The 57,671-nt window shown below is 46.2% G+C and carries 40 protein-coding genes and 2 tRNA genes (2 of these 42 cut by a window edge); 31 read left to right on the top strand and 11 right to left on the bottom strand.

Annotated features, from left to right (window positions below):
• From ACO0KW_RS06640 to rarD, 4 genes are all read right to left on the bottom strand, one after another.
• Positions 1–962, bottom strand: partial view of a DUF1800 family protein gene (locus ACO0KW_RS06640; protein ID WP_423051814.1) — the 5' portion only. The gene continues 1,501 nt to the left of window position 1, outside the view; 962 of the gene's 2,463 nt are visible here — the first part of the coding sequence; it begins with the start codon at positions 960–962; the stop codon falls past the left edge of the window.
• Positions 963–1,175: 213 nt separating this feature from the next.
• The gene (locus ACO0KW_RS06635; protein WP_423051812.1) at positions 1,176–2,153 is read right to left on the bottom strand and encodes a flagellar brake protein; all 978 of its coding nucleotides are present in this window, start codon (positions 2,151–2,153) and stop codon (positions 1,176–1,178) included.
• A gap of 174 nt (positions 2,154–2,327) precedes the next feature.
• Positions 2,328–4,598 (bottom strand): Orn/Lys/Arg decarboxylase N-terminal domain-containing protein, encoded by a 2,271-nt coding sequence (locus ACO0KW_RS06630; RefSeq protein WP_423051810.1) that lies wholly within the window; start codon positions 4,596–4,598, stop codon positions 2,328–2,330.
• Between the two features lie 220 nt (positions 4,599–4,818).
• Complete coding sequence (gene rarD / locus ACO0KW_RS06625; RefSeq protein WP_423051808.1) at positions 4,819–5,703, bottom strand: EamA family transporter RarD; 885 nt, start codon at positions 5,701–5,703, stop codon at positions 4,819–4,821.
• A 195-nt stretch (positions 5,704–5,898) separates the two neighbouring features.
• Here rarD and ACO0KW_RS06620 point away from each other — a divergent pair, with 195 nt between their 5' ends.
• Entirely contained in the window at positions 5,899–6,705 is an 807-nt protein-coding gene (locus tag ACO0KW_RS06620; RefSeq protein ID WP_423051806.1) for a zinc-dependent peptidase, read from the top strand.
• Positions 6,706–6,863: 158 nt separating this feature from the next.
• Positions 6,864–7,568, top strand: coding sequence for a hypothetical protein (locus ACO0KW_RS06615; RefSeq protein WP_423051804.1), 705 nt, complete (start codon positions 6,864–6,866; stop codon positions 7,566–7,568).
• 133 nt (positions 7,569–7,701) lie between these two features.
• Here ACO0KW_RS06615 and mutS read toward each other — a convergent pair whose 3' ends face one another.
• The 3 genes from mutS to ACO0KW_RS06600 all read right to left on the bottom strand — a co-directional run bounded on the left by mutS (position 7,702) and on the right by ACO0KW_RS06600 (position 12,846).
• The gene (mutS, locus tag ACO0KW_RS06610) at positions 7,702–10,341 is read right to left on the bottom strand and encodes a DNA mismatch repair protein MutS (protein ID WP_423051802.1); all 2,640 of its coding nucleotides are present in this window, start codon (positions 10,339–10,341) and stop codon (positions 7,702–7,704) included.
• Between the two features lie 207 nt (positions 10,342–10,548).
• Positions 10,549–11,940, bottom strand: coding sequence for a DEAD/DEAH box helicase (locus ACO0KW_RS06605; RefSeq protein ID WP_423051800.1), 1,392 nt, complete (start codon positions 11,938–11,940; stop codon positions 10,549–10,551).
• A gap of 111 nt (positions 11,941–12,051) precedes the next feature.
• Positions 12,052–12,846 (bottom strand): inositol monophosphatase family protein, encoded by a 795-nt coding sequence (locus tag ACO0KW_RS06600; protein WP_423051798.1) that lies wholly within the window; start codon positions 12,844–12,846, stop codon positions 12,052–12,054.
• A gap of 176 nt (positions 12,847–13,022) precedes the next feature.
• Here ACO0KW_RS06600 and ACO0KW_RS06595 point away from each other — a divergent pair, with 176 nt between their 5' ends.
• From ACO0KW_RS06595 to purL, 3 genes are all read left to right on the top strand, one after another.
• On the top strand, positions 13,023–13,790 hold the full coding sequence (locus ACO0KW_RS06595) for an RNA methyltransferase (protein WP_423051796.1): 768 nt from the start codon (positions 13,023–13,025) through the stop codon (positions 13,788–13,790).
• 210 nt (positions 13,791–14,000) lie between these two features.
• The gene (locus ACO0KW_RS06590) at positions 14,001–15,992 is read left to right on the top strand and encodes a type IV pilus assembly protein FimV (protein ID WP_423051794.1); all 1,992 of its coding nucleotides are present in this window, start codon (positions 14,001–14,003) and stop codon (positions 15,990–15,992) included.
• Between the two features lie 292 nt (positions 15,993–16,284).
• On the top strand, positions 16,285–20,286 hold the full coding sequence (purL, locus tag ACO0KW_RS06585) for a phosphoribosylformylglycinamidine synthase (protein ID WP_423051792.1): 4,002 nt from the start codon (positions 16,285–16,287) through the stop codon (positions 20,284–20,286).
• Positions 20,287–20,419: 133 nt separating this feature from the next.
• On the opposite strand, the gene ACO0KW_RS06580 is transcribed toward purL, so the two are convergent.
• Both ACO0KW_RS06580 and ACO0KW_RS06575 read right to left on the bottom strand, forming a co-directional pair.
• The gene (locus ACO0KW_RS06580) at positions 20,420–20,665 is read right to left on the bottom strand and encodes a hypothetical protein (protein WP_423051790.1); all 246 of its coding nucleotides are present in this window, start codon (positions 20,663–20,665) and stop codon (positions 20,420–20,422) included.
• A gap of 234 nt (positions 20,666–20,899) precedes the next feature.
• A complete protein-coding gene (locus ACO0KW_RS06575; RefSeq protein ID WP_423051788.1) occupies positions 20,900–22,756 on the bottom strand; it encodes a GGDEF domain-containing protein in 1,857 nt (618 codons plus the stop codon).
• 401 nt (positions 22,757–23,157) lie between these two features.
• On the opposite strand from ACO0KW_RS06575, the gene ACO0KW_RS06570 reads away from it, so the two are divergent.
• The 3 genes from ACO0KW_RS06570 (at position 23,158) to ACO0KW_RS06560 (ending at position 24,651) form a co-directional block, all read left to right on the top strand.
• Positions 23,158–23,248: transfer RNA gene (locus tag ACO0KW_RS06570), tRNA-Ser, on the top strand.
• A gap of 279 nt (positions 23,249–23,527) precedes the next feature.
• Complete coding sequence (locus ACO0KW_RS06565) at positions 23,528–23,818, top strand: hypothetical protein (RefSeq protein WP_186924519.1); 291 nt, start codon at positions 23,528–23,530, stop codon at positions 23,816–23,818.
• A gap of 245 nt (positions 23,819–24,063) precedes the next feature.
• Complete coding sequence (locus ACO0KW_RS06560) at positions 24,064–24,651, top strand: hypothetical protein (protein ID WP_423051785.1); 588 nt, start codon at positions 24,064–24,066, stop codon at positions 24,649–24,651.
• Positions 24,652–24,736: 85 nt separating this feature from the next.
• On the opposite strand, the gene ACO0KW_RS06555 is transcribed toward ACO0KW_RS06560, so the two are convergent.
• Positions 24,737–24,813, bottom strand: a tRNA-Pro gene (locus ACO0KW_RS06555).
• Between the two features lie 419 nt (positions 24,814–25,232).
• Here ACO0KW_RS06555 and ACO0KW_RS06550 point away from each other — a divergent pair.
• Both ACO0KW_RS06550 and ACO0KW_RS06545 read left to right on the top strand, forming a co-directional pair.
• Positions 25,233–26,357: a M14 family metallopeptidase gene (locus tag ACO0KW_RS06550; RefSeq protein WP_423051783.1), complete on the top strand. Its 1,125-nt coding sequence runs from the start codon at positions 25,233–25,235 to the stop codon at positions 26,355–26,357.
• Positions 26,358–26,360: 3 nt separating this feature from the next.
• A complete protein-coding gene (locus ACO0KW_RS06545) occupies positions 26,361–26,825 on the top strand; it encodes a CYTH domain-containing protein (protein WP_423051781.1) in 465 nt (154 codons plus the stop codon).
• A 77-nt stretch (positions 26,826–26,902) separates the two neighbouring features.
• Here ACO0KW_RS06545 and ACO0KW_RS06540 read toward each other — a convergent pair whose 3' ends face one another.
• A complete protein-coding gene (locus tag ACO0KW_RS06540) occupies positions 26,903–28,231 on the bottom strand; it encodes an aspartate aminotransferase family protein (RefSeq protein WP_423051779.1) in 1,329 nt (442 codons plus the stop codon).
• A gap of 402 nt (positions 28,232–28,633) precedes the next feature.
• Between ACO0KW_RS06540 and ACO0KW_RS06535 the strand changes: the two genes are divergently transcribed.
• From ACO0KW_RS06535 to ACO0KW_RS06435, 21 genes are all read left to right on the top strand, one after another.
• Positions 28,634–30,607 carry a diguanylate cyclase gene (locus tag ACO0KW_RS06535; protein ID WP_423051777.1) on the top strand — a complete coding sequence of 658 codons (1,974 nt, stop codon included), beginning with the start codon at positions 28,634–28,636 and terminating at the stop codon, positions 30,605–30,607.
• A gap of 414 nt (positions 30,608–31,021) precedes the next feature.
• On the top strand, positions 31,022–33,670 hold the full coding sequence (locus ACO0KW_RS06530) for a TonB-dependent receptor (RefSeq protein WP_423051775.1): 2,649 nt from the start codon (positions 31,022–31,024) through the stop codon (positions 33,668–33,670).
• A 203-nt stretch (positions 33,671–33,873) separates the two neighbouring features.
• Positions 33,874–35,226, top strand: coding sequence for an MFS transporter (locus ACO0KW_RS06525; protein WP_423052003.1), 1,353 nt, complete (start codon positions 33,874–33,876; stop codon positions 35,224–35,226).
• 58 nt (positions 35,227–35,284) lie between these two features.
• Positions 35,285–36,229, top strand: a complete 945-nt coding sequence (locus ACO0KW_RS06520; RefSeq protein WP_423051773.1) for a family 43 glycosylhydrolase — start codon at positions 35,285–35,287, stop codon at positions 36,227–36,229.
• A 163-nt stretch (positions 36,230–36,392) separates the two neighbouring features.
• Positions 36,393–37,475, top strand: coding sequence for an aldose epimerase family protein (locus tag ACO0KW_RS06515; protein WP_423051771.1), 1,083 nt, complete (start codon positions 36,393–36,395; stop codon positions 37,473–37,475).
• Positions 37,472–38,374 carry an SMP-30/gluconolactonase/LRE family protein gene (locus ACO0KW_RS06510; RefSeq protein ID WP_423051769.1) on the top strand — a complete coding sequence of 301 codons (903 nt, stop codon included), beginning with the start codon at positions 37,472–37,474 and terminating at the stop codon, positions 38,372–38,374. The genes ACO0KW_RS06515 and ACO0KW_RS06510 overlap by 4 nt, the downstream gene beginning before the upstream one ends.
• A 462-nt stretch (positions 38,375–38,836) precedes the next feature.
• Positions 38,837–40,579 (top strand): IlvD/Edd family dehydratase, encoded by a 1,743-nt coding sequence (locus ACO0KW_RS06505; RefSeq protein ID WP_423051767.1) that lies wholly within the window; start codon positions 38,837–38,839, stop codon positions 40,577–40,579.
• Between the two features lie 70 nt (positions 40,580–40,649).
• The gene (gene araD1 / locus ACO0KW_RS06500) at positions 40,650–41,642 is read left to right on the top strand and encodes an AraD1 family protein (RefSeq protein WP_423051765.1); all 993 of its coding nucleotides are present in this window, start codon (positions 40,650–40,652) and stop codon (positions 41,640–41,642) included.
• Positions 41,639–43,210, top strand: coding sequence for an aldehyde dehydrogenase (NADP(+)) (locus ACO0KW_RS06495; protein WP_423051763.1), 1,572 nt, complete (start codon positions 41,639–41,641; stop codon positions 43,208–43,210). The genes araD1 and ACO0KW_RS06495 overlap by 4 nt, the downstream gene beginning before the upstream one ends.
• Positions 43,211–43,249: 39 nt before the next feature.
• Positions 43,250–44,017 carry an SDR family NAD(P)-dependent oxidoreductase gene (locus ACO0KW_RS06490; protein ID WP_423051761.1) on the top strand — a complete coding sequence of 256 codons (768 nt, stop codon included), beginning with the start codon at positions 43,250–43,252 and terminating at the stop codon, positions 44,015–44,017.
• A 226-nt stretch (positions 44,018–44,243) separates the two neighbouring features.
• Positions 44,244–45,875, top strand: coding sequence for an alpha-N-arabinofuranosidase (locus ACO0KW_RS06485; RefSeq protein ID WP_423051759.1), 1,632 nt, complete (start codon positions 44,244–44,246; stop codon positions 45,873–45,875).
• A 121-nt stretch (positions 45,876–45,996) separates the two neighbouring features.
• Complete coding sequence (locus ACO0KW_RS06480; protein WP_423051757.1) at positions 45,997–47,481, top strand: glycoside hydrolase family 43 protein; 1,485 nt, start codon at positions 45,997–45,999, stop codon at positions 47,479–47,481.
• Positions 47,482–47,535: 54 nt separating this feature from the next.
• Positions 47,536–48,603 (top strand): arabinan endo-1,5-alpha-L-arabinosidase, encoded by a 1,068-nt coding sequence (locus ACO0KW_RS06475; RefSeq protein ID WP_423051755.1) that lies wholly within the window; start codon positions 47,536–47,538, stop codon positions 48,601–48,603.
• Positions 48,604–48,626: 23 nt separating this feature from the next.
• Entirely contained in the window at positions 48,627–49,694 is a 1,068-nt protein-coding gene (locus ACO0KW_RS06470) for an aldo/keto reductase (protein WP_423051753.1), read from the top strand.
• Positions 49,695–49,696: 2 nt separating this feature from the next.
• Positions 49,697–52,096, top strand: a complete 2,400-nt coding sequence (locus ACO0KW_RS06465; protein WP_423051751.1) for a beta-L-arabinofuranosidase domain-containing protein — start codon at positions 49,697–49,699, stop codon at positions 52,094–52,096.
• A 152-nt stretch (positions 52,097–52,248) separates the two neighbouring features.
• The gene (locus ACO0KW_RS06460) at positions 52,249–53,220 is read left to right on the top strand and encodes an ABC transporter substrate-binding protein (protein WP_423051749.1); all 972 of its coding nucleotides are present in this window, start codon (positions 52,249–52,251) and stop codon (positions 53,218–53,220) included.
• A gap of 80 nt (positions 53,221–53,300) precedes the next feature.
• Positions 53,301–53,750: an acyl-CoA thioesterase gene (locus ACO0KW_RS06455; RefSeq protein WP_423051747.1), complete on the top strand. Its 450-nt coding sequence runs from the start codon at positions 53,301–53,303 to the stop codon at positions 53,748–53,750.
• Positions 53,747–55,294 carry a sugar ABC transporter ATP-binding protein gene (locus ACO0KW_RS06450; protein WP_423051745.1) on the top strand — a complete coding sequence of 516 codons (1,548 nt, stop codon included), beginning with the start codon at positions 53,747–53,749 and terminating at the stop codon, positions 55,292–55,294. The genes ACO0KW_RS06455 and ACO0KW_RS06450 overlap by 4 nt, the downstream gene beginning before the upstream one ends.
• Before the next feature lie 74 nt (positions 55,295–55,368).
• Positions 55,369–56,448 carry an ABC transporter permease gene (locus ACO0KW_RS06445; protein WP_423051743.1) on the top strand — a complete coding sequence of 360 codons (1,080 nt, stop codon included), beginning with the start codon at positions 55,369–55,371 and terminating at the stop codon, positions 56,446–56,448.
• Between the two features lie 6 nt (positions 56,449–56,454).
• A complete protein-coding gene (yjfF, locus tag ACO0KW_RS06440) occupies positions 56,455–57,441 on the top strand; it encodes a galactofuranose ABC transporter, permease protein YjfF (protein ID WP_423051741.1) in 987 nt (328 codons plus the stop codon).
• A 172-nt stretch (positions 57,442–57,613) separates the two neighbouring features.
• Positions 57,614–57,671, top strand: the 5' end (the start) of a protein-coding gene (locus ACO0KW_RS06435) for a LysR family transcriptional regulator (RefSeq protein ID WP_423052001.1). The gene runs 884 nt beyond the window's last position; only the first 58 of its 942 coding nucleotides appear in the window; it begins with the start codon at positions 57,614–57,616; the stop codon falls past the right edge of the window.

Here is a 57,671-nt window from a genome sequence, read left to right as displayed (position 1 = left end):
ACCGTCGTAATGTCGCTGCTATTTGGGCCGAATGTGCTTTGCTGAAGGAATCGTGCGGTCTGCGCCGGACTAGGTTGGGTGGGGTTGCTAACGGTGAGTCCAATTAAGGCATCAATGAGACCTTTGGCGACCGTGGTGTCGCTTGCTGTAACAGCAGCCGCAATTGACATGCCTTTCGTGATGGAATCGATGGGGTTGATGTAACTGATTCCTTGGTTCACGGCGAAATCTTTGCCAACGACATTTTTGTTATCGAGTAATTGTGCCACCCACCCATAAGTTGCATCACCTTTGAACGTGTGTGCTGAAGTGAGCATAGTGCGAACTAAGGTACCACGTGTGGCTGCACCACTATCGAGGCGCTGACTCCAATACGTTAATCCTTCTTGATCCGGAGTTGGGCGTCCGAGCACATTTTTATAAATAATTTTGACAAAGTCGGCATTGCTCATCGTCGCGGAATAGCCAGTTTGTGTCGAATACAAAATTGCGGCAGCGTAGAACGATTCACCAATCTGATCAAGTGTCATACCTGCTTTGAATTGATCTATCCAATAGGCAAGTCCCTCGGCATCTGGAACCCGATTGAAATAGGCGATATAGAGTTCAATTAGTGATGTGAGGTCAGCGCTGGATATTGCGCTTGATTTGCTCGTGATACTGAGATTAATGGAGATGTCGCTGAATTTGAGTAACTGTATGCTGGTCGCTAAATGATTGTTGCCATCACTACCCACGTTATCGATCACATTGATTTCGGTAGGACTAATCGTGACAGTATAGTTTGAGCGCGGACCGTTAAAATTAGCGCTGGTGGTATTAATGACAGGTGGAGCTTGATACTGTAGCGGCGCCGGGCTGATTGATTTAGCCGTATCGTTTTGCCCGCTACATGCGGTCAGTAGTGCTACAAAGAATACGCAAAAATAATGATGAAGATGAAATTTGTGGAGAGCAATCATGATGCGATCCTTACTAAATGCGGGGGGAGAGCAATTGGGTTTTTGAGTGCAAATAATCTGAGCCGACTACAAGGTATAGTTAATGCCATTGCATGGTGACAAACCATGCTAGTGGCATTTAACGCAGACTCGCCTTTGAATGATCTGAAGTCTTCACGTTATTGTAGGTTTAATCAATTCCGCATGGAAATATTTTACAAATTGTTTCTAACTTTACTCAATTTCCGCCAAAGTTTGATGCACGAATGAGGATAAGATGATTTTTGATTGTGTAGGCATATTAACGAATTCAAATCCATAGCGAAATTCTTGAGTGTTTTCGGTTTCGACGATGGATCGTACAATAATTGGCAGGGTCAAGTAAGCATCTTCACCAGCCGTTGTGATCTTAAATTTGATTGTGCCGTTATCATTTTTCTTACCAATTTCTTGTTTTATCAATCCCGATGTGCCTCCCATACTGATGTCACTTAAGACTGCTGCGGCCGTTTGCTCTGGATTGCCTATGGTGACCGATGCGATAATTTTCACGGTTGCTCTCGAACTTTGTCGAATCGCAGTACAACGTACAAGTTTCGGATAGGATAAATGGAGGTAGGCATGTGGGGTGTACACGGATTTCAATGCAGAGGCTGTAAACGCATAGGCTTTCTTACCAGGAAAGGCACGCACGATAAAGGTTTGCCCATCACGAATAATCGCACCACGCCCGTCTATTTTTGGTGCCGTGACTAAAATAGATTGATTTTTTACAAAACCTATTAAACGTACAGTGTATCGAATACTCGCATTGTCATGAACTTGCAAGAAAAATGTCTCTCCAACATGCCAGCGAACACTATCCAAATCCAACATTACCGATTCTTTATTTAAATCAGCACCTCCCGTTGCGACGGAGTTCGTGGTCGATAGGATAGGTTCTAGCTTGGGATCAATTTTGGTTCCTGGCTGTGAAAAACTGCTAGCCTGGCTTGCTTTCGGAAGTGGAGTTTGCTCTTCAGGCACTGCGTCTGCCGGAGAATCATCGATATAACCATCTTCAATAATTAAATTGAATTCATCAATGTTGGTAATAATTGCACCAGCTTCATGCAGCATATTGCCCCAAGCATCGAAGATCGCTTTTGGTAAGGCCTGCCCAAGTTTGAGTTGTTCTTTATCGACAGGAGTTAATGCACCGAGTTGACTCATTGCTTCGCTTTACTGAGAGTAGTGGACAGCGCCAATTGTATATCGAATAGGGCGTTGCTAAAAAGAAAAACAGCCGAAAAAAAGCCGCACTTATGATTGAGTGCGGCTTTTTTTGATAAGCGTTAAGGGTTTGTGGTCCTAATCGTTCATGTCGTATAAATAACCGATGCGATATCACTCCACATTTTCTGCGCCTTGCGGTACGCAATCAACGAAGTAGCCACGCTTTCCATCAACTTCAGCTTTGACTAATCCGTGACAATCTGTCTCGAAGCCTGGGAATTGCTCATTAAATGCGCGAACAAATTTCAAATAGTCGACAATGGTTTTGTTAAATCGCTCACCTGGGATTAGCAAAGGAATTCCTGGTGGATACGGTGTTAATAAGATTGCGGTGACACGGCCTTCCAAATCGTCTATCGAGACACGTTCGATTTCACGATGCGCCATTTTGGCAAAGGCGTCTGATGGCTTCATCGCTGGTTGCATATCAGACAGATACATTTCTGTCGTCAAACGAGCCACGTCGTGTGCCTTGTAGACCTCATGAATGCTTTGGCATAAGTCACGCAAACCAGCACCTTCATAGCGCGGGTTAGCAGTCGCAAACTCTGGCAAGATACGCCACATCGGTTGATTCTTATCGTAATCATCTTTGAACTGCTGTAAGGCAGTCAATAAAGTATTCCAGCGGCCTTTGGTAATGCCGATCGTGAACATGATAAAGAAAGAATACAGGCCGCATTTCTCAATGATAACGCCGTGTTCCGCCAGATACTTGGTGACGATAGACGCTGGAATACCTGTTTCGCCAAATTTGCCTTCAAGCGATAAACCTGGCGTCACGATAGTCGCTTTGATCGGATCGAGCATGTTAAAACCCGGCGCGAGTTTGCCAAACCCATGCCAGTCGTCGTCTGCGTGGATCATCCAGTCTTCTTGTGTTCCCACACCGTTTTCGGAAAGGTCTTCTGGTCCCCAAACCTGGAACCACCAGTCTTGCCCCCATTCCTGATCAACTTTGCGCATAGCACGACGGAAGTCCAAGGCTTCCAAAATCGATTCTTCGACCAAAGCGGTACCGCCCGGTGCTTCCATCATCGCAGCCGCGATATCACAGGAGGCGATAATCGAATATTGCGGTGAAGTTGATGTGTGCATCAGATACGCTTCATTGAAGCTATCCTTATCCAGTTTCACCGTCTCAGATTCACGTACCAAAATTTGTGATGCTTGTGAGATTCCTGCCAATAATTTGTGCGTTGATTGCGTTGAAAAAATCATCGACTTCTTCGCGCGCGGTCGGTCTTTGCCAATCGCATGCATATCTTGATAGAAGCTATGGAATGTCGCGTGTGGTAACCAAGCCTCATCGAAGTGCAGTGTGTCGATTTCACCGTCCAGTAATTCTTTCAGTGTTTCAACGTTGTACAGCACACCGTCGTAGGTCGACTGGGTGATAGTCAAGATACGTGGCTTCTTATTTTTTGCTTTACGGGCAAACGGATTGGCCTCAATTTTCTTGCGTATGCTTTCCATGGAAAATTCTTCCAATGGAATCGGGCCAATAATGCCAAGGTGGTTACGGGTCGGCATCAAGAACACGGGAATCGCACCACACATGATGATTGAATGCAAAATTGATTTGTGACAGTTGCGGTCAACCACGACGATGTCGCCTGGCGCAACAGTAGAATGCCACACCATCTTGTTCGAAGTCGAGGTGCCATTGGTCACGAAATAGCAATGATCCGCATTGAAAATGCGCGCAGCATTGCGCTCAGATGCCGCTACCGGACCCGTATGGTCAAGCAATTGACCGAGCTCTTCCACCGCATTACAAACGTCAGCACGCAACATGTTTTCACCAAAAAATTGATGAAACATTTGGCCGATAGGCGATTTCAAAAACGCCACGCCACCCGAGTGACCTGGGCAGTGCCAAGAATAAGAACCATCATTTGCGTAATGAACCAGGGCGCGGAAGAACGGTGGTGCTAAACCATCTAAATAAGATTTGGCTTCGCGAATGATATGGCGCGCTACAAATTCAGGTGTGTCCTCAAACATATGAATGAAGCCATGTAACTCGCGCAAAATATCATTCGGGATATGGCGTGAAGTGCGTGTTTCACCATACAAATAAATTGGGATATCGGCATTTTTGTAGCGGATTTCCTCGACGAAGGCGCGCAAAGGTTTCAATGCGAAATCACTTTCCTCATCGGTACCCTCACCGAATTCTTCATCATCGATAGACAGAATAAAAGCCGAGGCGCGCGATTGCTGCTGGGCGAACTGAGATAAATCGCCATAGCTAGTCACACCCAAGACTTCCATGCCTTCTTTTTCCATAGCATCGGCAAGTGCACGGATGCCAAGGCCGGAAGTGTTTTCAGAACGGAAATCTTCGTCAATGATGACGATGGGGAAGCGGAATTTCATTTAGGTCTCCAAAAAGCCTGTTACGGGAGACGCCTGGGCCAGTGTGTTAAACCGCTTGCGCGCCGAAAAAATAAAGATGCGAATTTTCGCAGAAATGCCGACACAGATGTCAAAAATATTGCCCTATTTTGTGCAGAACACCCTGAAAGCCAACAAATTTCATCAGACTGTCATCGAATGCCTAAAAGTGTAAAACATTTTGCTGTTTTAAAAGCAACATTTAGCTAGCTGTGGCCTTATTCATGAAGTTGAGTCGTAGGCTATCTACAGAATAGATAAGTAAGCCAGACCAAATTCCCAGAAAACCCAATAGACGTTCTTGGCTAAATTGTTCGTGGTAAAGCCAGACCCCAATCAACAATTGAATTGTTGGTGATATGTATTGCATTAATCCTAAAGTCGCCAAGGGTATGCGCCGCGCCGCAGCCGCAAACATCAGTAATGGAACGGCCGTAATCGGACCCGCTGTTAATAACAATATCTGTGTACTGGTTGTCGCCTGCAAAAATACACTTTGTCCATGCAGCGCTAAATAGCCAAGGTAAGCGAGAGCGAAAGGAAACAAAATCATTGTTTCCAGCGACAATCCTTCCAAGGCACCTAAGGCGGCAGTCTTTCTCAGGAGACCGTACATCCCAAAAGTCGAAGCCAATATCAAAGCAATCCAAGGCGGATGCCCCGTTTGTACGCTTAACCACAGCACTCCTAGACCCGCGCAAGTAATTGCAACCCATTGCACAGTCCGCAGGCGCTCCTTGAGAAGTACAAATCCAAGAAAAACATTCACGAGAGGTGTCATGAAATAGCCAAGGCTGGCATCGACAATTCGGTCACTGTTAATCGCCCAAATATACAAAAACCAATTAGCAGAGAGCAAAACGGCGCTAGCGGCAAAACCTGCAAGTAATTTGGGCTGACGAAACACATCGTCTAACCAAGCCCATTGTTTGCGCACACTAAGTACCAAGAGTAGAAAGACCAGTGCCCATACCATGCGATGTAACAGAATTTCTATTGAAGGAATGCTTTGTAATGCTTTGAAATAAATGGGAAACAGGCCCCAAGCGGAATAGCAGGCCGCGGCGTAAATGATGCCTTTGCGCATAGTGAGACTGGTAGTGGAATTGGCAGAAGCCCCGATTATCGCAGCTTATGAATGTGCATGCTGAGGATGAGCAAAATATCGGCGATAAATAAAACGTGCTATTGAGTTCAACGATTTAATGCCCAACTGAGAATGGTATTAGCAGTAGTAATTGTTTTAATTGTTTTAATTGTTTATCTTCCAATAAGGAAAAACATGTGGTTACTTGCGCTGATTGTTCTCGCACTTATTTTTGGTTTTTTTGTATTGCCTAAGTTACGCTTGCGCTACGTATTAGCAAAAGCGTTTCCACCCGCCTATTCTAAAATCCTACGCCAAAATGTGCCCGGCTATAGTCGTATGCCGACACATTTGCAAATGCAATTAAAGCGACGCATACGCCAATTTTTGCATGAAAAAAACTTTGTCGGATGCGGTGGCCTAGAGATCGACGACGAGATTCGACTGACTATTGCGGCGCGCGCCTGTTTGCTACTGTTAAATAGGGAAATGGAGGTGTATCCAAAGCTCACCCATATTTTGGTGTATCCCAGCGCGTTCATTGCACCACGCCAGCAATTGGCGGTTGGTGGTATTGTGACACACACTAATCAAACTTTGAGTGGCGAGTCTTGGAGCGATGGGCGCGTGATATTAGCGTGGGATCAAGTTGCACACAATCCACATAATGAAGAGAGGGGACAAGACGTGGTGATTCACGAGTTTGCGCATCAGTTAGATAGTGAAGATGGCAGCGTGAATGGCGCACCAGTTTTGCCAACGACGGCTGCTTACCGTAGCTGGTCGCACGTCATGGCGCAAGAGTTTGAACGCTTGCAAAGCGCGCTTGCCCAGCATGAAGAAACATTAATTGACCCTTATGGAGCGACTAATCCAGCAGAATTTTTTGCGGTATCGAGTGAGGCATTTTTTAAAAAAAGTCATGAACTTGCGTATTACCATGCTGCCCTGTTTGAACTCCTGAGAACTTATTATCGGGTGGATCCGAGGGAGTGGACTTAGTTGTTTGAATCCATCCTGCATGTTTGTGATTTTTCTGCATAAACCGCATAATGCAAGTCCTTTTTAGGTGGGTGAATCATCGCTCGTTGTCGTATGCAGTCCCAAACAGTAGTCAAAGCGTTAGATGAAATTAAGGTGATATGTTGATAGATGATGCTATGAGAAAGCTAGGCGATGTATTGGCTTACGTATTGCCGTGTTTGTGTTTGTTTTCTTCGCCCATTATTCTGCATGCTGAAGAAGTCAAGTGCCCGAAAACACTAGCTTGGAAAGATGCTACGCATTTGCAAAGGACATCCTATAACGGCAATCTCGCGGCAAAGGCAGAATGGAAGCTATATAGCAATGCGACTTATTCAATGCTAGAGGTAGATGGCAGTATGAGTCAATTATTGCAATTGTCGAATGGGCTGAATCTGACTTTTGGCAAGCAACGACCGAGTCCAGTGGATTTCGCGTCGATCGCCAACGCGGTTGCGACGCCGATGTGGGATGCTGGTGTCATCAATTTTCTGCATTTTCCTACGCCATGCGCGTTGAAGTCTGGCGAAAGTCAGCCCTTCAATGAGCGAGATTTTATTTACTGGAAAGCTGGCGATACAAGAGCACAAGGACAGATTTTTGGTTCTGTGAAACGGCAAGGCTTGATCGTTACTTACGCGATGGAAGTCAAGCGAGGAAAGTCCGATGATCAGCTGGATAGCCTGTTTGGGACTTGGGAGTTTCAGGCTAAGCTAGAGGTATTTCCAGAGAATGCTGATGTTCAGGGCTGGCATGTATTTCGGGGAAATGACTATTTGAAAACTGTGCCTACGACAAACCGAATTACGTTGCGAGAATTACTGCTGCAAATGCAGAATTAAGTTGCGAATTCGTTCGGAAATAAATTCTGAAAAAATTTGGAAAATATTCCAAAAATTTGGTGAAGAGTGAAGTGTGAAACACGACATGGTTTTAGCATGATCGTGTTTTGGTCTGACTGTAGATTGTGTTTTATTACTGCTTCGCTAAAGCTTTCAACTTATACAAAGCGTCCAATGCTTCGCGGGGAGTCATTGCATCGGGATCGATATCATCCATCGCTAACAGTAATGCAGAATCTTCGATGATGTCGTCTTGTTCTGCGGGGGTAAAGTTTTCTGTATCTCGGTTGCCTGCGCTGCTGGCAAACAAATCAAACTGTGGTGTACTTTGTAAGGACTGTGCTTCTAAGTCAGCTAAATGTTTACGAGCCGCACGGATGACAGGTTGCGGAATTCCTGCCAGCTGTGCAACTTGAAGGCCATAACTTTGTGATGCGGGGCCCGCTTGTACCGCATGTAAGAAGACGATATTTTCTTTGTGCTCAATTGCCGACAAGTGCACATTTTCAGCGCTTGGATGAATATCTGGTAACTGTGTTAGTTCAAAATAGTGCGTCGCAAATAGGGTGTAACTTTTCGAAGCCATGATTAGATGCCTCGCAATTGCCCAAGCCAATGCAAGACCATCAAAGGTCGAAGTGCCGCGACCGACTTCATCCATCAAGACTAAAGAATTTTCTGTCGCACCATGCAAAATTGCCGCTGATTCAGTCATCTCCACCATGAAAGTAGAGCGCCCACCAGCGAGATCGTCAGCCGCACCGATACGTGTGAAAATACGATCAATCGGCCCGATAGTCGCTTGGGTCGCGGGCACATAACTACCAATATAGGCGAGCAAAGTGATCAGCGCAGTTTGGCGCATGAAGGTCGATTTACCGCCCATATTCGGGCCCGTGATTAGCAGTAATTTGCGATCTGCTGACAGTTGGCAATCGTTGGCAATAAAGCGTTCGATTTGATTTTCGACCACGGGATGACGACCTTGCAGGATATCTAAAGTTGGCTCGCTGACTAACTGCGGTGCGCACCAATTGTTTTTCATTGCATGATCCGCCAGACTCACCAGTGCATCTAGTTGTGCTATCGCGTGCGCGATGGTCTGTAATGTTTGAATATGCGGCAATAAATCTTGCAGCAGTTTTTCATATAAAACTTTTTCACGTACCAGTGCACGCTCTTGCGCCGATAAAGCTTTGTCTTCAAAGGCTTTTAATTCGGGTGTGATATAGCGCTCGGCATTTTTTAAAGTCTGGCGACGACGATAATTGTCCGGAACTTTATCTGCTTGTCCATTCGTTACTTCAATATAAAAGCCATGCACTTTATTGTATTCAACACGCAAATTCGCAATACCAGTGCGGGCGCGTTCTGAGGTTTCTAGGTCAATCAAAAATTGACCTGCATTTTCAGAGAGCGAACGTAATTCATCGAGCTCAGCATCAAAACCATTCGCGATCACGCCGCCATCGCGTACCATAGTCGCAGGCTGCGGCATCAGAGAGCGTTCCAATAAATCTAAACATTCAACCGGTGTCGCGAGATTAGTCAGTGATTGCGTTAATAATTGAGGCTCGTTATTTTTCAAGCACATCGACACATAAGTGCGAACTGTGCCCAAATGCTGAACGCCATCACGTAAGGCAGCAAGATCGCGCGGACGCGCTGAGAGCAGGGCGATACGCGTGGTAATCCGTTCAATGTCAGGTATCGACGTTAACGTGTTTGATAAACCCGTGGTCGCATCGGCTTGTAACAACGCATCAATCGCCTGATGACGACTGCGCGCGATTTGTTGCTCACGGCGTGCATGATGCAACCAGTGACGTAATAAACGAGAGCCCATCGCGGTGCGGCAATGATCTAACAAAGAAAATAAAGTAGGGGATTCTTGACCTCGCAAAGTTTCAGTTAATTCTAGATTGCGACGTGTGGCGGTATCGAGTCCGATAAACTCGTTTTCAGATTCTACGCTGAGCGAGTTAACATGCTTTAAGCCACGTCCTTGAGTCGATTCGGCATAACGCAAAAGAGCACCGGCAGCTCCTAAGGCCGCACCAAAATTTTCGACACCAAAGCCTGTCAGGGTGGAGGTTGCGAGTTGATCTTGTAAAGACTTTTGACCTTGCTTGAGGTCGAAATGCCAGTCAGGCACTTCAGAAAATTTGCCTGGTAATTCGTGTTGAAACTCTTCCAACATTAAACCACCGGCAGACACTAAAACTTCGGCCGGAGAGATACGTTCTAATTCCTGCTGCAAACGCGCTGGTAGCGATTTTTCATCGGTACTATATTCCATCAATTTTAGAGCGCCGCTGGCTAAAGACAGCCATGCTAAGCCAATGTTGACTGTTTTGCGCTGACTTATTAAACACATTGCTAAAAGAGGGCGCTCTGCTTTTTCTGGCAACAAGTCTGTATCTGTCAATGTTCCAGGTGTGATGACGCGCATCACCTTGCGCTCTACCGGGCCTTTACTTGTCGCAGGATCGCCGATTTGTTCACAAATTGCCGCTGATTCACCGATCTTCACCAATTTGGCGAGATAAGGTTCTATCGAATGAAAAGGGATGCCCGCCATTTTGATCGGCGCACCGTTTGAGGTGCCACGCTGGGTTAGCGTAATCCCCAAAATGCGTGAGACTTTTTCCGCGTCTTCAAAAAATAATTCATAAAAATCACCCATGCGATAAAACACTAAGGTATCGGGATAATCCGCTTTGATACCTAGGTATTGCTTCATCATGGGAGTGTGGGTTTCAGTGGAAGCCATATTATTTTTTGATATTTCGTGAATTGAGTGCGGGAATTTCTTAAATCTTGTTGAAATTTCTTAGGGTGCGAAATCATAGCGCAAATACCTAGTAAGACTGCGCGATTGCGATGATTTTTTTAATGTTTTGGATCCAGTAATGAAAAACGGGCAATGCTCTCGCAGTTGCCCGTTTCATCTTGCTTTTTAAGACAGCGAGACGATAAATTATGCGCCGCCGCGCCCACCGGAACGACGTGGTGTGCTTTGCTTAAATGCTGGTTTCGCGCCAGCAGGTTTTGGTCCAGCATTGCGTGCAACTGTGCTACCTGCCGCCTTCGGCGCGCCTTGTGGTCGGCTTGGCGCCTTGCTGCGATTGCCGCCTCCACCACCATTGCCACCACTGCGACCACGTCCCTGTGCAGGATTTGGAAAGCTGCGAAGTTGTATCGGCTGTGCTTTTGCGTGTGGATCTGGAATGAAACCGTCAATAATTTCTTGCGGAATCTGACGTTTGATAAATTTCTCAATATCGGCCAATAGTTTGAATTCATCGACACAAACTAAAGACACGGCTTCACCAGTTGCACCAGCGCGACCTGTACGACCGATACGGTGTACGTAATCTTCGGCAACATTTGGCAAATCGTAATTGACGACGTGTGGTAGTTGATCGATGTCGATACCGCGGGCTGCGATATCGGTAGCAACCAAGACCGTTAAACTGCCTTCTTTAAATTCCGCTAGCGCTTTGGTGCGCGCTGATTGACTCTTGTTGCCATGTATCGCCATCGCATTGATTTCATCGCGGATCAATTGTTCCACTAATTTATTCGCGCCATGTTTGGTGCGCGTGAAAACTAATACCTGAGTCCACTTATGCGTTTTGATTAAGTGCGCCAGCATCGCTTGTTTTTTATCACGATCAACCGGATGTACTTTCTGTGCGATCACTTCGACGGTCGAATTGCGGCGTGCAACTTCTATCATCGCTGGATTATTCAGTAATTTATCAGCCAGTGTTTTGATGTCGTCAGAAAAGGTCGCTGAGAATAACAAGTTCTGGCGTTTGGCTGGCAGGATCGCCAATACTTTCTTGATGTCATGAATGAAGCCCATGTCGAGCATGCGGTCTGCTTCGTCCAATACTAAGATTTCAATATGACGTAAATCGATGGTGCCTTGCTGATGATGATCGAGCAAGCGACCTGGTGTTGCGACCAAAACGTCAACACCAGTTTTGAGTAATTTGACTTGCGGATTGATGCCCACGCCGCCAAAGATGACGCCAGAATTAAGTGGCGTGTGTTTGCCATAAGTGGCAACGCTTTCTTCAACCTGTGCGGCTAATTCACGTGTGGGTGTCAAGACCAATACACGGATATTGCGGCGATCTGTTTTGTTTTTGGGTGCTGGTGCGCTACGCAATAAGCGCTCTAAGATCGGCAGAGTAAAGCCGGCAGTTTTTCCTGTGCCGGTTTGTGCGCCGGCGAGTAAGTCACCGCCTTTGATGACCGCAGGAATCGCCTGCGCTTGTATCGGTGTAGGAGTGGTGTAGCCGTGTTCGCTGACTGCGCGAACGATGGACTCGGAAAGACCGAGATCTGAAAATGTGGTCATGCTAATTTCTATATGAAACAAACTTCCCGCAGGGAGCGGCAAAGGTTTGGGTACAACTTGTTATGGCTATGCACATCACTTTCAAGTCGAATGTGATGTGCATGATCTTATTTATTTTGCAAAAGCTTGAAAGGTATTGACCATTTGGCCAAAGACTTTTGGCGTGCCTGCCAGAACATCGCCTTTGTACAGATAATCTGATTCACCAGAAAACGTACCAACAATACCTCCGGCTTCAGTTACAACTAACGAACCCGCCGCGATATCCCAAGGCGCTAAACCTTTTTCAAAGAAGCCATCTAAGCGACCCATAGCAACGTAGGCTAGATCCAGTGCAGCAGCACCTGGACGACGCAAACCCTGACACTTCTGCGTCATGATTTTGTACATTTCCATGTATTCGTCGAGACCTGCCATATCACGACCGGAGAAACCAGTACCGATCAATGCATCAGCGATCTTGTCGCATTTTGTGACACGGATACGTTTGTCGTTCAAAAATGCACCACCACCTTTAGAGGCTGTGAACATTTCATTGCGGCTAGGGTCGTAGATGACAGCTTGAGTGATGACGCCTTTTTGTTGCAGGGCGATCGAAACGCAATATTGTGGAAAACCATGGATGAAATTCGTTGTGCCATCGAGCGGGTCGATGATCCAGACGTTTTCATTGTCGTCATGCAGATTTTTGGAAGCACCTGATTCTTCAGCAAGAATCGCGTGATCAGGGTAAGCGGAAGTCAGCACCTCAATAATCGCAGCTTCGGCAGCGCGATCAACTTCAGTCACGAAATCGTTGTATTGCTTTTCACTGACTTGGACGCGGTCCACATCAAAAGAAGCACGATTAATAATAGTCGCGGCACGACGAGCGGCTTTAATTGCCGTATTGAGCATTGGGTGCATAGAGTTTCCGTTAAAATGGCGGCAGCCCAGCCTTGAGTCTGGACTAGACCAAGGTCGTGAAGATGTCGCACAAAGATGAATTAAAGAGCGGGGCGCGGTGGTTTCGCTGTGGTTTATTGATTCATTGTAAAAACAACATAAACAACAAAAATTAACGCGCAATCGCGCTATTTTAAATGAACTTAACTATTTCTGATACATCTGTTTTTAATCGCCTGCGAATTATATTGGTTGATACTAGTCATCCCGGCAATATTGGCGCGGTAGCGCGTGCTATGAAAACTATGGGATTTTCTGACTTACGCTTGGTTAATCCACGTTTTGACGATGCACTCACTCATCCTGATGCCATTGCTTTCGCAAGCGGTGCGCAAGATATTTTGGCGTCAGCTAAGGTGGTCGACAAAATTGAGGATGCTTTGGTTGATTGCCATTTCGTTGCTGCAGTGAGTGCCCGTCTGCGGGAATTTTCACCGCCTGTTATAGCACCGCGTGAATTTGCCGATAAGGTAGTGAATACTACGACGCAGCCTGTGGCTTTGGTATTTGGAAGTGAGCGTTACGGCTTACCTAACGAGATTGTCATGAATAGTAATGTATTAATCAATGTTCCGGCAAATCCTGTTTACTCCTCGTTGAATCTTGCGCAGGCTGTGCAGATTTTGGCTTACGAATGTCGTATGAGTGTGCTTGCGAATCCTTTGTATTCAGCACCAACATCGGAAATTGGTTTTCAGGGCGAGATGGCTTCGCTCGATCAAATTGATCGCATGTACCAACATTTGGAAGAGGCTCTTGTCAAAATGGATTTTCTTGATCCTCAAAACCCTAAGAAATTGATGCCGAGGCTGAAGCGACTATTTTCAAGAGCTCAACTAGAAGTCGAAGAAGTGAATATAATACGCGGAATTTCAAAGAGAATTTTGGATTTTACAAAGAAGTAAAAGAAGCTATTTCGCCAGTTTACTTATTATTTTAAAGAATAGTTTATTTGCTTAAATGCGTGCAAAAACGTCAGTTTTTGTTTAAAAATTGGCTATTTTTAAACAAATATAGAGGCAATTTGCTTTGAATCCTCATGTAAAAGAAGTAACATCGCAGATAGTTAAATTCAATCATGGCAGTATTCTTTATGTCATTCATTTACGAGTTTTATGCGTAATGCAATGTTGAATATCAATATGTATATTAGGGAACTTATTATTCGCCACTTGCGCCGATTTTTGACGATCGTTTTGCCATTTGCCTGCATGATGCCGGTAATGCTGCCTGTGTTCGCCCTCGGCTTGGGTGAGATGCGGGTACGCTCATCGCTAGGTCAATCATTGTTGGTGCATGCTGATGTAGTTGGTGGAGACACCGAATCGCTTAATCCTAGTTGCTTGCGAGCACGTATTGTCACGATGGATGGCGTTTTCATTGCTAGCGCGAATATCGTGATTCACCAAAATCAAAAAAAACGCGCATTAAGTTTTTCGACCAGGCAGGCAATCAACGAGCCTGCAATAAATTTAATTATCGATATCAATTGCGAAACGCAATTGCACAGGGAATTTTCGATCTTGCTTGATCCACCAGAAGCCTTAATTGGCGCTGCTGGCGTTGGTCGAGAGGAGTCGCCGTTCGGGAAGAGTCACGCTGAGACAGCGAAAAATTCAATTGCATCCGATTCAAATGGGTCGCGAGCGACTGAGATTCCATCTGTTTTGAAAAAAAAGAAGCATAAAACACAAAACGAGATCGTTGATTCTGTTGGAACAGTGAGCCCAGTTCTGGATGTAAGTACCCCGAAAAAAAAGACGGCAGCCAAGGCACCCGTGAAAGATGTACTAAGATTGTCTGACGATATCGCGATACCTGCACCGCCCCAAGGGCTGCGGATGAGCGATGTGCTAAGTTCAGAGACCGGACAGAAGCTAGTTGAAAATATGCAAGAGCTTAAGGCCGCGCAAGCGCGAATGGCAGCGATCTTGCGCGATGAATCTGATCTGACATCAGCTGCTTCAGCATCAATTCCTAGCGTCGCGAAGTTAGAAGATAGCGTAGAAATCGCTAGTTTGAAGCGTGAAACAGAACAGCTGCGAAAGCAAAATCAGCTTGATAAATCTGCTTTGACGTTGCTTCAAAATAAGTCAGGATTCGATTATTGGTTATTGGTTTTGGCTGCTATCGCGATTCTTGCTATTGCCGTTATATTATTTTTGCTGCTATACATTCGACGGAATCTTTCAGATAGAAATGCTACTTGGTGGGAAGGTGAAGAAGAGCTTCATGCTTCTCAACCTGAAAAAATTGAAGATGTTATCAATAATTTGCAGGCAAGTTATGATTCTAAGACTGTTCAGTCGACCAGCTCTGGACCTCTCGATAAGCGTAACAATTCGACGAATTCTACGGAGCCTCTTAAGGGGCCGGCGCAGGATTCTAACCCAGGCCAAACGCCGTTGGACAATAGCAATTTTCATCGCACACCCAGTTTAGAAGAGACAAATAGTAGTATTTTTAACTTTTTTGCTCCACGGGGTAACTCAGTTAAAGTCGAGGAAATTTCAGATGTAACGCAAGAAGCTGAATTTTGGATTTCGATGAACGATCCGCAGCGTGCGATTGAAATTCTGTCGGCACAAGAGCAACTCGAGCATCCTGATTCGCCGGTTCCATGGTTGTTCTTGCTGGATCTCTATCGGACAGTGAATGATAGATTGAAATATGATCAGTTGCGCGATCGTTTTATTGTATTTTTTAACGCCAATATTCCCGAGTATGATACTGATTTGACGCAAATTCCGGACCGTCATCTAGAAGACTTTCCTCACTTGCTTCAGAAGATCTGTGATACGTGGAATGGAAATGAAATTATTCCATTCCTCGAAAGCCTCTTGGTCGATGATAGGGAAGGTAAGCGGGCAGGTTTTGATTTGCCGGTTTATCGGGATATATTGATGCTGATGGGTATTGCGCACGAACTTGATCGAATTAAGGCGATTGAGGGCCCCGTAGTCGATCTCAAGGTGGATGTCGTTGAGTCGCAGCCACAATCGACGCCTATACAAGAGCAGGCTGTTGATCCGCTGGCAGATGCAGAGTTTGGTTCTATTGAGTTTGAAATGATCGATTTTCCCATTGGAGATCCCACTAAGAAATAAAAAAAGGAAATAAGATTTTGACTGGAATGCAATTCGAGTATGGTAGTTTTAGAGTTGTCTTTTGTGTATGTGATGAATAGAATTGATAACAAAATTTAGCGACCTTTAAGGTCGCTTTTTTTTGAAGTTTTTTTGAGAATTCGATGCTGATTCAAGATCGGGCTGGAGAGAAAACTGACATCAAGGTATAATCCTGCTTTCCGTTCCAACCCGCGATGTGTCTGTGCTCCCTCGTGATATTGCTGGCACGAGTCTCAGAAATCAGCCACTTTGCCTCAACTACATTCACGCCATGTTGATATTGCCAGGCTCTAACGCCCTGTCTGCCTTCCGTACTAAGAATTTACTATCCCGTCTGCAAGCTGTTGATGCCAATATTATTGGCGTGACTGCACGCTACGCACATTTTGTTGACGCGTCTGCACCTCTGAACGAGCTCGATGTTAATCGCTTGAAAGCACTCTTGGTTTACGGTGATGCTTTCGTGGGTAGCGAAGACGGCGACAGTTTTGTCGTGATTCCACGCTTCGGAACGATCTCGCCTTGGGCATCGAAAGCAACTGATATCACGCACAATTGCGGTATGCAGCAAATTAAACGTTTAGAGCGTGGTGTGCAGTATTTTGTGCAAGTGAAGTCAGGTTTGCTGGGGGGGGCGAAGAAGCTTGCAACCGATTCCAAGCAAGGCGTGATCGCTTTATTGCATGACCGTATGACAGAAATGGTGTTGGAAGACCTGAATGCAGCCAATGGTTTGTTCACAGAATTGAATGCTAAACCGCTTGAGCACGTTGATGTATTAGGTGGTGGTAAAGCGGCTTTAGTTGATGCAAATAGTACGCTGGGGTTGGCTTTGTCAGACGACGAAGTTGATTATTTGGTCGATGCATTCACGACGGCCAAACGTAATCCCACAGACGTTGAATTGATGATGTTTGCGCAGGCCAATAGTGAACATTGCCGCCATAAGATTTTCAATGCAGATTGGACAATCGATGGTGAGAAAAAAGATATCTCGCTATTTGGCATGATTAAGAATACGCATTTGCTGCAACCCAAAGGTACGATCGTTGCGTATAGCGATAATTCCTCCATCATGGAAGGCGCAACCGTTACCCGTTTTTACCCAAATGGAGCAGCGAACGGTAATGAATATCAAACCTCAACAGAATTGACGCACACCTTGATGAAGGTGGAAACGCATAATCACCCGACTGCGATTTCACCATTCCCGGGCGCATCGACCGGTGCCGGAGGCGAAATTCGTGATGAAGGCGCGACTGGCCGTGGTGCCAAACCGAAAGCTGGATTAACCGGATTCACGGTTTCTAATTTGAATTTGCCTGGCAATGTACAAGCCTGGGAAAACGCCAGCGATGTCTTGAGCACCAATGCGACGACACACCAATACGGAAAACCAGACCGTATCGCTTCGCCTTTGCAAATTATGATTGAAGGCCCAATTGGTGGCGCTGCATTCAGTAATGAATTTGGTCGTCCTGTGCTTGGCGGCTATTTCCGTACTTACGAACAGAATGTTGGTGGTACCGTACACGGTTACCACAAGCCAATCATGATCGCTGGCGGTATCGGCAGTATCAATGATAAACACACCAAGAAATTTGATTTGCCAGTTGGAAGCTTGTTGATCCAGCTCGGTGGCCCAGGTATGCGTATAGGTATGGGCGGCAGTGCAGCTTCGTCAATGGCGACTGGTACTAATACAGCAGATTTGGATTTTGACTCAGTACAACGTGGCAATCCAGAAATGGAACGTCGCGCGCAAGAAGTGATTAACTCTTGCTGGCAATTGGGTGACAACAACCCAATTTTGTCGATTCATGACGTTGGCGCCGGTGGTTTGTCAAATGCGTTCCCCGAAATCACGAATGATGCAAAACGCGGTGCGATTTTTGATCTGCGTAAAGTGCCGTTGGAAGAAAGCGGCATGGCACCGAAAGAAATCTGGAGTAATGAGTCGCAAGAACGCTATGTTTTGGCAATCGCTCCGGAAAGCCTACCTTTGTTTCAGTATTTTTGCGAACGTGAGCGTTGCTTGTTCGCTGTCGTAGGCACTGCAACCGAAGAGCGTCAATTGAAAGTGATTGATCCACTCAATGACAATGCGCCAGTCGATATGCCGATGAACGTATTGCTCGGTAAGCCGCCAAAAATGCATCGTGAAGTTGAACACGTTAAACGCGATTTCCCAGCGATTGATTTGACTGGTATGGATTTGAAGGTAGTCGGTGAGCGCGTATTGAGTTTGCCAACGGTCGGTGATAAATCGTTTTTGGTGACGATCGGTGATCGCTCAGTTGGCGCGATGTCAGTACGTGATCAAATGGTCGGCCCATGGCAAGTGCCAGTATCCGATTGCGCGGTGACTGCAATGAGTTTAGAAGGTCATTTAGGCGAAGCAATGTCTATGGGTGAACGTACCCCTTTGGCTGTGATTAACGCTGCCGCATCGGGTCGTATGGCAGTGGGTGAGTCAATTACAAACATCGCAGCAGCGCCGATTTCCACCATCGAAAGCATCAAACTTTCTGCAAACTGGATGGCGGCTTGTGGTCAACCTGGTCAAGATGCAGCGTTGTTTGATACGGTTAAAGCCATTGGTATGGAACTCTGTCCAGCTTTAGGCATCAGCATTCCAGTTGGTAAAGATTCTTTATCGATGCGCACCACATGGAAAGACGAGGGCGCTGACAAGTCCGTCACTTCTCCAGTGTCTTTAATCATTTCTGCATTTGCGCCAGTTTATGACATTCGCAAATGTTTGACGCCGCAGATTAAGCTCGATGCCGGCGATACGAGTTTGATCTTGATTGATCTTGGTCGTGGCAAGAATCGTTTAGGCGCATCAGCATTTGCACAAGTCATGCAGAAGCTCGGCGATCAAACACCAGACGTCGATAGTGCAGAAGACTTAAAAGGCTTTTTCGCCGCGGTTCAAGAGCTAAATCAAAATGGCAAAATTCTGTCTTACCATGATCGTTCTGATGGTGGTTTGTACGGCACTTTGTGCGAAATGGCGTTTGCTGGTCGTAGCGGTTTAGCGATTAATCTTGATATGTTGACCATGGAAAGTGAACATGCTGCGGATCAAGGCGACGCAAAAAACTGGGCAGGGCAGGTTGCTGAGCGTCGTAATGAATTAACTCTGCGTGCTTTGTTTAACGAAGAGCTTGGTGCCGTGCTTCAAGTGCGCACGGAGCAACGCAGCGAAGTAATGGATGTCTTACGTGCACATAATCTCGGTGCATGTAGCCATGAAATCGGCAAGCCAAATAATAGCGGCATCATTTCTTTCATGCGTGATGCCAAAGAAATTTACAAAGAATCTCGCAGTGCCCTACATCAAATTTGGAGCAAAACCAGCTGGCAAATCGCCCGCATGCGCGACAACCCAGCTTGTGCCGACGCAGAGTACGCACGTCTGGCGGATGAGTCCGATCCAGGTATGCAGCCGAAAATCACTTTCGACGCTCAAGACGATGTGGCCGCGCCATTTATCGTAACAGGCGTACGTCCTAAAGTGGCGATCTTGCGCGAGCAGGGTGTGAACTCGCATATCGAAACCGCGTATGTGATGCATAAAGCGGGCTTCACTGCCGTTGACGTTCACATGAGTGATTTGATCGCTGGTCGCGCTAAACTCTCCGATTACAAAGGTTTGATTGCTGTAGGTGGCTTTTCTTACGGCGACGTATTAGGTGCGGGTGAGGGCTGGGCGAAAACGATTTTGTTCAACGCCATGATGTCTGAGCAATTTTCTGAATTCTTCCACCGCAACGATACCTTCGGTATGGGTATTTGCAATGGTTGTCAGATGATGAGTAATTTGAAGTCGATTATTCCAGGTGCGACTGCTTGGCCGAAATTCACCAAGAACAAGTCCGAGCAATTTGAGGGCCGTTTCTCTATGGTTGAGATTCTGGAATCTAAATCAATATTCTTCCAAGGTATGACTGGCACGCAAACACCAATCGCTGTTGCGCACGGCGAGGGTTTTGCCGACTTCTCAACTACGGGCGATATCAATGCTGTGCAGGCGGCAATGCGCTTTGTTGATCATCGTGGTCTGGCAACGGAGGCTTATCCATATAATCCAAATGGTTCACCAAGTGGCTTGACCTCGGTCACGAATGATGATGGTCGCTTCACCGTGATGATGCCGCATGCAGAACGTGTGTTCCGCAGCGTCTTGCATTCGTGGGCACCGGAGTCCTTTGGTGAAGATTCCCCTTGGATGCGCATGTTTAGAAATGCACGAGTTTGGGTGAATTAAGTTTAGGTCGCCCAACCAAGTAAAAAACGCAGAGCTCGCTGAGAAGCGCTCTGCGTTTTTTCTATTGCCTTAAGAGTTTTCTATGGCCGAGTTTTCTATGCCAGTCTGACGCAACATGCTTCACGAAGAAAAATTATTTTTTACCTAAAGGGTCAGTTGGAGTCGCCGCACGCGGCATATTGATTAAATCATCAGATGAGACTGTTTTTACATCCGTGTTAGAGCGGGCATTCTTTTTTTGTGGGATTGTGCTACCCACGCGATACTCACGTTCTACTGCTACCTTAGCTTGATTGGGATCATCTGTTTCGACAGTTTCCACGGAGGCACAAGCGCATAAAGACAATAAAGCCAAAAGACCGCATAAGATTTTCGTCATAATTTTCACTTAATAAATATAGTAAGTTCACTCAAATTTTTACTTGTCCACAGGGAATCATCGGATGACATTAATGAAAGTCGCGTCAGAATGCATCATGTCGATGATCTACTGCATTGATCCAACTATAAATTAGATGAATCGCCTGCAAGACTATGTGGGGAATAGGTGCTTGTCAATAAATTTTGGAAAATATAAAAAATAATTTCTTTGAGATTACCATTGTTGAAAAAATTAAGCGTGCGACCCAAATTCCTTCCTTCTCTCAATAAACAAACTATTTCCCGGCATGCGTTTCGCTTGTTTTTTTGCGTCGGCCGCCGCAACCGAAATTTGATGGTGCGAGCCATACTGTTGTGCGCTCGCGCGGATAATGCCAAGTGATAGACTAATTAACGGGTAAAAAACTTTTTTACCCTGTCGATCCTCGCTGATGTAGCCACCACGCTCTCGATCCTCGTTACTGTAGAAGTCGGTAATCGCGGTTTCAAACGAATGCAAAATTTGTTGGCAGCGCTGTTCCCAATTGCTGCTCTGGAATAAGATAATAAAATCGTCGCCACCGATGTGCCCCACAAAATCTTCATGCATATCACAGTGTTGCACGATAATTTGACTGGTCAGCTGTATGACTTCATCCCCTCGTTGATAGCCATAAACGTCGTTAAATGGTTTGAAATGATCCAGGTCGCAGTAGCAGGCGGCGAACTCGGATTCTTGTAAAATTAATTGATCTATGCGTTGATTAATCGCCACGTTGCCCGGAAGCTGCGTCAATGGGTTCGCGTAGCGTGCAGCCTCAATTTGCATTTTGGTGATTTCACGCATTAAATCAGGCCCAGTTGCTAGACCAAGATAACGTCCCTGATCGACGACGATGAGTCCATTAATCAAATGTTCAGGATCTGCTTCGACTACGATATGGCTAACCTGTTGCAGACTGGTATCTTGCTCAACTATTAATGGGCATGGATCCATGAATACCTTGCACGGTTTTTTTCCATAAAGCTCACGCTGAAATGGGCGCGAAAAGCGGTCGATCATATTGTGCCGGTTAATAATTCCAACCGGGATGGCGTCATCAATCACGGGGATAATTCTCAATTTAGGGTCCGCTAAAAAGAGGTTTTCTACTTCATTGTTGAGCATAGATGAATTGACCATCGGAGGGGTCTTGATCAAATGCTTGATGGTCACAGTAACCTTAGTGGGGCTGATGAGCGAGAGATGGTTATTTTTTTTCTTTGGGGATAAAGCCTTGGCGACTTCTGCTGAAATTGATTTGGCAGGATTGGCATGGGGTTTTGCAATGTGATAACCTTGCCCACAGGCGACACCCAAATCAAGTAAAGTCGTCAATTCAGCTTGCGTTTCAATACCCTCTGCAACCACGCGTGACCCTGACTTCTCTGCAATACTTTGAATCGACCGAACGAATTGGCGTTTTACCGCATCCTTGTCGATACCCTGAATGAAATGCATATCAATCTTAACGAATTCTGGTTGCAGTTCAGACCACAAGCGCAGACTAGAAAATCCTTCCCCAAGATCATCGATGGCTATTTCAAAACCCATCGCCCGATAGTGTCGGACGGCTTCGTATAGCAAACTGTAATCGTGCGTTGGTTGATATTCTGTCAGCTCAATAATGACGCGTTCAGGAGCGATTCCTATTTCGTGGATATAGTCTAAAGTTTCACCATGTCTTGCATCGCGTTTAAGCAGACATTCTGGGCTGACATTGAGAAATAATTTTCCTGGCAAATGAAGTGCTTTGAATTGTTCCAATACGATACGACGACATAGATGTTCTATCGTAACTCTTAGCCCATGCTCGTCTGCTGCTTGAAATAAATTAAGCGGTGAATGCAGCGGGCTATCAGAAGGGCCCCTGATTAATCCTTCGTAACCAAGTATTTCACCATCTTTCATTTGAACGATGGGTTGGAATCGTGCGCTTAGAAGCCGATCTTGGATGATACGTGTTAACTGCGAAAAGACATTTTGTTCGTAACTATCGGTAAATAAACCTAGCTTTGTTGTCGTACGACAACGGTTGGCAGCGGAATCTAGTAGTAATCCGTGTTCCATAAATGATCTTTTGCTCTGTTCGAAATTGCCGAGTCGGATTTAACTGTCGGTTTTTTTAGCATAATCATCGAATGTGACGTAGGTATTTCATACCCCTCGAAAAAAACCTCGCGTCTAAATCATTACGCTTAATTTTGAAGAGTTCACTCTTGTTTATACATATAACGCTATTTAAGCAAATAGCGATTTTTACTTAAATTCAACATTTAGAGATTTTCCTCTAATATGTAAATGATATATTGTTTTTGTATGGAAATATTCTTTATAGCCTTATATATCCAAGATATAAACTGAAATATCTAATGAATTCGCGGCTTTTGAGAGGGAAATTGCCAAAAAAACAGGCTACCAAACGGTTTTGAACTTTGCTACAATCGCACGCTTGACTGTATTAGGTGTTTGGAAAGATGGCAGAGTGGTCGAATGCACCGGACTCGAAATCCGGCATACGTTTATGACGTATCCAGGGTTCAAATCCCTGTCTTTCCGCCAGCATGCAATTCAACGATTATTTGACAAAGATTAAAAATCGTATGAAAGGGTCAAGCTAAAATGGTTTTTGTGTTTATTGATCATCGGAAACTATCGATGCGTAGGCATCTGAAATATCAGATTCGTGATGAGCTTGCTGTTTGATACAAAATCTGTTTTGAAGTACGGCGTTTTTGTGATGGTCTTATTATAAAAGCGAAATTAAAAATAGCAACCAAACCGATTTGGTCTTGGTACATACAGATAGTTTTTGACTGTATTTTGTGAAGAGTGAGAAAAATGGCAAACCTTTTAGACTTAAAGTCAGATGATTTTGACTACAATCCGAACAATCTTTTGGATACTTTAATCAAGCAATTACACTTGAAAAATGACGCAGCTTTATCTAGAGCATTAGAAGTTGCTCCTCCAGTAATTAGTAAAATTCGTCATCATCATTTGCCAGTTGGTGCTTCATTGCTTATTCGTATGCACGAAATAAGTGATTTGAGTATCAAAGAATTGCGTGCCTTGATGGGAGATCGTCGGGAAAAGTTCCGTATTGGCGATCAGGTAATTCGCGTCGATTAATTCGAGCAAACTGTCGCCAACACAGGGTTAAATCAGTTTTGATTTAACCCTGTTTTCTTTTATGCATTTAGAGCTGATCTCAGTTCTTGCATTACTTACATGCATGACGCCGTTTGATGGCGGAATGAAAAAATTGCCAAATATAGTGAATGCCTTGCGCAGCCCAAGCTACTTTCTTTCTATTCTGAAATTTGTTGTGTTAGCATGTGTTTACATGTCGATGTAAACTCTCGTTTGAGGTAATTATGTCAGTCCAAGTTACTGGTGCCTCGCGCCTTGGGCACGAGCAAAAGATGCGGCTGTATCCCACTAAAATTATCAATATTATTGGTGGCCCAGGTTGCGACAAATCTTTGTTTTCTTCAGCAATTATTCTCAATTTGAATTTGCGGCACAAGTCAGTAGAGCAAATTCCTGACTATGCGAAATCTTTGGTGTGGCAGAAAGATTTTGACTCATTGAAAAATCAATATCAGGTTGCACAACGCCAATTTGAAATGCTCGATTTGTTGGATGGGCAGGTTCAGTATCTTGTTACTGAATGTGCGTTAATGCAGGTGCTCTATTATAACGAGTCGTATAGTGAAAATATTTGTGATGTCGGCAAAACACGCCAGCAGATTTTAAATTGGTATAACCGGCACGACAATATTAATGTTCTGGTGGAACGTGGCGACAAAAAATACGTGCAAACAGGACGTTTTCAAACTGAAGAAGACGCTAAAAAAATCGATGTTGCGTTACGTGATGTATTGATTCGTGAGGGCATACCGTTCATATCTATGGCGCCGGATGTCTCGATAATCAATAATTTTGCAAGGTCGTTACTATAACTCGATGCAATCGAAATTCTTGCAATCAGCCTTCATAGGTAATCTGGCGATACGCAAACCTGTTGTTGTGAATATTTGTAGAAATTGGTCGGGACGGCAAGATTCGAACTTGCGACCCCATGCACCCCATGCATGTACGCTACCAGGCTGCGCTACGCCCCGACTCTGAGGGCGCAATTATAGGTCATTTATAGGCTAATTGCCATCGCTCACATTTGAAACTTAGCAAGAAACTTTACTTTGTCGTTGAATTTTTTAGACATTTTGCGTAGATCAAAACACCCGGTTTAAACAATTGCTTGAGGTAAGCGATTTTGATCGCTGTCGAAAAAATCACGGGTTGTCAACGAAGGTAATACTGTTTAAGGCGCGATGTGATCATTGGTTTTCAATGGATTTGCCTATCGAACATTCGCTTTGAGAAGGCTAGAAAATCGGCTTGGGAGAAAATAGTCATTCTTAATTGACTTTAACGATTGTCAGAGATGGTGAAAAACAGTCACAATATTGGGCTAACGCATTTTGTATGCCAAAGATAATTGAATATGCTCTCATAAAGCATTTATTTTAAAGAGAAGATTATGCCTATAAAGATTAGTCAAAATTTTGATGCTGGTGCAATAGAAGTTGTACAAGTTGCGAGCGTTGATAATATTGAATTGAAATTAAGACCGGATTCCAATGCCGAATTCATGCAGTGGTTTTATTTCCGCTTGCAAGGGGCACGCGATCAGGATGCAACAATTCGCATCGTTAATGCGGGCGATGCGACTTATCCTGATGGATGGGTAAGTTATCGTGCGGTAGCGAGTTATGACCGTGAGAACTGGTTCCGAGTTGAAACTGAATTCGACGGAAAAGTCATGACCATCCAACATACACCCGAAACCGACAGTGTGTATTACGCTTATTTTGAGCCCTACAGCTGGGAGCGACATTTAGCTTTGCTCGGTAGCGTAGAACAATCTGATCAAGTTCGTGTTGAGGATTTAGGTAGTACAGTAGATGGCCGTGATTTAAATTTGGTGGTGGTAGGTAATCCTACCGCAAAGAAAAAAATCTGGATTATTGCCCGTCAACATCCTGGAGAAACAATGGCTGAGTGGCTGGTGGAAGGTACCTTAAATGCCTTGCTCGATTTAGCAAATCCAACTGCGAGAGCGATTTTGGATGAAGCCGTTTTATATGTGGTACCGAATATGAATCCTGATGGTTCTGTGCGTGGTAATTTGCGTACCAATGCGGCTGGCGCCAACTTGAATCGCGAATGGATGACTCCATCGATAGAAACTAGTCCCGAAGTGTACTACGTGAAAAAGAAAATTGAAGAAGTTGGTTGCGACTTGTTCCTAGATATTCATGGTGATGAGGGCTTGCCGTATGTGTTTGTAGCCGGAAGTGAAATGTTGGAAGGTTTCAGTGCAAAGCAAATGCAAGAGCAGACCGCTTTTGTAGATAGTTTTTGTGCAGCGAGCCCAGATTTTCAGACAAAATTTGGTTATGAAGCCAGTAAATACAATGAAGATTTACTGAAACTTGCTTCAAAATATGTTGGCCACACGTTTAAATGTGTTTCGCTTACGTTGGAATTGCCTTTCAAGGACAATGCAAACATGCCAGATCTTGAAGTCGGCTGGGATGGGGCGCGCAGCATGAAATTGGGTGAAGCTATGCTGCAGCCGATGTTAACTGCTTTGAAAAATTAAACAATGGCAGTTGAGATTGAGCGTAAATATCTGGTCGTCTCTGACGACTGGAAGCGGTTAGCCAAGCCTGTTTTTATGCGACAAGGCTATCTCAGTTCGCAGCCCGAAAGAATTGTGCGGGTGCGTATTGAAGGAGAGTCTGCGATGATGACGATAAAGGGTAAAACTGTCGGCATTTCTCGCGGTGAGTGGGAGTATCCGATTCCTTTGGATGACGCGAAGGATTTGCTGGATAACTTATGTGAGCAGCCATTGATTGAGAAAAATCGCTATCGTATTGCTGTCGATGATGTTGTGTGGGAGGTTGATGAGTTCTTCGGTGAAAATGCTGGACTGGTAGTGGCCGAAGTGGAGTTGCTTGATGCTGATCAGAAATTCACAAGGCCTGATTGGCTCGGGATAGAGGTTAGCCATGACCATCGTTACGCCAATGCGAATTTATTTAAGAACCCTTATTCTCGCTGGTAGTTGTAAGTCGTTTCAAGCCACCTAGTGGTGACTTGAAACGAGTTTATTGGTGTGATTCAAACGATTGCCTTGTTCAGTCAGACTTTTTCCTGCTCTTGAATCGCATCTGCGATTTGACTAAATAATTGATCGATCTGAGCTTCGTTGATTATCAGCGGCGGTGAAAGCGCGATGATATCGCCAGTGGTCCGAATTAGGACATTCTTCTCCCAGAAACATTTCTCGAAAATATCATAAGCGCGCGTTGTTGTCTTGCCCGATTGCGGTGCAAGCTCGATTCCACAAACCAGTCCCAAATTGCGAATGTCTTTTACATTCGGTAAGCCACGTAACTGATGTGCAGCCGCTTCAAAGTAGGGTGCCAATTGCGCGGCGCGCTCAAATAATTTCTCTTCTTGATAGACCTCTAAGCTCGCAATTGCCGCGGCACATGCCAAAGGATGTGCGCTGTAGGTATATCCATGCAGGAGTTCTATCGTATCCGCGGGTGCAGCATGCATAAATGTATCGTAGATGCTTTCTTTGACGATCACCGCCCCCATGGGAACTGCTGCATTTGTGAGACCTTTTGCGCAGACGATCATATCGGGGATGACACCGAAGTAATCGGCACCAAATGCCGTTCCCAAACGGCCAAAACCTGTAATAACTTCATCAAAAATAAGAAGAATTCCATATTTGTCACATATCGTACGCAAGCTTTGTAAATAACCGCGTGGCGGTAATATGACCCCAGTTGATCCTTGTATCGGTTCGACAATCACTGCAGCGACTGTGCTTGGGTCGTGCAATGTCAGTAAGCGTTGTTCTAGAACTTCTGCCAGTTCAGCACCTTGTTCTGGCAATCCTTTGGTGAAGGCATTTTTCGAAATATTCAATGGATGAGGCAAATGATCAATGCCAGATAAAGCAGGACCAAATTGTTTACGATTACCAGCAATTCCACCTACTGAGATACCGCCAAATCCAACACCGTGATAGCCACGCTCGCGCCCAATTAAACGAAAACGTGCAGCATCACCCCGAATTCGATGATATGCCAACGCGATTTTTAGGGCGGTGTCGACTCCCTCCGAACCATCATTGCAAAAGAACACCCGATCCAAACCAGCGGGGGCAATTTCGGCCAGTTTGCTGGCCGCTTTGAATGCTAACGGATGTCCCATCTGAAAGGTTGGGGCAAAATCCAGCGTGGCTGCTTGCTGTTGAATTGCGGCCACAATTTTTGGATGGTTGTGTCCTGCATTAACGCACCACAATCCTGCAGTCCCATCGAGGATCTTGCGTCCGTCTACACTTCGATAATACATTCCGTCGGCTTGCTCGAGTAATCTGGGTTTCGACTTAAATTGGCGATTCGCCGTAAATGGCATCCACAAATGTTCGGTTTGTAAAGATTGAGTCATGATACATAGCGCTTTAAGGAGATGAATGGTCGGTGAGAGGGAATTCGTTTATGGTGCTCGTTCCGGTTTAAGTTTGTCCTAGCCGTTTAAGCATAGCTCACTTGGGGTATCCACATAAAGTAATTTTTGTTCTGCAATTGAGTTCGACAACCGGTGGTCAAAACGTTTTCTTTATCGTGTTGCGTTGTTTTTTGCAACGATGTATCGAAATATATCTTGGAGTAGATCAAGCTTAGGTGATGTTGTCTGCTCTGTTTTTGGAGAAAGAGCATAAGATAAAGTGAAGTGGAGTGGTTTGAATCACGCCAATACCGATTCGAAACTTGGGGCATAGCTTGTGTCGCAACGATTAAATTTCACTGCCAATACTTACAAAAAAGTGGCTATATGACGTTGAATGAGATGACCAATACAAGATCTTACAATTTACGTATGAATCGCAATATTTTGCTGGTTGCGATTGTGGTAGCGATCATTTCAGTAGTGAGTTTGACTTCTTTTGCGGCATTTTATTTGTACCGGCAGGCACAGATACAAACTGAAGGGGCCACTAAGAACTTGGCGCGTTCGATTGAGCAAAATATCTTTGAAATTGTTGAGTCAGTGGATTTGGCCTTGCTCAATACAAGTGATGAATTTTCCCGACAACATCGTGCCGGTGGGATAAATAGTCAACAAGTCACGCAGTTCATCCAGCGACAGATGCGACGCCAGGATCAAATTGCTTATATTTTGGCGACCAATGAACGCGGTGATGTCGTCTACGGTCCTGATGTGTTGGCAACGCCCAATAATATTGCAGATCGTGATTATTTTATCCAGTTGCGTGATCTGCCTGATCTCAGTTTGCCAGTGATGTCACTTTTAATAGGAAGGATTCACAAAAAATGGGTTTGGCTCTTCGCTAGGCGCCTGAGTTTTGATGATGGGCGTTTCGCTGGCGTCGTTTTTGCTGGTATTTTTGTCGATAAATTGAGTGACAATTTTTCGAAGTATCAGTTGGATTCTGGTGACTCTATCGTTTTGCGCGATGCAAATCTGGGCTTGATTTCTCGTCAAGTATTTGGTCGTGAAAATGCGTTTTTTCCTAATGATAAATCCCTTTCTGTACCTTTCCAGCAAGCCATGAAGTCGGCATCCATCGAAGGTACCTATAAAAGCGGTGTGACGAGTATTGATGGAATTAGCCGCACGCATACTTACCGTAGAAATGCCAAATATGGATTTATCGTTAATGTCGGTATTTCTGGCGAGCAGGAATTTTTACAATGGCGTCAATTGACATTGCTCGGCGTCTTTTTGGTAAGTTTTTTCATTATCGCGGCAAGTGCATTTGCATGGCTACTGCTGCGCTCCTGGTACGCGCATGAGCGCAACCTCGCTAGTGTGTTAGCTAGTCAGCAGGCTTTGGCGGAGAGCGAAGAAAAGTTTCATTCCTTGTTTTACAGTATGTCTGAGGGAGTTGCATTACACCGCCTCATCAGAAATGAAAATGGGCAAGTGATTGACTACGAAATTCTGGAGGTAAATCCATCGTTTGTTTCACAAACTGGGCTCAGCCGTGAGTCGGTAATCGGCAAACCGGCCAGACAAGCTTACGGTATAGATGTCGCGCCATGTTTAGAGCAATATCAAAATGTCGCGGAAAGTGGAGTTGCCATTCAATTTGAGGAGAGGTTTGCGCAGTTAGAAAAAGACTTCCTGATCCATGTGTTCTCGCCAAAACCTGACCATTTTGCGACGGTCTTTGAAGATGTCACAGAACGTAAAGGTTTGCAGAAAATGCAAGCCGCGAATATTCAAAAATTGGAACAGCAATATCAGGAAATTTTGAAGTTGCAAGAGCAATTAATGTTGCAGGTTTTACGCGATCCGCTCACCGGGTTACACAATCGTAGGTTTATGGACGAAGCATTGCTCAAGGAATTCGCAAGGGCAAAACGCGAACAATATGCTTTGTCACTCATCATGCTTGACTTGGATTTTTTTAAGCACGTCAATGATACCTATGGCCATGCGGTTGGTGATCAGGTGTTGGTCACCTTGTCTGAACATTTGAAAGCGCATGCCCGTGAAAGTGACATCGTCTGTCGTTATGGCGGTGAAGAATTTCTGATCGCGATGCCACGTATGACACCAGAGCAAGCATTTAAGAAAATTGATAGCCTACGTCAGATCATAGCGCAGACACCTGTCATGTATGGAAACATTCCAATTTTGGTGACGATCTCGGCAGGTGTTGCCAGTTTCCCAGAACATGGTGACGATATAGATGCGTTACTCAGGCTCGCTGATAACGCGATGTATCGATCAAAACATGACGGGCGCAATCGCGTCACTTTGTCAGATAAGTCTGACGAGCTGGTTAAACCTTAAATTACAGTGTTTGATTCGCTAAAGAGGTAATTCAAGGTGATACTCGAATTGCCATTCCAAGTTTTGGCGCGTTGGCCTCATTTTGGGATAATTTTTCTGCCTGATTTAGAATTTCACAGTCTGAACTTACAGTTACATTTTCATCGCATAATTGGTGTTTTACTTCAAATGTGCAACATGATTTTGAATGTTTCAACACCTTTCCCCACCTTCTTTTATACTTCGTATTCTCCGGATTTTACGAGATTTGGATTTTCAGCGCCTAAGGCGACATGGGCGTGCGATATCTAAATCGATATCAATAACCGTCAAAAATTGATTGGAGAGATTTTTGTGTAGGTCTTAATATCATTCCAGACCAAGTAGTTGTTTGTCTCATCTGAATTACACATAAAAATCAAATTGGAGATAAGTATGAGTACCAAAGTATATGGCTTGGGCGCGCCCAAGTTGTCGCGTCCCTTTGCCTTGAAATTGTCCGTTGCTACTCTCGCTGCAGCGGGTGTATTAAGTAGTGCCTCCGTATGGGCGCAAGAAGCGACGACAGTTTCTCCACCTGATCAATCCATTGTGACCGTCACCGGAGTGCGTCAAGCCGCCCAAAGCGCACAAAATATCAAGAAAAATTCCGAGCAAGTGGTGGACGCGATTGTTGCCAGCGATATTGGTAAATTCCCTGATAAAAATGTGGCAGAAATTCTTGGACGTGTAACTGGCGTGCAAGTTGTGCGTGAAAATGGTGAAGCTGGGAATGTTATTGTGCGGGGCTTGGGCGGTATTGTTACCTTATTTAATGGCCGTGAAATGTTTACGGCGGCAGGTCGTAGTTTATTTTTAGCAGATGTACCAGCGACTATGTTGCAGCGGATTGACGTCTATAAGACGCAAGGCGCCGATATGGTAGAAGGTGGTACCGCGGGCGTGATTGACGTTCGCACTAATCGTCCTTTCGATTTCAAGAGTGAAGTGATCGCCGTCAATGGCCGTGTAGAAAATCGGGATAAGGCCAAATCAACTAATCCTGATTTGTCGACGATGTACTCAAACCGCTGGAAAACGAACATGGGTGAATTTGGTGCCTTGGTTGGTTTGTCATGGCAAGAAGGTAAATACCATGATGAAACTGCCTGGGTTTCTCCACCGATGCCTATCGACACGGGAGTGAATACCGTCAATGGTGTGACTGGCAAGGCGGGTAGCATTACCGGGATGGATTCCATGGGGCGCGTGATGAATGCGGGTGATCGCAAACGTGCTGCGGCGAATTTAGCTTTTCAATGGCGTCCAAGTTCAACGCTCGAGCTGTATGCCGAGGGATTTAATACCGTAATTCACCATGATTCTGAAAGTAATTTCATGGTCGGCGTCTTACCGAAAGATGGTGCGATTATAACCACCGTGCCTGGTACAACTGTATTGCAAACGATCAGCAAAGAACAGTCGAATATGTTTGCACTGACGTCGACACAGGCTCGCCGCGCATTTTCTCGTGGTACCCAAGGTGCATTGGGAGTGAATTGGGACGCGACGCCGCAATTGCGCATTACGAGCGAATTGGCGTCAACGGTCAGCAACTGGAGTCAGGCAAATCCCATCGTTGACGTCTATGGTTTTCCGTCTGCTTTACAAGCAAGTGTGCGCAACGGCGGTGGGTATTTGACCTATCCAAAAACAGACCTCACGGATGGTAAAAACTGGAATATCTTCCAGATGTTTGACAATCATGCGCATGAAGAGAGCCGCTCCACGGATTGGCGCGCGGATGCCACTTATGATGTCTATGACGGTGGCTTTTTTAAGGATTTCAGTACTGGTGTTCGTCTCAATGAGCGCTCTGCGCAGCATATTAATGAGATGAATGGTCACACGGTGATTGCCAGTGCATTTTCACCGAGTGAAATCAAAGCAAATACCATCGCCGGGCTCGGTTGCGTGACGCAGCCTACTGGTGGTGATTATGGTTTTAGTCAATTTTGGACACCTTGCCGTGACTATTTGCTGGACCACACTGCAGATGTCAGAAAACTCATTACCGGTACAACCAATGCCTCACCAGATGATCCTTTGTCCTTCTTTAAGGATATCGAAAGAACCACTGCGATCTACGGTAAAACGCGCTTCGGCTTTAAGATGGGCAGTATTCCATTTGATGGATCATTCGGCGTTCGCGTCGTCAGAACCGAGCAAGACTTGAGCGCTTTTGATTCTATCAACGGCGTAGTGAAACCGACGAATATTTCGACTTCATCCACTGATGTTTTGCCGAGTTTGAATTTGAAAATGACTTTACGTCCTGATTTGATCGCTCGTATCGTCGCTGGCAAGGCGATACAGCGTGCAAATTTTGGTGACTATAATCCGGGCCTTCGTTTGTACCCATCGACGCAAACAACCTTGTCAACAGGTAATGCAGGTAACCCGAATCTAAAACCAATCGAAGCGAACAACCTCGATGCAACGTTGGAATGGTATTTCGCACCGACCGGTTCGTTGACAGCGACTTTGTTTGATCATAAGTTCAAGAACTTCTTACAGCGTAAAGCGGCGAATGAAACCTATGGTGGAATTACCTATTTAGTCGATCGTCCTTACAATTCGCAAGACGGACACTTGGAAGGTTTTGAAGTCGCGTATCAACAGTTCTACGATAAGTTGCCAGGCTGGATGAGTGGTTTAGGCTTGCAGGCAAATCTGACTTACATGAAGGGGGGCTTGACGGACGCTAGTGGCGTTACCAATGATTTCCCTGGCATGTCTAAGTGGTCTTACAATCTGGTCGGCTTGTACGAGAAAAATGACTGGTCAGCGCGTTTAGCTTATAGCTGGCGCGACAAATTTATCGCTGAATACAATTATCGTGGTTGCTGCAATTTGACCGTCGATCCTTTGCGTACATTGGATGCATCGATCTCGTATAAGATCAATAGCCAGTTGACCCTGACTTTTGACGCAAGCAATTTGTTGGATCAACCGTATAACGATTATCATGGCATTCCAAGTTTGCCGCGCGATATTCGTCGCTATGATCGCACGGTAGGTCTTGCGCTGCGTTGGAGAAATTAAGGTCGAAATTAAGGTCGAAATTAAGGTCGAAATTAAGGTCGAAATTAAGGTCGAAATTAAGGTCGAAATTAAGGTCGAAATTTAGACTCAAAAAGGCAAGGGCGTTGCGAAGGTTTATGCCTGCAACGCCCTTGTTGTTGTAGGAGCTCTAAGTTCGATATCAAATTATGTTTTTTAAAAAATATACTGCGAATGAAAATATGATGCCATCTCAAAAATTGTCGACTTTAGAAAAAGTCGGATTCGGTGCGGGCGATATGGCTTTAAATGTCGTAATCTCATCCATGATGTTATTGATTACGTTTTTTTATACCGATATTTACGGTTTAAAAACCACCGATCTGGCTTTGCTGTTTGTCTTGGTAAAAGTAGTCGGTGCCATTGCGGATCTGGTCATGGGGCAGTTGACCGACCGCTATACCAGCAAAGGTGGACGATATCGTCCTTACCTGTTGTGGCTGGCAGTACCCTACGGCATCAGTGTGTTCTTCGTATTTACCACGCCAGACTGGCAATACAGCGCGAAATTAATTTGGGCGTATTCCACCTATATCTTGATGACTGTTATGACAGCGGGAGTGGGTATTCCTTATATCTCTTTGGTCAGCGCTTTAACCAATGATCCCAAGGAGCGTCTGTCGGCGAATGGTTATCGTCTATTCTTCGCGAAAATTGGCGCATTTATGGTGACGATTATTGTTCCTATCCTTGCGCAAAAATGGGGTGATGGCAATCCGGCCGTTGGCTATCAGGCGGCGATGGCAGTGATGGCGGCGATGGGCATAGGTCTGTTCCTGTTTTGTAATTTCACGACCACTGAGAGAGTAGTACATGTGGTGGAAAAGCAATCGTTACTCGCCCAATTAAAAGTTTTGCTACGTAATGATCAATGGTTGATTTTATGCGGTGTCTGCGTGACCGGTACAGTGGGTTATGTGGTGCGTGGTTCGGTCGCGATCTATTACGCTAAATACTATCTAGGCGGTGACACGGAAACTGTTGCGGCTTTTTTATCGACAGGGGTGATTGCCGCGATTTTGTCTATGGTTGCGTCGACTTGGATCACGAAGTTTTATTGTAAAGTCAAATTATTTCGCTACACCCAAATAGCCGTTGCAGCGATTAGTGCGGTTATCTATTTTACGGTGAAACCAGGTGATATGGCTTTGGCATTTATCTTGTACTTCCTGTTGTCTTTTGTGGTCGATTTACATGCACCTGTATTTTGGTCGGCAATCGCCGAGACCATTGATTATGGTCAGGTGAAAACAGGGAAACGTGTTTCTGGCTTTGCTTTCGGCGGTATCTCCGTTTGCCAAAAAGCAGGCATGGCGGTGGCTGGTGGTTTGGTTGGGATATTGCTGAGTTATTTCAATTACCAGCCAAATCTAGAACAAACACAGTTCGCTTTAACCGGCATCGCTTTAATGTTCTCTGTGATTCCAGGTTTCTTTCATCTGGTGATGGGTATGCTGATGTTTAAGTATCGGATTAGTGATGATTACTATACTGAAGTGAAAGTGCAGATGCGCGATAGCGGGTATATCGCGGGCTAAGAACCAGCTTTTTCAAAAAACATAGAAGACACTATAGTAGAAACACTAGGAAAATATCGTGAGTGAAAAATTACAGCCATTAATTCAACAACGTGCCGATCCATATATCATTCATCATGCGGATGGCTACTACTACTTTACCGCTTCAGTGCCCGAATATGATCGCATTGAATTGCGTCGCGCCACCAGCATCGCTGGCTTGGCGACGGCACAGACGTTTGATGTCTGGCACAAGCCGGATGCAGGTGCGTATTCGGAATTAATCTGGGCGCCAGAATTGCACTTCAATCAGGGCGCGTGGTATGTGTATTTTGCGGCAGCCCCTAGTCGCGAGATTAAAGATAATCTATTCCAACATCGCATGTATGCCATCCGCAATCCGAATAGTAATCCGCTAGTAGGTGAGTGGGAATTCATGGGGCAGGTCGATAGTGGTATTGATAGTTTCTGCCTCGATGCAACTAGCTTTACACATAAAGGCGTTTTGTACTATTTATGGGCACAGAAAGATCCGGCGATCGTTGGCAATTCGAATTTATATATAGCTCCTATGCACACACCGTGGCAATTGGCGGGTACTCCAGTGATGTTGAGTAAGCCGGAATTTGATTGGGAAATCCGTGGCTTCTGGGTCAATGAAGGCCCTTCCGTCTTGCGCCGCAACGGTAAGGTTTTTATCAGCTATTCAGCTAGCGCAACCGATGAAAATTATGCGATGGGTTTGTTGTGGGCGGATGAAGATGCCGATCTTTTGGACCCAACTTCATGGACGAAATCGGTAGAGCCAGTTTTTAAAACCTGTTACGAGCATGGCGTATATGGTCCCGGTCATAATAGTTTCACTGAAGCAGAAGATGGTAGTGTAATGCTGGTGTACCACGCACGGACTTATACGGAAATTATAGGTGATCCTTTGTGGAATCCAGATCGTCATACTTTTGTGAAACGGTTACAGTGGGATGAGCAGGGAATGCCAGTGTTTGGTTCTGCATCTTTAGCATAAGCTTTTGGGACTATGCAAACTATTCAGAGATGAATTAGCAAGACGGTGAATGGGTTTTGTTTAGTTCAAGAAACAGTCACTCCATAGATCGATAAGCTTAACCATATTCAATAGAAGACACAGATTCAGACTCAGTTGCAGACGTCAATAAAAAGAATTAACCATGAAGCAGATATCCAGTATCACGCAAGAAAATTTCGGTCATTTACCTGATGGCAGAGGAGTGAGTTTGTATACCTTGAATAATGCGCAGGGTATGCAGATTAAAATCAGCGATTTTGGTGGCATTATCACCGAACTGTATGCGCCCGACAGAGAGGAACAGTTTGCGGATATTTGCCTCGGCTTTGAACATCTTGCGCCTTACCTTGATGTGTCGCCGTATTTCGGTGCGCTGATCGGACCCTATGGTAATCGCATCGCCCATGGCACTTTTGAATTAGACGGGCAAACTTATTCACTGCCACAAAATAATGGCGCGCATCATTTGCATGGTGGTGAGCCTGGTTTTCATCGGGTCTTGTGGGGAGTCGAGCCGTTTCGAAATGCCACGGCATGCGGCTTAACATTGCGCTACAGCAGAGTGCATGGGGCGCAAGGCTATCCGGGCAATCTGGAAGTAAAGGTGACTTACGAGTTGAATGATGCGAATGAGTTGCATGTGCATTATTTTGCCACTACCGATCAGGCCACACCGGTCAACTTAACGCAGCACACGTATTTCAATCTCGGTGGCATTCACACCACGCCAGATATTCTTGGGCATCAGTTGATGCTGAATGCTGACCGCTATACGCCAGTCGATGTAGGTCTCATTCCCACTGGCGAATTGGCGCCGGTAGCGGGAACGCCATTTGATTTTCGCCAGACGCAGTCAATCGGTGCACGTATTGCCGACCATCATCAGCAACTTCAATTTGGCCAAGCGTATGATCATAATTACGTTTTGAATAAAAATGAAGAACAGCGATTAAGCTTGGCAGCGCGCGTCAATGAGCCAGTCTCTGGACGTGTGCTGGAATTGTGGACAGAAGAGCCAGGTCTGCAGTTGTATAGTGGCAATTTTCTGGACGGCAGTTTGCATGGAAAAGGCGTGACCTATCAACGCCGCAGTGGTTTCTGTTTAGAGCCGCAACATTTTCCCGACTCACCGAATCAGTCGCACTTTCCGAATGTTATTTTAAGACCGGGTGACGAGTATCATAGCCATACAATGTATCGTTTTTTAATTCAGGATGCATCGTGAACAATCCAGCAAATACCATGCAAGTCGCCGTCGCTACACAAAATAGTTTGGGCGAATGTACGCTTTGGTGTGAGCGTCAACAAGCCTTGTTGTGGACTGACATCATAGGTCAGACTTTGTATCGTTTTATGCCTGCAACTGGAATTTCGACACAGTGGCAGATGCCTGAACAGTTGGGTTCGTTTGCCTTGACGCTGGATGACGACAGACTGCTACTAGGATTAGCTTCGCAGCTCGCCTATTTTTGTTTGTCGACCGGCGAATTGCAGTCTATCTGCCCAGTGGAAAGTGAACTGACAAATACGCGAATTAATGATGGACGTTGCGATCGTCAGGGACGTTTTGTTTTCGGTACTTTCAATCAACATGACCAAGCTGCAATAGGTGGTTTCTATCGCTTAAATCATGACCTCAGTTTAGAGCGTTTACCACTGCGCAAAGTGGCTGTCGCCAATAGCATCTGTTTTAGCCCAGATGGCGCAACGATGTATTATGCCGACTCGGAAGCGAGACAAATTTTTTGTTGTGATTATCATCCTGTCACGGGCGAGATAAGGAATGATCGCTTGTTTGTCGATCTACGCCACCAAGCTGGCGCTCCGGACGGTTCTTGCATCGATGCCGCTGGCTATTTATGGAATGCAGAATGGCGCGGCGCACGTATCGTTCGTTACAATCCCCTGGGTATGCTTGATCGTAGTTTTACACTGCCTGCCTCGCAAATTACTTGTCTGTGTTTTGGCGGACAAAATTTACGCGAAATTTTTATATCCAGCGCTAGGGTTTCTTTAGATGAAATTACCTTGCAGTCTGAGCCACACGCTGGCGCGATCATTCATGTTGCGCTTGATGACGTGCAAGGATTGCCGGAAGAGCGCTTTTTGGGTAAGTACCTTTAATTAAGCTTAACTTAATCCTAGCATTTGTGGGACACGTGCAACCCGTGAGGAACGCGCCGCGCGTTTAGGTTTTCCACGTTCTTGCGACGCTGGTTGCACCCGCCTTACACAACTGAACCAAAATTGGGCGCGATCATTCATGCGGGGCTTGATGATGCGCCATGACTGCCAAAAAACTGCTTTTGGATCAGTACCTTTAGTTGAACTTGGCCCGACCTTTTTCTGCGTTTCTCTACGCCTCTCACTCTCTACGACTATCGTTTTCGCTGATCGTGCAATTAAATTCCACTTCTTGACATTGATACCCAATCGAATATCAATCATGAAGAAAAAGTGATTGGAAAGGCATCGATGAAATCTCTATGATTTGATCATTGGTTTTCCACTATCTCTTTCGGAATTGCTGGCACCTTCAGCTGTAAATGCTGCGCCAGTACGACAAAAAATTTAAGGAGTATCTGCATGTCTGAGACAAAAAAGAAAGTCACGCTACGCTCGGCCGAATGGTTTGGCACGCAAGATAAAAATGGCTTTATGTATCGCAGTTGGATGAAAAATCAGGGCATCCCGGATCATGAGTTTCAAGGAAAACCGATTATTGGTATCTGCAACACCTGGTCAGAACTAACTCCTTGCAATGCCCATTTTCGACAAATTGCGGAATACGTTAAAAAAGGCATTTTGGAAGCCGGTGGTTTTCCAGTGGAGTTCCCAGTGTTCTCCAGCGGCGAATCGAATTTGCGTCCTACCGCGATGTTGACACGCAATCTGGCAAGCATGGATGTGGAAGAATCGATACGTGGTAATCCCATGGATGCGGTAGTTCTCTTGGTGGGATGTGATAAGACCACGCCAGCATTACTTATGGGGGCCGCCAGCTGTGATATTCCTACTATCGTGGTTAGCGGTGGGCCTATGTTGAACGGCAAGTTGAATGGTAAAAATATCGGCTCAGGCACCGCTGTTTGGCAATTGCACGAGCAGGTCAAAGCCGGTGACATCACCATGCATCAATTCATGGCGGCCGAAGCCGGTATGTCGCGCTCAGCCGGTACCTGTAACACCATGGGCACCGCCTCGACCATGGCTTGTATGGCTGAAGCTTTGGGCACCAGCTTACCGCACAATGCAGCAATTCCAGCAGTCGATTCGCGTCGTTATGTGCTGGCACATATGTCCGGCATTCGCATCGTTGAAATGGTGTATGAAGATTTGCGTTTGTCCAAAATCTTAACGCGCGAAGCGTTTGAAAACGCGATACGCGTTAATGCCGCGATCGGCGGTTCTACCAATGCCGTCATTCATTTGAAGGCAATCGCTGGTCGTATTGGTGTTGATTTGGAATTGGAAGATTGGACGCACATTGGTCGTGGCACACCAACCATTGTCGATTTGATGCCTTCGGGACGTTTCTTGATGGAAGAGTTTTATTATGCGGGAGGCTTGCCTGGTGCGATACGCCGTCTTGGTGAAGGTGATTTACTGCCGCACAAAAACGCCTTAACGGCGAATGGCAAATCTCTGTGGGAAAACTGTCAGGATGCACCTGTGTACGACGATGAGGTAATACGCACGCTGGATCATCCTTTGATTGCAGATGGCGGTATTTGCATTTTGCGCGGCAATCTGGCGCCACGTGGTGCCGTGCTGAAACCGTCCGCTGCTTCACCGCATCTGATGCAACACCGTGGTAAAGCGGTAGTGTTTGAAGATTTTGATCATTACAAAACCCGTATTCTCGATCCTGATCTGGATGTCGATGCCAACTCTGTCTTGGTAATGAAAAATTGCGGACCTAAAGGTTATCCTGGTATGGCAGAAGTTGGCAACATGGGATTGCCACCAAAATTATTGGCGCTGGGGGTCAAAGATATGGTGCGTATTTCGGACGCACGTATGAGTGGCACGGCGTATGGCACGGTCGTCTTGCATGTGGCACCTGAATCTATGGCCGGTGGCCCCTTGGGTATCGTGCAGGATGGTGATTGGGTAGTACTCGATTGTGCCCAAGGCAGCTTGAATTTAGAGCTCAGCGATGCAGAAATTAGTCAACGTCTGGCAGTGCGAGCAGCGATTGAAGTGCCGGGTGTGAAGAGTGGGTATCAGCAGCTATATATCAATCACGTCTTGCAGGCGGATCAAGGTTGCGACTTTGATTTCTTAGTCGGCAGTCGTGGTTCTGCTGTACCTAAGCACTCCCACTGAGCGCACTAAGCACACAAAAAATAATCGCATTTAACATTTACATTAAAAAAAATATCCTTACGGAGAAACCATGTTACTCGTGCAATTTATCGATGAAGCAGGCAGTCGTTGTGTTGGTGTATTGGAGCAGATGACTTTACACGTTTTAGATACGTACACCACGACTTATGATCTGGCACGTGCCGCGATCCAACAAAAAATAAGTCTGGCAGAATTAGCAGACAAGTCGAGAGGGCAGCGCAAACATGCTTATCAAGACCTTGCTGCCGCGGGGCGCTTGTTAGCGCCGCTAGACCACGCAGATGCGGCACATTGTTATGTGACGGGCACAGGCTTAACCCATCTAGGTAGCGCCGATACGCGCGACGCGATGCATAAAAAAATCGGCGGCGATGTCGATACCTTGAGCGATAGTATGAAAATGTTTCGTATGGGCGTAGAAGGCGGTAAGCCAGCACAAGGTCAGCGAGGTGTGCAGCCAGAATGGTTTTATAAGGGCGATGGCTCGGTGGTTTGTGCCAGTGAGCAGCCGCTGCGTATGCCAGATTTTGCATTGGATGGTGGTGAAGAGCCGGAGATTGCAGGTCTGTATGTGATTGGGGACGATGGACATGCCTATCGCGTAGGTTTTGCTATAGGTAATGAATTTTCTGATCATATTACGGAACGTCAGAATTATTTATATCTGGCGCATTCTAAGCTGCGTATGTGTGGCGTCGGCCCAGCTTTATTAGTGGGTGACTTGCCAGCGCATGTTAGCGGTACCTCGCGTATTTATGATCAGCAAGGTCAGTTACGTTGGGAAAAAGCCTTTGTCAGTGGCGAGCAAAATATGTCGCACACGATTGCGAATTTGGAATATCACCATTTTAAATATGCCTTATTCAATCGTCCTGGTGATGTGCATATTCATTTTTTCGGTACGGCGACTTTGAGTTTTGCGGATAGTATTAGTGTACAGGCGGGTGAGACTTTTGAAGTGGAATCGGCGACGTTCGGGCCAGCACTGCGCAATCGATTAGACCTTGTCGCTAGTCATTACACCGAGGTCAAGGCTTTATGATGATTAGTGGATTAGCCAACATCGGCGGGCTTGAAGTTAAAGGGAATGGCAGTGCATTTTTGGCTTTTGACCCAGATCAACAAGTCTCGCTAGAGCCAGCTTTTTTTACTGTTGACGCGCAGCAAATCGATGAAGCCTGCCAACTAGCTAGTGCTGCGTTTGATCATTTTCGCGAAACCACGGATGAGCAAAGAGCGGTATTTTTAGAAACCATTGCCGAAGAAATTGTCGCATTGGGTGACAGCCTGATACAGCGCGCCATGGCGGAAACCGGATTGCCGCGATTGCGTTTGGAAGGTGAGCGCGGCCGCACTGTTAATCAACTGAAGTTGTTCGCAGAATTGTTACGCGAAGGATCTTGGCGCGATGTGCGTATCGACAGCGCATTACCAGAACGTTCGCCACCACGCCCAGACTTGCGCTTGCGCATGATCGCATTGGGCCCGGTAGCGGTCTTTGCAGCGAGTAATTTTCCGCTAGCATTTTCAGTCGCCGGTGGTGATACCGCATCCGCATTTGCTGCCGGTTGTCCAGTGGTATTGAAAGCTCACTCTGCACATCCTGGCACTTCAGAATTAGTTGCACGCGCAATCGTGCAAGCAGTATCGCGTTGTCAGTTGCCGGCTGGCGTGTTTGCCTTGTTGACAGGCACTGGCAATGGCATAGGTCAGACTTTGGTTGCACATCCGGCGATACAGGCTGTCGGTTTTACTGGCTCACGTCAAGGCGGCATGGCTTTGATGGCGGTAGCGGCAAGTAGAGCGCAACCGATACCTGTGTATGCGGAGATGAGTAGTATCAACCCAGTATTTCTGTTGCCGCATGCGTTGGCACAGCGTGGTACTGCAATCGCGCAAGGTTTCGCCACTTCGTTGACAATGGGTGTTGGTCAATTCTGTACCAATCCTGGCTTAGTACTGGGTATACAGGGCAGCGAATTTGAACGTTTCGCTGTAGAGGCTGCGGCTGCGCTGGCACCGACGCCAGCCGCAACGATGCTGACAGCAGGTATCGCGAATAGTTATCAAGCAGGCGTGCAAACCTTGGCACAACAAACGGATGTTAAGACTTTAGCGCATGTAGCAGCAAGCACAGGCAAAGCCGGTGCAGCATTATTCGTGACTAGTGCAAAGACTTTTCTGACGCAGCGTGTTTTGCATAATGAGATTTTTGGCCCTGCTGCTTTGTTGATCGCCTGCGAAGATCTGGCCGAAATGCGTCAGATTGCCGAAAAGCTAGAAGGTCAATTGACCGCGACTTTGCAATTGGAAGAAGAAGACTACGCAGCCGCACAAGACTTGTTGCCAGTACTAGAACGCAAAGTGGGGCGGATCTTGGTCAACGGCTTTCCAACTGGCGTTGAAGTTGCCAGTGCGATGGTGCATGGTGGACCTTTTCCGGCGACCTCAGATGGTCGTAGTACATCGGTCGGTACTGCCGCTATCCAGCGTTTTCTGCGTCCAGTTTCATATCAAAATATGCCACAAGCTTTGCTTGCACCAGCTTTGCGCGATAAGAATCCCTTGGGTATTTGGCGTCGGTTTGATAATGTGTTGGGTAAAGTTTAGGAATGCAGGAATGATTAGTAAAATTAGAATGGAGATAGCATGACGCAACTAGCCAAGTTCGGTAGCCTCGCTGGCAAACGAGTATTTGTAACCGGTGGTGGCAGTGGTATCGGTGAAGAAATTGTGACCGCCTTCGCAGCGCAAGGTGCACAGGTGGCGTTTGTCGATATTGCACGAGATGCTAGCAGCGCTTTATGTCAACGCTTAAAAGATGCAGGCTATCTGACCCCGTTGTTCGAATATTGCGATATCACGGATATTCCCGCTCTGCAAAGAACAATGGCGAGCATGGTCGACGTGATCGGTGACTTTGACGTGCTGGTGAATAATGCTGCGAATGATCAACGCCATCAAACCGAAGAAGTGACGCTGGAGTATTGGAACGAACGCATCGCGATTAATCAGCGCCCTATGTTCTTTGCTTGTCAGGCAGTATTGCCGGGCATGAAGCGCAAAGGTGGTGGCTCCATCATCAACATCAGCTCTATTTCTTGGCATATTAAAGGTGCTGGTTATCCAGTGTATGCGACAGCCAAAGCTGCGGTCGTGGGTTTGACTCGTGGTCTGGCACGTGATTTTGGTGCACATGGCATACGTGTGAATACGGTCACGCCGGGTTGGGTGATGACGCAACGTCAAGTCGATCTATGGGTGAATGATGCAGCCGAGGTCGAGATCAAAAAGAATCAATGTTTACCGGGAAAACTCATGCCGCAACATATCGCATCCATGGTCTTGTTTTTGGCGGCGGACGATAGTGCCATGTGTACTGCACAAGAATTTATTGTTGACGCAGGCTGGGTCTAAGTCTGAGCTTGAGCCTAATCCAGAACCATAGAAATATCCGCTCTGGCAGCGTCATTTTATAAGCCAAATTCTCTGATTGAGTATTGAACACGCAGCTTTGCGATATCGCGGGCGGTGCGGCTTCACACATGATTTTTTTTGACCAATTTTTTGATTCAAAGCGCAAATTAGCGCGATTAATACAAGTATCAGACTAAACATAAATTCAAAAATTTAGGAGACTAGCATGAACTCATTTCATCAAAAAATAATTGCAGCGACCATCATCAGTACCCTCAGTACCCTCAGTACATTAGGTGGATCGTTTTCCGCCAGCGCGACTACAGCAACGACAGCGGCACAAACGCCACAGAAAGCAGCAGTACAAATCACGATTGATACAAAAAAAACGGGGCCCGTGATTAACAAAAATATCTACGGCCAGTTCGCCGAACATCTGGGCACGGGTGTGTATGAAGGCATGTGGGTTGGACCAGAATCACCCATTCCGAATACGCGCGGCTGGCGTAATGATGTGATCGGCGCCTTGAAGAAAATGCATGTGCCGTTGGTGCGTTGGCCTGGTGGTTGTTTCGCGGATGAATATCACTGGCGCGACGGTATCGGCGCACGTGAACAGCGTCCAGTCAAAATGAATACCAATTGGGGCAATGTGGAAGAACGCAATGCGGTGGGTACGCATGAATTTTTTGATCTGGCTGACCAGTTAGGTGCAGACACCTATGTGAATGGCAATCTCGGTTCAGGTACGCCGCAAGAGATGGCAGAGTGGATGGAATATCTGACGGGCGATGGCAAATCCAGTCTGGCCGAATTGCGTCGCAAACATGGTCGTGATAAACCATTTAAAGTCGATTTCTTTGGTGTCGGAAATGAAGCCTGGGGTTGCGGCGGCAATATGACCGTGCAGCATTACACCAGCCTGTATAACCAGTACGCCAGCTTCTTAAAAGCGCCTAAAGACTACATGCCGAAGATCATCGCCAGCGGTGGGCATGATGACGACACAACATGGACTGACTACCTGTCAAAAAATATCCATGAACAATGGAATATGCGTTTTGATGGCCTCAGTTTTCACTACTACACGGTACCGACTGGGGTCTGGGAAAAGAAAGGCGCAGCAACAGGCTTTGCTGAAGATCAATGGATATCTACACTAAAAAATACTTTGCGCATGGATAGCCTGATTAAGAATAATTTGGCGAAATTAGTGAAGAACGATCCACAAAATAAATTGTCGTTTAACGTCGACGAATGGGGCACTTGGTATGACGTGGAACCTGGCACCAATGCCGGTTTCCTGTACCAGCAAAATAGCCTGCGTGATGCCTTGGTCGCTGCTTTGAATTTCAATATTTTTCACAGTCATGCAGAACGCGTCAAGATGACGAATATCGCGCAGATGGTTAATGTATTACAGGCCATGATTTTGACTGAAAAAGACAAAATGTTATTGACGCCAACTTACCATGTTTTTGAAATGTATGTGCCTTTCCAAAACGCGCAATTCCTGCCTTTAACGATCAAAAACAATCCCGACTATCGTTTGGGAAAAACCAGTATTCCTACCATCAGCGCATCATCGGCACGTGCTGTGGATGGCAAATTGGTTTTGTCACTGGTGAATACCAATCCAAATCAGGCGGCTGAAGTCGAAGTCAATTTGACTGGAGAGAAAATTAGCAAATTGACGGGGCGGGTACTGACAGCCACGGCGATGGATGCGCACAATACTTTCGCTAATCCTGCAGCGGTGCAGCCTGTTGTTCTGAATGCCAATGCGATGCAGCTGAAAGAGGGCAAATTGCAATTGAGTATTCCAGCTAAGTCAGTGGTGGTCGTGAGGCTTGAATAAGTGCGGACATCGATACTTCACTACACGTACGCTGCCGCAAGATGTGGCAGGAAAGATGTGGCAGTAAAGATATCGCAGCAAAAATAGACAAGATGACAGCGAGACTAAATTGAAAACAAACATGAATAGAATCCTGGTTCGCCATTTATGCGCCATCACGACCAGCCTGAGCTTGGCGGCCTGTGGTGGCGGTAGCGGTGGTGCCAGTAATGCGCCATCGTCTGTGGTGGTGCCGCCAGTGACGACCACGCCTACACCGTTAGTGAGTTTTAATAATGCCTCGGTGCATGATCCGGCAGTGACCAAAGTGGGTAGTAGCTATTACTCATTCGGTTCACATTTAGCCGCCGCGAAAACCACCGACTTGATGAACTGGACCAAAGTGGCCGACGGCGTAACTACCAGCAATCCATTGTTTAATGATGTAACCAAAGCTTTGGCGGAAACCTTTAGTTGGTCGACGGTGGTCGATCTTTGGCGTCCGTATGTGATTCAGCTCGCCGATGGCAAATTCTATATGTACTACAACTCTTGTCAGGGCAGTAGCCCTTTGTCGGCACTCGGTGTCGCGGTGGCTGATAAGATAGAAGGGCCGTATGTGAATAAGCAAATCTTCCTGAAATCTGGTGGTAGCGTGGCGGGTTACAACGTCAACACCCAGCCAAATGTCGTCGATCCTTATTTATTCCATGACGCCAGTAATAAATTGTGGATGATTTATGGCTCTTTCTCTGGTGGTATTTTCATTCTTTCTATGGATGAAAGCACAGGATTGCCGCTGCCGAATCAAGGCTATGGTAAGCATTTGATGGGAGGGAATAGTAGTCGCATTGAAGGCTCCAGCGTTATCTATAGCCCACAAACTCATTACTACTACATGCTATTTACTTTCGGTGGGCTTGATGCCAACGGCGGCTACAATATTCGTGCTGCGCGCTCTGTGAATCCCGACGGTCCTTATCTGGATGCCAAGGGAAATGACATGAATAATGTGAAGGGCAACTTCGCTTTTGACGACGCGACCATCGCACCCTTTGCGCAAAAATTAATGGGCAATCATCAATTTGCATTGGCCAGTGGCGAGAGTGGCACGGCGCTGGGTTATGTCTCGCCGGGCGGCGCTTCTGCCTTGTATGAAGCGGCGAGCAATCAGTACTTCATTGTGTTTCATACGCGTTTCCCAAATACGGGTGAGGCGCATGAAATTCGCGTGCATGAAATGTTTTTAAATGCAGATGGCTGGCCAGTGGTCGCGCCTTTCCGCTATGTACCTCTAAGTAAAAGTAATCCCACCTTGAGCAATAGCGTTAGCAGTAGCGAAGCGCTAGGTAGCTATAAAATGATTAATCATGGCAAGGACATTTCGGCGGTGATCAAAACTTCGCAAGAGATTAAACTCAATGCAGACGGCACGGTGTCAGGGGCGCTGACCGGCAGTTGGCTTCATCAGGGGAATAATCAGATGTCGATTACACTCGGTAGCAATGGAACTTTTAAAGGCGTATTGTCACGTCAATGGAATACCAATGCGAATGCCTTTGTGATTAGCTTTACGGCGCAATCGAATGAGGGTGTGTCGATTTGGGGTGCGCGGATTGGTAACTGACCGTGAAGCCCTTTGGTAGTAAACATCATCGACAATATTGTGGAGAACTTTGATATGCAGGTAACTTACTTAAATCGATGGATATGTTTTGTGACTTTATCGCTGGCGCTGGCTTATGCTTGCTGTACGACGCCAGTTCAAGCACAACAAGCCCAGCAAGCACCGCAAGTTAGTGTACATGATCCCGTGATGGCACAGGAAGGCGATACCTATTATCTGTTCAGTACTGGACCTGGCATTACTTTTTATAGTTCAAAAAATAAAATTGACTGGCAACTCGAAGGACGTATTTTCGCTGGCGAACCAGCTTGGGCCAAAGCCGCTGCGCCGGGCTTTAATGACCATATCTGGGCGCCCGATATACAGTTTCATCAGGGGCGCTACTATTTGTATTACTCAGTATCGAGCTTCGGCAAAAATGCCTCGGGCATAGGCGTTACGGTGAACAAGACTTTGAATCCACGCTCCCCTGATTACCAATGGCAAGACCAGGGTATGGTCTTGCAGTCGATTCCGGGTCGCGATGATTGGAATGCGATTGATCCGAATATCATCAACGATAGTCAAGGACAAGCATGGATGGCATTTGGCTCATTTTGGAATGGCATCAAGCTGGTGAAATTACATGAGAATTGGACAGCTTTAGCGCAACCGCAAGTCTGGTTCACACTAGCCCAACGTGAACGCTTGTCCTTTACGCCCGATGCCAGCGCAGGCCCTGCTGAAATCGAAGCGCCGTTTATTTTCAAGAAAAACGATTACTACTATTTATTCGTCTCTTGGGGCCTGTGTTGTAAAGGCGAGGGCAGTACTTACCATGTAGTCGTTGGACGCGCCAAGCAAGTTACTGGGCCATACCTGGATAAAACAGGCCGGGATATGGCGAAAGGTGGTGGCAGCTTGCTATTGCAAGGTAACGCGGCATGGCGAGGACTAGGCCACAACAGCGCCTATCATTTTGGCGGCAAAGATTATCTGGTACTGCATGCTTACGAAACTGCCGATAAGTATCTACAGAAATTGAAAATCCTTGAAATGCAGTGGAATGCGGACGGATGGCCAGTGGTTGATGCAAACGCGCTAGATAGTTATCAGAGTAAATTGCTGTCGACAAAAAAGTAGTACCAAAAAAAAAAGGGAATCAAATGCACTACGCCCCCAGCCCCAGTCGCTATGAAACCATGCCCTACCGTCGTTGCATAGGTGGTGTTCGTGGTTTGCCATTGCCCGCCATTTCTCTCGGGCTGTGGCAAAACTTTGGTGATATCAATCCGCTGAGCACACAAGCGGCGATGTTGCGCTACGCCTTTGATCACGGCATTACGCATTTTGATCTGGCGAATAATTATGGTCCGCCATTTGGTGCCGCCGAGCGTAATTTTGGGCGTATCTTCGCCGACAATTTTAAAGCCTATCGCGATGAAATCCTTATATCCAGCAAGGCTGGTTGGGATATGTGGCCCGGTCCCTATGGTGGCATGACCGGATCGAAAAAGCATCTGGTCGCCAGTCTCGATCAAAGTCTGCAAAGAATGGGTTTGGATTACGTCGATATTTTTTACAGTCATCGACCTGATCCCTATATTCCATTGGAAGAAACCATGAGCACTTTGGCGCAGTTGGTGCGGCAAGGGAAAGCCCTATATGTCGGCATTTCAAACTACGGCGCAGAACTGACTACACGAGCGGTCGAGCTTTTAAAAAATGAGGGACTTTCTTTAACGATCAGTCAACCCAATTACAGTCTCTTAGATCGCTGGATAGAACCGCAACTGCTGGCGGTGAATCAAGCCAGTGGGCTAGGTACTATCGTCTTCTCGCCCCTGCAACAAGGTTTTCTCACCGACAAATATTTAAATAAAATTCCTACAGACTCAAGAGCTGCGCGACTCGATTGGGTACGCGCAGGTCTGGATACGCAGACCTTAGAGCGCATCAAAGCGCTGAATTTAATTGCCCAAGAGCGTGGACAAAGCCTGGCACAAATGGCCTTGTCTTGGACTTTGCGTGATCCACGCGTGACTTCGACCTTAATCGGCGCACGCACCGTCGAGCAATTGCAAGATAGCCTGGGCGCACTGCAGAATCTGAGTTTCAGTGATGACCAATTACAGGCTATCGACCAGATTACTTTCAGTGACCCGACTATTTTTACAGCACCGGATAAAGCCAGTGGACAGGATTTGCTCGATCATCCGAATTTTCGCGCTTAGTCATGTTGATTTCACGGTCTCTGATTTTCTTGCTGTTGCAGCTCATCCTGACTGCTAGCGCTCAGGAAACTCAGCAGGTGCAAGGAAAAGTAAACCTATTTCCACTAAAAGATGTGCGGCTACAGGCAGGCCCTTTTCTCGACGCCCAAAATACGAATCTACGCTATTTACTCGCTTTAGATCCAGATAAATTGCTGGCGCCGTTTCGGCGTGAAGCTGGTTTGCCATTGCTGAAAAATAGCTATGGCAATTGGGAATCTAGCGGTCTAGACGGTCATATGGGTGGACACTATTTATCTGCCCTAGCGATGATGTTGGCAGCGACCGGTGACGCGGAAATTGCCGCACGTTTACATTACTTTATCGCCGAACTCAAAAAATGTCAGGAGAAAAATGGCAACGGCTATCTCGGCGGCATACCCGGTGGTGATACTGCTTGGCAGGAAATCGCAAAAGGAAAAGTGCAGGCGGATAATTTTTCTGTGAATGGTAAGTGGGTGCCGTGGTACAACTTGCATAAAACCTTTGCCGGCTTGCGTGACGTATGGCGCTACACCGCGAATCAAGACGCTTTGCAGATGTGGATCAAGTTTTCTGATTGGTCATTGGCCTTGACCGATTATTTGAGCGAAGCACAAATGCAAACCATGCTGAAAAGTGAGCATGGTGGTTTGAATGAGATTTTTGCGGATCTGGCCGAGATCACCGGCGAGCCAAAATATCTACGCTTAGCACAACGTTTTTCTCACCAACTATTGCTGCAGAGCCTGTTACGCAAAACAGATCAATTGACAGGTTTGCACGCGAATACTCAAATCCCGAAAGTGATCGGTTTTCAGCGCATAGCCGAGGTGAATGGCGAGCAGTCCTGGCGTGATGCTGCGCAATTTTTTTGGCAAACCGTGCACGATCATCGCAGTGTGGCGATTGGCGGCAATAGTGTGAAAGAACATTTTCATGATGCACAGGATTTCTCTTCTATGCTCAATGAAGTGGAAGGGCCAGAGACCTGCAATACCTACAATATGTTGAAGTTGACCGCGCTGCTGTTTCAAGACGAGAATCGGGACGATGCCAAGACAAAGTATAGCGATTATTATGAGCGCGCCTTGTATAACCATATCTTGTCCTCGCAGCGTCCGGAGACTGGCGGTTTTGTTTACTTCACCCCTATGCGCGCCAATCATTATCGTGTCTATTCGCAAGTTGATACGGCGATGTGGTGTTGTGTGGGATCGGGATTAGAAAACCAGGCTAAGTATGGCGAGTTTATTTATGCGCGGCGGGCAGATCATCTTTACGTGAATCTGTTTGTTAATTCCACCTTAAACTGGCGCGAACAAGGCGTACAGATAAGCCAAAATACACAATTTCCCGATCGCGAAAAAAGCACGATCACCATCCACAATGACAAACGTTTTAGCGTACATCTGCGCTATCCATCTTGGGTCGCAGCGGGGAAATTGGAAATCCGTATCAATCAAAAAATCATTCATCATCAAGCTCAGCCAGGATCGTATGTAGCGCTGTTGAGGAACTGGCGCAAGGGGGACCAAATTCAAATCCGCTTGCCTATGCGCACGCAGCTGGAAGCCATGCCAGGAAAATCAAATTATTACGCTGTCTTGCATGGACCCATTGTACTGGCGGCGAAGACATCATTATTTGAAAATGAAAGCTTGAATTTTCTGGCCGATGATAGCCGTATGGGGCATATTGCTTCTGGTCCTGTGTGTCCACAAGAATTAGCTCCAGTGTTTGTGATCGATGAAAAAAATAGAAAACATTTAGCACAAGGTTTTAAAGCAGTCGCTGGCAAATCGCTGACCTTTACAGCACCGGGTTTGATACAGGGAAAAGATGCGGAGAAGTTGGTCTTGATCCCATTCTTCCGCTTGCATGATTCTCGCTATATGTTGTATTGGCCAACTACTGATAGCGCACAATTAGGCGCGCTCCAAAGTTTGTTAGTTGGAGCAGAAGCGGAGCGCCGCGCGACCGACGCCATCACCATCGATCAAGTCGCGCCCGGCGAGCAGCAACCAGAGTCTGATCACGGATTTAAAGCAGAGGGTGCAGATACCGGTATCAATCAGGGAAAACGTTGGCGTCATGCGACTGGATGGTTTAGCTACGTTTTGAATGATAAATTGAAGGAAGCAAAAACACTGCGCTTGAGCTTTTCTAAACAGGATGCTGGCAGGACTTTTGAACTGGTGATTAATGAGCAGTGGCGGCAAGTGGTAGCGATCAACCCTAATGCCGAGAGTGATGTCTACACACAAGATTTTATTTTGCCGCAAGATTTGGTACAAGCATCGGGTGGCACCTTGCTTATTAAGTTTGTTGCGCCACCAGATGGCATTGCCGGTAGCTTATATGGTGTGCGTCTTTTACGTTGATGTTATCCCCAGCTTTCCGTCGGTTGTGATATTCGAATCAATATCAAACATCGAAAAAATGTGATTGGATCGCTATGTCACTTTCTTCTACCATCGTCCTATAAGAATTGTGAGGGGTCAGTCTTGATCCGTCCTTAATCAGGAGATGAGTCATGCGATTTTCAAAAAATGCACGCCGTGCTTTTATATTGAGTGCGGTGCTGCTTAGCAGCGCTTTTAGTACCACCAGTTGGGCACAAAAACCTTTGGTGATGGGCTTTTCTCAAGTCGGTGCCGAGAGCGAATGGCGTACCGCTAATTCCAATTCCATCAAAGATGCCGCAAAGAAAGCGGGCATCACATTGAAGTTCGCTGATGCTCAGCAAAAGCAAGAAAATCAAGTCAAAGCGATACGGTCGTTTATCGCACAAAGAGTTGATGTGATCGCTTTTTCGCCCGTAGTGGAATCAGGATGGGAAACCGTTTTACGCGAAGCAAAGGCAGCGAAAATTCCCGTGATCTTGACTGACCGAGCTGTGACAGTGAGTGACCCCAGTCTATTTGCTAGCTTTATTGGTTCTGATTTTGTCGAAGAAGGGCGACGCGCAGGTCGATGGCTGTTAGAGCGAGTCAAAAAAATGTCGAATGCCACGATCAATATTGTAGAGCTACAAGGGACGGTTGGTTCTGCACCTGCGCTTGATCGCAAGTCGGGCTTTGAACAAGTGATCGTTGTCAATCCAAAATTGAAAATCATCCGCTCGCAAACTGGCGACTTCACGCGTGCCAAAGGTAAGGAGGTGATGGAAGCGTTTCTCAAGGCACAGGGAAAGAATATCCAGGTCCTGTATGCGCACAACGACGATATGGCAATTGGTGCGATTCAGGCAATAGAAGAAGCGGGCTTGAAACCCGGTCAGGATATTTTGGTGATTTCTATCGACGGCGTCAAAGGCGCGTTTGAAGCGATGATCGCGGGCAAACTGAATGTGACAGTGGAATGTAATCCTTTGCTCGGGCCGCAATTGATGCAATTGGCTGCCGATGTGGTGGCAGGCAAAACCGTACAGAAACGTATCACCACTTTGGAAGGCGTGTTTCCCGCTGAAGTGGCAGTCAAAGAATTCCCAAATCGTAAGTATTGATTTGGTCAGTATTGATTTCGTCACTATTGATTGTGAATTTGTGCAATTGAATTACTTGATTAGAAAACTCTCCCAACATTATGCCTTTCTCCAAACACCAATTAACGATGACGGTATTGATGACGCCTGACTTGGCGAATTTTGCTGGCAATGTACATGGCGGTACGATCCTAAAATTTTTGGATCAAGTCGCCTACGCTTGCGCGACGCGTTACGCTGCCTGTTATGCGGTCACACTATCGGTGGATAAAGTCACTTTTCTACAGCCAATTCATGTCGGTGAATTGGTCAGTTTTTTAGCTTCGGTAAATTACACCGGACGTAGTTCTATGGAGATAGGCATTAAGGTTTTGGCAGAGAATATTCAGGCGCAAACGGTACGTCATGCGAATAGCTGTTTCTTCACCATGGTGGCGGTCGATGAAAACGGCAAACCAAAACCAGTGCCAACACTGCAGCCACAAACTGAAGACGAGTTACGACGCTTTGCTGAAGCGCAGGTGCGCAAACAAGCCAGGGCGAGTGCATGATGGTGGCGGATACGACAAGTGCAACAGCTGTGCTGGAACTACAAGGCATTTGCAAATCATTTGCAGGCGTGCGCGCATTGCATCACGCAGGTTTGCGTTTGTTCGCGGGCGAAGTACATACTTTGATGGGGCAAAATGGTGCGGGTAAATCGACGCTGATTAAAGTGCTCACCGGTGTATACACGCCCGATCATGGCAACATCTTATTAGACGGAAAAGCGATACAAGCGCGTTCGACTATGGATGCGCAAAATCTTGGCATCAGTACCGTGTATCAAGAGGTGAATCTCTCCCCCAATTTATCGGTTGCAGAAAATATTTTTATTGGACGCTATCCCAAGCGTTTTGGCCTGATCGCCTGGCGCGTTATGCAGAAGCAAGCGCAGCAAGTGCTGAAGGAAATAGGTTTAGAAATTGACGTCAAACAAAAGTTAGAAAACTATCCGTTAGCGATACAACAAATGGTAGCGATTGCTCGTGCCTTGAATATTTCGGCCAAAGTATTGATTTTGGATGAACCGACGTCCAGTCTCGATGAACATGAAGTACAACAGCTATTTTCCGTGCTGCGGCGCTTGCGTGAACAAGGTATGGCGATACTATTTGTCACGCATTTTCTCGAGCAGACCTACGCGATTTCTGATCGCATTACGGTGATGCGAGATGGTGAGCGTGAAGGCGAATATCTGACTGGCGATTTGCCGCGTTTGGAGCTGATTAATCGTATGCTGGGCGTGCCGAATCCGCAGCAACTTACTGATCAAGGAAATGTGCCAGTCAACACTGTTGCCGAGCTAATACCGGCGACTGACAAAGAAATTTTATTGGAAACGCATGCGCTAGGTCGTCGTGGCGCATTGCAAGCGGTTGATCTCAGCATACGCCGCGGTGAAGTCGTGGGATTGTGTGGTTTGCTCGGTTCAGGGCGTACCGAGCTGGCGCGCTTATTGTTTGGTGCAGATATTGCTGATAGTGGCAGCATGCAGATACAAAGTGTGCAACATCGCTTTTTTAAACCCCAACACGCAATACGGCAAGGGATCGCTTTCTGTTCGGAAGACCGCAAACACGAAGGTGCTTTGTTGACGCTTTCTGTGCGTGAAAATATGATGCTGGCCTTGCAAGTGCAACGCGGCCTATTGCATGCGATTTCCGATAGTGAGCAAGCGCAGGTGGTGCAAACGTATATCGATAAATTGGGTATCAAAACCGAGAATATGGAAACTGCGATCGGAAGTTTGTCCGGCGGCAATCAACAGAAAGTTTTGTTGGCGCGCTGGCTGATTACCAATCCAAAATTATTGATACTCGATGAACCCACGCGTGGTATCGACATTAGTGCCAAGCAAGAAATTATGGACTATGTGCGTTCATTATGTCAGCAGGGATTGTCGATATTATTTATCTCCTCTGAGCTAGCGGAAGTTTTGCAGTATAGCGATAAGATCGTTGTGATGCGTGAGCGCAAAACATGTGGTGAATATCAAAAAACAGACCTTGATGAGACGACTGTTTTACGGCTGATCGCGGGAGAAGCGGCATGATAGAAAATGACGGTAATCGCTTCAGCAGAAATCCAAACCGAAATTCAAACCACAGTATAAACAGCCGCCCAGAAATGCCCAGCAAACTACCGACGCCATCTTGGCTCATGCAAACTTTTCAGCAACCACTGCTTCGCCCGCTAGCCGCATTGTTTACCTTACTGTTGATCGCTTTGATTGCGATACCGGGCTTTTTTCAATTAGAAATGAAAGGCGGACATTTGTATGGCAGCCTGATTGATATTTTGAATCGCGCGGCCCCTTTGATGATAACGGCGATCGGTATGACTTTGGTCATCGCAATACGCGGCATCGATATTTCGGTAGGCGCCGTGGTCGCCTTGTCTGGCACGGTCGCTGCAATGCTGGTCGGCGGTAATTTGATGATGCACAATGGCGTACCTGAGTATGTTAGCCGTATCCCCATGGGCTGGGCATTGTGCGCGGCGCTCGGCGTGGCATTATTGTGTGGCTGTTGGAATGCACTCTTGGTCGGCGTACTTGGCTTACAAGCCATTGTTGCGACTTTGATTTTAATGGTGGCCGGACGTGGCTTGGCGCAACTATTGACCGATGGTCAGATCATCACAGTGTATTACCCGCCATTCTTTTTTCTCGGCAGCGGTTATTTATTTGGCCTGCCATTTTCTGTGACTGTGGTGTTGACGGTCTTTGCGTTAACCACATTCTTGATGCAAAAAACGGCCTTAGGGTTGTTTATTAAGTCAGTAGGAATCAATCCGATCGCCGCTCGCATGGTCGGCATCAAAACTACGGCACTGATTTTCTTCGCCTATATGTTTTGCAGTGCTTGTGCAGGTCTGGCGGGTTTGATGATCAGTGCCAATATCAAAAGTGCCGACGCGAATAACGCTGGCTTGCTATTAGAGCTCGATGCCATACTCGCAGTAACTCTGGGTGGCACTTCTTTGGGGGGCGGCAAATTTAGTCTGGCGGGTAGTGTGATCGGCGCACTGATCATTCAAACTTTGACGTCGATTATTTACTCTATCGGCGTCGCACCTGAAGTGAATATGGTGGTGAAAGCGCTGGTGGTGTTTGCCGTATGTATTTCGCAGAGTTCAGAATTCAAATCCCTATGGCAGCGTTGCTTTAAATCTGTAATTTCAAATTTATCGTATGGAAAGGTGTAAGCGTTGATGAAATCCTCTTCCAGTCTCGTTCGACATTTGCTAAATGCGCCTTACTTCACGTCCTTAGTAACGGTATCACTGTTGCTTTTGATGTTGGTCGCCGGTGGTGTGGCTTACACGGGATTTCTTTCGGTACAGGTACTCTGCAATCTCTTAATCGATAATGCTTATTTACTGATACTTGCCACCGGCATGGGCTTGGTGATTTTATCTGGCGGTATCGATTTGTCCGTCGGTTCGGTGATGGCTTTAAGTACCATGCTGTGCGCTTACTTTTTGCAAAGCTGGCAGTGGCCCGCATTGATTGTGATTCCTATCGTCTTGTTTCTGGGGGCGCTGTTCGGTGCGGTGATGGGGGGCATGATTCATTACTTCAAATTGCAAGCTTTTATCGTCACCCTGGGGGGCATGTTTTTGGCTCGTGGTATCTGCTACCTGATCAGTATCAACTCCATCACGATTGAAGATCAATGGTTCGTGTCTTTGTCCCACATGCAATTTACGGTGTTGGACGCTTTCATTTCGCCCGGTGTAGTGATCGCTCTGTTGATGTTAGTTGTGACCATCATTGTTGCGCATTACACAGCCTTTGGCCGCACTGTATATGCGATAGGTGGCAACGAGCAATCGGCGTTGATGATGGGGCTGCCAGTCGCTAGAAATAGAATCTTGGTGTACGCATTTAGCGGTTTTTGTGCGGCACTGGCGGGTGTGGTGTTTTCGTTTTATATGTTGTCTGGTTATGCGCTGCATGCACAAGGCGCAGAGTTAGATGCGATTGCGGCAGTTGTGATAGGTGGCACTTTGCTCAGCGGTGGCGTGGGCTATATTGCGGGCGCACTTTCTGGCGTTTTTGTACTAGGCACAATACAAAGTTTAATCGCTTTCGATGGCACGCTAAGTTCCTGGTGGACCAAGATCGTGATAGGCGCTTTGCTCTTAATTTTCTGCGTGGTGCAACGCCTGATGCAAGTCGGTGCTAGGCGCTTATGAACTTGCTATTGTGGAAGTTATTAACTTTGTGCAAAGGTCGACAGGCTAAAACAACACAAATTACTAAGTCCGGGAAATTTATTCTCCATAAATGCTACGAAAATACTGCAAAAGTCATGCGCGCAATTGGCATAAGGTATGATTTCGTCATTAACGACCTATGAATTTACTCGTGGACAAACTGAATCCCAACTGGTTTTTAAAAGCCCGTTTAAAAACCCGCCAGCTCT

It is taken from the genome of Undibacterium sp. Ji22W, assembly GCF_049340305.1.
In the GTDB taxonomy this organism is placed as follows: Bacteria; Pseudomonadota; Gammaproteobacteria; order Burkholderiales; family Burkholderiaceae_D; genus Undibacterium.
Note: the sequence above shows the minus strand (reverse complement) of the source record. Positions and strands in the feature narration are given on the sequence as shown.

Excerpts from the sequence above, each read along its gene's own strand:
- ACO0KW_RS06545 (WP_423051781.1), top strand. The coding sequence starts at position 26,361 with ATGGCAGTTGAGATTGAGCGTAAATATCTGGTCGTCTCTGACGACTGG.
- ACO0KW_RS06475 (WP_423051755.1), top strand. The coding sequence starts at position 47,536 with ATGCAGGTAACTTACTTAAATCGATGGATATGTTTTGTGACTTTATCG.
- ACO0KW_RS06445 (WP_423051743.1), top strand. The coding sequence starts at position 55,369 with ATGCCCAGCAAACTACCGACGCCATCTTGGCTCATGCAAACTTTTCAG.
- ACO0KW_RS06515 (WP_423051771.1), top strand. The coding sequence starts at position 36,393 with ATGAAGCAGATATCCAGTATCACGCAAGAAAATTTCGGTCATTTACCT.
- ACO0KW_RS06480 (WP_423051757.1), top strand. The coding sequence starts at position 45,997 with ATGAATAGAATCCTGGTTCGCCATTTATGCGCCATCACGACCAGCCTG.
- ACO0KW_RS06560 (WP_423051785.1), top strand. The coding sequence starts at position 24,064 with ATGTCAGTCCAAGTTACTGGTGCCTCGCGCCTTGGGCACGAGCAAAAG.
- ACO0KW_RS06575 (WP_423051788.1), bottom strand. The coding sequence starts at position 22,756 with ATGGAACACGGATTACTACTAGATTCCGCTGCCAACCGTTGTCGTACG.
- ACO0KW_RS06605 (WP_423051800.1), bottom strand. The coding sequence starts at position 11,940 with ATGACCACATTTTCAGATCTCGGTCTTTCCGAGTCCATCGTTCGCGCA.
- ACO0KW_RS06495 (WP_423051763.1), top strand. The coding sequence starts at position 41,639 with ATGATGATTAGTGGATTAGCCAACATCGGCGGGCTTGAAGTTAAAGGG.
- ACO0KW_RS06460 (WP_423051749.1), top strand. The coding sequence starts at position 52,249 with ATGCGATTTTCAAAAAATGCACGCCGTGCTTTTATATTGAGTGCGGTG.
- ACO0KW_RS06600 (WP_423051798.1), bottom strand. The coding sequence starts at position 12,846 with ATGCACCCAATGCTCAATACGGCAATTAAAGCCGCTCGTCGTGCCGCG.
- mutS (WP_423051802.1), bottom strand. The coding sequence starts at position 10,341 with ATGGCTTCCACTGAAACCCACACTCCCATGATGAAGCAATACCTAGGT.
- ACO0KW_RS06525 (WP_423052003.1), top strand. The coding sequence starts at position 33,874 with ATGCCATCTCAAAAATTGTCGACTTTAGAAAAAGTCGGATTCGGTGCG.
- rarD (WP_423051808.1), bottom strand. The coding sequence starts at position 5,703 with ATGCGCAAAGGCATCATTTACGCCGCGGCCTGCTATTCCGCTTGGGGC.
- ACO0KW_RS06505 (WP_423051767.1), top strand. The coding sequence starts at position 38,837 with ATGTCTGAGACAAAAAAGAAAGTCACGCTACGCTCGGCCGAATGGTTT.
- ACO0KW_RS06535 (WP_423051777.1), top strand. The coding sequence starts at position 28,634 with ATGACCAATACAAGATCTTACAATTTACGTATGAATCGCAATATTTTG.
- ACO0KW_RS06580 (WP_423051790.1), bottom strand. The coding sequence starts at position 20,665 with ATGACGAAAATCTTATGCGGTCTTTTGGCTTTATTGTCTTTATGCGCT.
- ACO0KW_RS06485 (WP_423051759.1), top strand. The coding sequence starts at position 44,244 with ATGAACTCATTTCATCAAAAAATAATTGCAGCGACCATCATCAGTACC.
- ACO0KW_RS06630 (WP_423051810.1), bottom strand. The coding sequence starts at position 4,598 with ATGAAATTCCGCTTCCCCATCGTCATCATTGACGAAGATTTCCGTTCT.
- ACO0KW_RS06550 (WP_423051783.1), top strand. The coding sequence starts at position 25,233 with ATGCCTATAAAGATTAGTCAAAATTTTGATGCTGGTGCAATAGAAGTT.
- ACO0KW_RS06615 (WP_423051804.1), top strand. The coding sequence starts at position 6,864 with ATGAGAAAGCTAGGCGATGTATTGGCTTACGTATTGCCGTGTTTGTGT.
- yjfF (WP_423051741.1), top strand. The coding sequence starts at position 56,455 with ATGAAATCCTCTTCCAGTCTCGTTCGACATTTGCTAAATGCGCCTTAC.
- ACO0KW_RS06455 (WP_423051747.1), top strand. The coding sequence starts at position 53,301 with ATGCCTTTCTCCAAACACCAATTAACGATGACGGTATTGATGACGCCT.
- ACO0KW_RS06465 (WP_423051751.1), top strand. The coding sequence starts at position 49,697 with ATGTTGATTTCACGGTCTCTGATTTTCTTGCTGTTGCAGCTCATCCTG.
- ACO0KW_RS06490 (WP_423051761.1), top strand. The coding sequence starts at position 43,250 with ATGACGCAACTAGCCAAGTTCGGTAGCCTCGCTGGCAAACGAGTATTT.
- ACO0KW_RS06470 (WP_423051753.1), top strand. The coding sequence starts at position 48,627 with ATGCACTACGCCCCCAGCCCCAGTCGCTATGAAACCATGCCCTACCGT.
- araD1 (WP_423051765.1), top strand. The coding sequence starts at position 40,650 with ATGTTACTCGTGCAATTTATCGATGAAGCAGGCAGTCGTTGTGTTGGT.
- purL (WP_423051792.1), top strand. The coding sequence starts at position 16,285 with ATGTTGATATTGCCAGGCTCTAACGCCCTGTCTGCCTTCCGTACTAAG.
- ACO0KW_RS06635 (WP_423051812.1), bottom strand. The coding sequence starts at position 2,153 with ATGAGTCAACTCGGTGCATTAACTCCTGTCGATAAAGAACAACTCAAA.
- ACO0KW_RS06530 (WP_423051775.1), top strand. The coding sequence starts at position 31,022 with ATGAGTACCAAAGTATATGGCTTGGGCGCGCCCAAGTTGTCGCGTCCC.
- ACO0KW_RS06595 (WP_423051796.1), top strand. The coding sequence starts at position 13,023 with ATGAACTTAACTATTTCTGATACATCTGTTTTTAATCGCCTGCGAATT.
- ACO0KW_RS06540 (WP_423051779.1), bottom strand. The coding sequence starts at position 28,231 with ATGACTCAATCTTTACAAACCGAACATTTGTGGATGCCATTTACGGCG.
- ACO0KW_RS06590 (WP_423051794.1), top strand. The coding sequence starts at position 14,001 with ATGCGTAATGCAATGTTGAATATCAATATGTATATTAGGGAACTTATT.
- ACO0KW_RS06450 (WP_423051745.1), top strand. The coding sequence starts at position 53,747 with ATGATGGTGGCGGATACGACAAGTGCAACAGCTGTGCTGGAACTACAA.
- ACO0KW_RS06620 (WP_423051806.1), top strand. The coding sequence starts at position 5,899 with ATGTGGTTACTTGCGCTGATTGTTCTCGCACTTATTTTTGGTTTTTTT.
- ACO0KW_RS06565 (WP_186924519.1), top strand. The coding sequence starts at position 23,528 with ATGGCAAACCTTTTAGACTTAAAGTCAGATGATTTTGACTACAATCCG.